This window comes from Acinetobacter sp. UBA6720, assembly GCF_002454215.1.
Taxonomy (GTDB): domain Bacteria; phylum Pseudomonadota; class Gammaproteobacteria; order Pseudomonadales; family Moraxellaceae; genus Acinetobacter.
On sequence record NZ_DKIK01000003.1, the window covers coordinates 1 to 43,267 of the forward strand.

Below are 43,267 nucleotides of genomic sequence, written 5' to 3' on the forward strand. Positions count from 1 at the left end.
CCATTTTGCTTCACGCACCGCAAGATTTGCTTTCATGGCAAAATCGGTACCTGGGAGGTTAAGTGTGGCTTTATAATCCACTGCATTTTCAGTAGTTTGCTTGTCGCTCATGCAAGTTTTCTTCCAATTTAATCAGCTTTTAGACTGACGCGTTTTACATAAAATTGATTGGGTATTTAAAAGGGAAATGTTGGGGTGTTTTGACGAAACTCAAGCAGTTTCACCACATCATCATCAATTCCTGCTTTTAGTGCTTCCAGCGAAGGGTAATTCTTTTCACCATGTAAATAGTTTAAGAAGGTGACCCGCATTAATAAGCCATACAGATTAGCAGAAACATCAGGGAAATGTACTTCTAATCGCCATTCAGGATGATCTTGCTGAATGGCTGGCCGTGTTCCAACATGACCTGCGCCAAAAAGTGCAGAAGGTTCATATCCAGCAATGCCCAACCGTTCAGGTTGGTCTGCTTTGACTTTGTCGCGTAGAGATGTGGTTTCACAAATCACATCGACACCATAAATGCCGTTTAAACAAGGTTTGTGACGGTTTAAACGCACATTAATGGTTGGAAAATCTAGGGTTCGACCAATTTGGTCGCCATACTGCACTCGACCTGTAATGCTATAAGGTCGGCCTAATAATTGTGCTGCGAGTGCCAAATCCCCTGCTGCAAGAGTTTGGCGAATCCGGGTTGAACTGACGCGTTCACCTTCTGCGAGGACGGTTTCAAGATTATGCACTTGAAAACCATAATTTTTAAGAAATTCACTATTGCCTTGGCGATTTTTACCAAAGTGGAAATCATCGCCTAAAACCAAACTTTGGGCATTGAGTTTGTCTTTTAAAATATCGGCAAATGCTTCGGCACTTAAACTCCGGAAGCTATTGTCAAATTTAGCAACTGCAATATAGTCCACACCTAGCTCAGTTAAATATTCGACTTTTTCACGTAAGGATGAAATCCTCGGTGGAGCATCATAAGCTTTAAAAAATTCAAGTGGTTGAGGTTCAAAAATCATCACCACTGTTTTTAGGTTGTGTTGTTTTGCAACGGCTTTGAGCTGATGAATCATGGCTTGATGACCCAAATGCACCCCGTCAAAATTACCGATGGTGACAACGGTTTTTTCTAATTCAGAGTGTGAGGGCAAAGCATGTAGACGGAGCAGCTTCATGGGCAAATCAAGTGCTTAGAATAAATAACGGCTTATATATTGCCATATTCTTGGGCATTCGTCTTGTGGTTGTTTTTTGACAATGCAAAATTTCGTAGAAAGTTCACATATATCATTTTAATTGATTTATTTAATGTAAATTAATCAATTTTTCTTATTTATAGTTTTGGTTAGTATAAATGTAGTTTCTAATGAGGACCAACTCATGCAAAAACCATTTACACAACTTGGACAGCGGCAAAATCTGATCCGTCAATTTACCCCCAACTGGTTTACTGTCAGTATGGGAACAGGTGTGGTGGCGCTTATTGTATCAGAGTTTCCGATTTTAAAGTCATTCACATGGTCGTTCGGCACAACGCTTTGGTGTCTCAATATTGCGCTTTTTGTACTTTTTACTGTGCTTTATGGACTGCGTTGGGTATTTTATCCGCATGAAGCTAAACAGATTTTTCAGCATCCGATGATGAGCCTATTTTTAGGTACGATACCGATGGCGCTGGCCACCATCCTCAATGGCTGTTTAAAGTATGGGCAGCCGATTTATGGAGATATTGCGGTTCATGTCGCTAAGAGCCTTTGGTACGTAGACGTGCTCCTTGCACTATTGGTGGCATGGGGTGTTCCTTTTGTCATGTATCAGCGTCAGCAACATAGTTTGAGCAATATGACAGCAGTTTGGTTGTTGCCGATCGTGGCCTGTGAGGTTGCAGCCAGCAGTGGCGGTCTATTGCTGGGGCATTTGCCAACAGATGGTCATGCTGTTGCGATTTTATTGGCTAGCTATGTCCTTTGGGGTATTTCTGTTTTACCTGCTTTTGCTATTTTAACGATTTTAATGTTGCGTTTAGTCTTACATAAACTACCCGAAAAAGAGCTGGCAGTCAGCAGTTGGTTGGCTTTGGGGCCAATCGGTACGGGGGCTTTGGCTTTATTGATTTTAGGACAGCAAGCACCGACAGTTTTGGTGAGCATAGATTTGGTTGAAATGGGCCAGCTTTTTCAATATGCAGGAATTTTCGGTAGTCTCATTCTGCTCGGTTTTGGGTTATGGTGGTTAGGCATTGCTGTGATGACCACTTTACACCATGCCAAACAGGAATTACCTTTTAACCTCGGCTGGTGGGGACTGACATTTCCGTTGGGCGTGTACACCCTCGCAATTCTTAATTTAGCGCAGCAATTGAATTTAGCTTTCCTCTACGCTGTTGGCTATGCCTTTGCTGCCATTCTGCTGATACTTTGGTGTTTAGTTGCAAGCAAAACCGCGCATGGTTTTTATCAAGGTCATTTGTTTTTTTCACCCTGTTTAAAAGCCTATTTGGAACAGCATTAAAGTCAGTGAAAATGCTATTTTTTACTTAGATCAAAATGCTAGATACGATTTTGGGTCGTGGTGTTTAAACTACTTTTCTTTCGGATAGATTTGCTTTCTAATGGGCTGAATGAAGTCTGTTATTTGAGTATGTTATGTCAGATGTTGCACTGATCATGGCTTTGCCGAATGAATCCAAAGGATTATTTGAACAAGCAGGGATTGAAGTTCATTACAGTGGTGTGGGTAAAGTCAACGCGGCCTATAAAGCATTTGAAGTGATTCAAAAAACAGGTTGTAAAACCCTGATTAATTTAGGTACCGCAGGCAGTAGTTATTTTGATCAGCATGAGCTGATCGAAGTTTCTCAATTTGTACAGCGTGATATGGATGTTTCACCACTCGGTTTTGCGGTCGGCTTTACACCATTTGACAGCATGGACCCCGCTGAAATTCATTTGGAGCCTTTTTTTCAGCAGTTACGCACAGGTATCTGTGGGACTGGCGATAGCTTTGAAACAGGAACACCCAAAGTCGCGTGCGACTTGGTGGATATGGAAGGTTATGCCTTGGCAAAGGTTTGTAAAAAGCTCGATGTACGTCTGATTTCAGTTAAATATATTTCAGATGGAGCTAACGACACTGCTCATTTGGATTGGGAAGACAATCTACTATTGGGCGCTCAGAAATTATTGAGATTATTTGAAAGTATCTGAGGCTTTGATTTTGTCTTTTTAAATTTGGCGACCATAGAGTGCTATGGTCGTATGCCAAAACTATTCAGGTTTGAATAAGTCAGACGGAGTTCTTGGGATCACACCATATAACATCATATGTACAGTGTGTTGAATTACACGCTGTTGCATACTACGGTTACGTAGGGTTTTACCTGTCACCATTTCCATTTGTGTGGCAAAGTCAGCATAGTTTTGTGTCAAAGCCCAAATATTCAAAATGAGCAATTCAGGATCAATTGCTTTTGAAATTTTGCCTTGTTCTTGCCAATTGCTAATCACTTTAGCTTTACGTTTGACCAATTTCTTTAGAGGCCCTTTGAGGATTTCCAGAATATGTGGAGCACCTTGAATGACTTCTAGCGCAAATAAGCGTGAGGCTTTAGGTTGAGTCCGAGAAACCTCAATCTTTTGCAATAAGTAGTTGGTGATCGCTTCTTCTGGCTCTAAGTCCGCTTCTAGCATTTGCAGTGGCGCTAACCACTTTTGCAGAACCGTCGTTAAAACTTCAACGTACAAAGCTTCTTTATTTTCATAGTAATAGAAAATATTCGATTTGTGCATCTCAGCAATCTGTGCGATCTCATCTAAACTCGCTCCATTAAAACCATAGAGTGAAAAGACATCTAGTGCAGCATTCAGCAGCTGGTGGCGTTTTTGAGTACTCTTTTTCTGTTCCATTCGCTAATTTAAAAAACAATAAAAAGGGGGAAGGACAAATTGTACGGCAAATCATCAGACTTGTGCACAAAGTGGAAATTTAATTTTTTGAATAATGATCATTTATTCTGTAGATTGACTAATAAATTGCGATAAATTCTAAAACTTGTCCAATAAAATATCATTATGTAAAAACTATTTTGTATCACAGACACGAAAGAATAGATTTTTTTCAGGGGTGTTTTGTAAAAATAACGTGAAATTTCACTTTTTAAATATGTAAGTGTTTGAAATACATGAGCGTCTCATATTTTCACGCCTGTGCAAAAAGATCCTTAGCGCCATGCTAAGGATATTGAATAAAGTTAGGTGGCCAGAACGGCATTTAATACTTGCTGTTCAAGTGAGTTAAAAGCGACATCTTTGACCCGGGGACGGGGTAGGTTGACTTGAAACTCTTTGGCAATATGACCACGGTCTAACAAAATAATTCGATCTGCCAGTTGAACGGCTTCGCTGACATCATGCGTAACTAAGATGGCGGTAAAACCTTGTTCCGTCCATAATTTTTCAATCAAATTCTGCATGTCCAAGCGAGTGAGGGCATCCAATGCACCTAAAGGTTCATCCAACAGTAAAATCCGTGGCTTATGGGATAAAGCCCGTGCTAAGGCAGTGCGTTGGCGTTGTCCCCCAGAGAGCTGCGAAGGCCAAAGCCCCGCTTTGTCTTTAAGCCCGACTTTTTCCAACAGACTAGAGGCATTGGCATGTTGTTCTTTGGCTAAGCCCAGTTGCACATTTTTTTCTATAGAGCGCCATGGCAGTAAACGTGGATCTTGAAACATGACCCGTATATCGTCTGCGGTAATCCCTTCGCGGAGGTGTCGCGCGGATTTAAACTTAATTTCACCATAGCTTTGTTGTTCTAAGTTGGCAATCAGACGCAGTAGCGTACTTTTACCACAACCACTACGTCCGACAATGGCTAAAAACTCACCTGGCTGAATATGCAGGTCTAAGTCTTCAAGAACTTTAACTGAACCATAAAACTTATGCAGTTGTTCAATAATAATTTCGGCCCCAAGCACCGCTTGAGGGTTAATGTCTTGATTATGATTTGGCTGCGATGTAATAGTGGCATGGCGACCAAGGCTTAAATCAGTCATCTCAGACTCCTTATTTTTGGTATCCTGCATGCCAACGCAGCAGGTATTTTTCTAATGTGACGGCCAGTACATCAGCCAGTTTTCCAAGTAGGGCATACAGTAAAATCCCCACCAAGACGATGTCAGTTTGTAAAAATTCACGTGCATTCATGGTCATATAACCAATGCCCGCTTGTGCAGAAATGGTTTCGGCAACGATCAATAACACCCACACCAAACCCAGTGAAAAGCGCAGACCAACCAAAATAGAGGGCATCGCGCCGGGTAAAATAATTTCTTTATACAGTTGCCAACGGGTCAAGCCATAGCTTTTCCCCATTTCAATCAGTTGCGGATCTACTGAACGTATGCCGTGATAGGTGTTGATGTAAATGGGGAAAAACACCCCGACCGCAACCAAGAACAGCTTGGCGCTTTCATCAATCCCGAACCACAAAATCACCAATGGAATAAGTGCCAGTGCGGGAATATTTCGGATCATCTGTAGAGTGGTGTCGAGCAGGGTGGACGCCATTTTCGATGAACCATTTAACAAACCCAGAAATAGCCCTAAACCGCCACCCACCAATAAGCCGAGTAAGGCACGGCCTGCACTGACTTGCACATGCTTCCATAGTTCACCACTCAGTAGCAGGTGCCAGAAAGCGCTAACTACTGCAGTAGGTGCAGGTAAAATGCGACTTTCTAAGAGTCCTGTGCTAGAAGCAATTTGCCAAAGCACAATTAAGCCGATAGGAAAGAGCCAAGGCAGCAATAGCTGCCCCAACTGGGTTCCACGTGAAACCTTTTCCTGCTGGAGGGTTTGCACTGAAACGATTTTGGACATTAGGCAGGCTCCTGAATCGCTTTTGTTTTTTTGTTTTCATCAGGTGTGTAGTTGTTTGCCACAATCTCACCAAAGGGACCTGTTAAATTTGGTTGTGCTAACTTTGCTTGAGTTTCAAGTGGCAGGAGTGGGAACACTAACTCGGCAAAACGAATCGACTCTTCAAGATGTGGATAGCCTGAGAAAATAAAGGTACTGATGCCCAAGTCAGCATATTCTTGAATACGCGCTGCAACTGTTTCAGGGTCACCGACCAATGCCGTACCTGCACCCCCACGAACCAGTCCTACACCAGCCCAAAGGTTGGGAGATACTTCAAGTTTACTGCGGTCACCATTGTGTAGTTCGGCCATGCGACGTTGGCCGACCGAGTCCATGCTCTTAAATTTTGCCTGTGCTGCAGCAATGGTGGCATCATCGACATATTGAATGAGCTCTTCTGCCGCTTGCCATGCTTGTTCATTGGTTTCACGTACAATCACATGCAGACGGATACCATAGTTGAGCGTACGGCCTTTGGCCTCGGCTTTGGCACGTACAGTGTCAATTTTTGCTTTGACTGCCGCAGGAGGTTCTCCCCATGTCAGATACGTGTCAACCTGATCCGTCGCCAACTCGATGGCATCATCCGATGAACCGCCAAACCAAAGTGGAGGGTAGGGTTGTTGTACAGGCGGATACAGCAGTTTGGCATCATCTACGTTTAGACGTTCGCCGTGAAAGGTAAAGCTTTCACCTGTATGGGAGCGGGTTAAAATCTCACGCCAAATCTTGACGTATTCATTGGCGGTTTTATAGCGAGTCGAGTGGTCTTCATAAACACCATCGCCTTGCAGTTCTTTTTCATCGCCACCTGTCACCAAGTTCAATAAAACCCGACCATTGGAGAGACGGTCAAAGGTGGCTGCCATCCGTGCAGCCAGTGCCGGCGTGGTCACGCCTGGACGTAATGCAACCAAGAATTTTAATTTTTTTGTGGCATCAATCAGACTGGCTGCGGTCAACCATGGATCTTCACATGAACGACCCGTTGGAATCAGTACACCTTCATAACCTAAATTATCCACGGCAACCGCAATCTGTTTCATATAAGCATGGTCCACTTGACGAGCACCTTTGCTGGTACCTAAGTAGCGACTGTCACCGTGAGTTGGGATAAACCAGAAAATTTTCATTTTTAAAAATCCTTAGATAGAGTCGTTTAAGGTTTGCTCGGTGCAACCCAAACGGTACTTTGAACTTGAATGTGTTTCGGAATGAGCTGGACTTGTTGGAACAAATCGGCAATCTGTTGTTGGGCTTGTACCACTTCAGGCGTCAGGGTTTGAATCGGAGAAGGTTTCAGACGTTTGTCGATGACCCGTTGAGCAATAGAGGGCTGTAAACCCGTACTTTGGGTATAGACCGAAAGTGCTTGTACTTGGTTTTTCAGCACCCATTGATCGGCCTGATTCAAGCCGTGGATGAATTGAGCAGTCGCTTCAGGATAGGCCTGAATAAATTTTGGATTGCCAATATAAAAAGAATAGGTTTGTGGAAATGCTGTGCCATCAATCAAAACTTTGGCATGTGCATCTTGTTCTGCTGCACTGAGGTAGGGTTCCCAAATGGCCCATGCATCAATGGATTGTTTATCAAACGCGGCACGTGCATCCGCAGGGGGGAGCCAAATTGGTTGAATGTCCTGCCAGCTGAGTCCTGCTTTTTGTAAGATTTTCGCCAACAACTCATGCGCGCTTGAGCCACGCTGAACGGCAATGCGTTTGCCTTTTAAGGCTTGAATTGAACCAATGCTACTATTTTTAGGAATTAACAGGGCTTGAGAGTTAGCGGGTACTTGTTCGTAGCCGACATAACTGAGTGCTTTGTCAGCAGCTTGGGCAAAGATCGGTGGGGTATTGCCCACAGCACCAAAATCGACAGCACCAACGGATAATGCTTCTAACATTTGTGGACCAGCAGGAAATTCTTTCCATTCAATTTTGGCTTGAGGAAATTGCTGCTCAAATAACTTTTGCTCACGCGCGACCAATAGGTTCAAAGACGACTTTTGGTAGCCAATCGACAGTGTTTTAACTGGAGCTGCTGCCTGTTTTTCTGGCGTGTTCGGTGCTGCTGTGTCTTGCTTTTGGCATGCCCCGAGTCCAAGACTCAAGCTGACGATGCCAATACTAGAAACTGTTTTCAGTGTTTTCATAATGATCTCTATATTTTTATTTAATAATGGCAGCGTCAATATTCAGCTTGTTTGGAATGAGTTTTTGTTGATAGAAAGCATCGGCAACGTACTGCTGTTTTTTTGCGACTTCGGCTGAAATGGGTTGAACGCCAAAGCCCATACGACCAATCGAGCTTTGTAAAATGTCTAAAGACAAGCCCGTTGGTTTTTCTAGCAATTGGGCAGCTTGTTGTTGATTTTGTTTAACCCACTGTGTTGTGGTATTTAATTCTTTCACGACTGTTTTTAAGACTTCTGGGTGAGCTTCCGCAAACTTACGATCGGCCAAATAGAACTGATGATTACTCACCAAGTTTTCTCCAGTAGCAATCACACGTGCCGAAATTTGATGTTCAGCGGCCGCAAAGAAGGGATCCCAAATGACCCATGCATCGACTGCACCTCGTTCAAACGCAGCACGTGCATCTGATGGGGGTAGATACACTGCTTCAATATCAGAAAGTTTGAGGTTATTCGCTTCTAATACTTTAAGTAGCAGGTAATGCACATTTGAACCTTTGTTGAGTGCGATCCGCTTACCTTTTAGGTCTTGAATGCTTTGAATTTTCGAATCTTTTTGTACGATCAGTGCTTCTGCTTTGGGTGCTGCTGGTTGGTTGGCAATATAAACCAAGTTAGCGTTCGCGGCTTGAGCGAAAATTGGAGGGGCTTCACCTGCTTCACCAAAGACCACACTGCCGACATTTAAACCTTCGAGGAGCTGTGGACCTGCGGGAAACTCAACCCATTTGACTTGGACATTTTGTGCTTTAAGCGCCGTTTCTAAAGTGCCTCGCTCTTTGACGATTGGCAAAATGCCATATTTTTGAAAGCCAATATTCAGTGTGACGGTTTCAGCCTCTTTTTTTCCACATCCAGATAACATCATGGCACCCGCGACTGTTGCAGCAAGAACGCTTGTTTTGATCCAGAACTTTGCTTGAGAGGTGCTCATGTGTTTCTTAACTCCAAATAAATAAAGTGGTGAGTTGGTGAACACATACGCTAAAGGGCTTTTCTTTTCAGAAAAAATAAGAAATCAGGCTTTAGACATGAAAAAAAAAGATAAAAACAAAAGTGCAAAACTTATGTGAAAATGAGCAATATAAAAAACATAAAATATAAATTTTATTAAGATTAACTTATTGATATTTATTATTTAAAACGCATTTTTATTTTTTGAATAAGCTTAGTCTTTCACGCTATATGGACTTGAGCGATTGGGGTGGTATTTTCTCGATAAAGATATGAGAAATAAAGATATCCATAATCCTGCAAAAGCCACTTAAAGTGGCTTTTTAAAGACCAGTGAGTTGCGCTGATAGTTGTATAAGGCTTGGCGGGCATTGGGAAGTTCATCGACATTGGCCGTTTCAAAGCCATGTTCTAAGAACCAATGTGCAGTACGTGTGGTCAGTACAAACAACTGCTGAATCCCCATACTGCGGGCTTTACCTTCGAGATAATGCAAAATTTGGCTGCCGCGATTAGATTTGCGATAACTCGGATCGACTGCAACACACGCAATTTCAGCACTGTGTATTTCACCTTCCGCCGCTGGTAGTGGGTAGAGGGCAGCACAGGCCAAGATCATGCCATCACGTTCAATCACGGCAAATTGATCAATTTCGTTTTCGAGACGTTCACGTGAGCGATACACCAAGATACCTTCTTCTTCAAGCGGACGTAATAGGTTAATCAGCCCGCCGACATCCTGAATGTTGGCCATACGGACTTCTTCATAATGGGCATCGGTAATCATGGTGCCTGAGCCATCCCGCGTGAAGAGCTCTTCAACCAAGGCACCATCATAAGCATAGGAAATGAGATGGACCCGATGTACGCCATGCGTCGAGGCCTTTTTGGCACCACGTAAATGTAAGGCAATGTCTGGATTAGAGTCTTGATATTTCTCAATTTGTGCATCGAGTTTGTGTGGAGAAATTTCGCGTTGCAACTGACCATGTTCATTGAGCAGACCATGTTGCTTGCCCAAGAAAATCAACTTGTCTGCTTTAAGATGAATCGCCGTACGGGTTGCCACTTCTTCTGCCAGCAGGTTGAATACTTCGCCTGTGGTGGAGTAGCCAGTTGGCCCGAGTAGCACAATATTGTGGTTATCCAAATGGCGTTGAATGGCATCGGTATCGACCGTACGGACTTCACCTGTTAACTGAAAATCGACCCCATCGCGAATGCCATAGGGCTTGGCTGTAACAAAATTCCCTGAAACCACATCAATGCGTGCACCATACATCGGTGAGTTGGCCAACCCCATCGACAGTAAGGCTTCAATTTGCAAACGAATTGAGCCTACCGCGTTCATCACGCAACTTAGGGATTCTCGCGTGGTCACGCGGCGATGTTGATGAAATGGTGTCTGTAGCTGGCTTTGTTTTAGATTGTGGTTAATTTGCGGACGTGCGCCATGCACCAAGATCAGACGAATCCCGAGTGAATGCAGTAAGGCAATATCGTGAATAATATGTTGAAAGTTATCATGCTGAACGGCTTCACCATCAAACATGATTACAAAGGTTTTATTGCGGTGAGCATTGATATAAGGCGCAGAATGTCGAAACCAATGCACATACTGCAAAGTTGTACTGTGATGTGTTTCGATGGAATTTGCGTGCATGCCTGTCTCAAAATGAACTGCTTAGCATGATTTTAATCAAAAAATGCAGAAGGGGAAGTCTTAAATAGAAAAACACCTGATGCAAAGATCAGGTGTTTGATTGGCTTGCCGAAATGAATGGCTGATTAGTTAATAATGCGGAGAATACGGTTATTACGCTCATTGACGAGGATATAGTCGCCATTGATTTTGTACCACTGTTGGTAACGCCCTGTGTTGGGTAGGCGACGCGCTTCGCGGTTACTGACATGATAACGTGATGAATCATAACTTCGGGGAAGATATTGACCTGAGCGCCAGTCTCGGCTCGGGTTGACACGGCTGTTTTTATAGCGGTCGTTTGTATTAGAGCGGTGGTCATTACGTTGATCCCAACGCGAGTCATGATCATGAGAGCGATTATAATCCTGAGGTGCTGCCATGGCAGATGTTGTTATGAGTGCACCTAAAGAGAGGGTGATTACAGTCAGAATTTTTTTCATTGCTTTCATCCAGTATTTATCTTGTTTCGATGATTCAAAATTAGCGAACAACTCTAGAGAAAGCGTGAGGGCTATTTAGGTGAATTGTGAAATGTATGAAGAGACTGAGGAGATTGTTATTTCTTTGAAATATTGTCCATTACAGGGTTTTAGACATAAAAAAACCTGAAAAACATCTTTTATACTCCGCTTCACTATCATCTCTAGACCCTAGTCTAAAATTGTGTGAAAGCGAATAAAAATATGATGATTCAGGTTTAAATAGTGGATTTACGGTGCAAGATCAACGAGGAGATTAAAGTCCCATGATACGCAAAATATTGTTGCTATCCGCATCGACTAAGATGTAGTCATTATTAATTTTGTACCATTGTTGGTTACGGTTTGGTTTAGGGAGATTATGCTCTTTGTATTCGACCTTATAACCATTACCACGGTAATGCTGTGGCATCACATAACCTTGTTGCCATTTATGCTGTTGCAAACGTTTGACACCCCGTTCTTCACGCATACGTCGACGGTCTTGTTGATCATCGTCATCTGAACCACGAAAGTCTCGACCACGTGATTCATTGCCAAAGCGTGGATGGTCGTTGTCAAACTGAGGGGCAGCAGTACTGAAACTACTTGCCATCAAAGCACTGAAAGAGATTGCCAATACTGTCAAAATCTTTTTCATGTTGAATCCTCATTAGGGTAATTTCACTCTTTCCTATAATGTACGAAAAAAATGCAGAGAAACTGTGAAGATAAATTGGGCATTTATTAACAAATGCAGAGATATTAAGAAGATTATGCCTAATTTTGACCGTTAATTAAATCACCAATTGATTCAAAGTCTAAAGTAATCGGTCAAATATTTCTGTTTTTCTGCATTGTGGTATTGCATCGCTTGACCTTGTTAAAGAAAGCAAAGGCGATTATTTAATACCATTGCTTGGTCAGATTTTGCAATGAAAAAATCGCGTTTACAACGGATTCGGCTTGAACTGCATCATCCAAAGCCGAAATTAAGCTTTCAGGCAGTTGTAGATTGTGGATATGACGAATGGTGTCATGTTTACGTTGTACATCAGTCATGCTGCATCCTTATTTTCAATTCTTGATAAATCAGAATGATAAATAGGAAATTTGAATCTTAAAAACCGAATATTTTTATTAAAATAATTTAAAAATACGATTTAAAGTAGAGGAAGAGCCAAGTTAAAAATGCAACTTGGCTGGTTCGGCCTAATAAGCGTAGTTGAGGTCGGTATAATCACTCAACGACTTCTGTACATGGGCTTGGATAAATTCATGTACATCGGCTGCGGTCATTGCTTCACCATTTTTACGAATGGCATGCTCAATGTCGGGCTGACCTTCAATTTTAATCCTATAAACAAAATTTTTCTTCGTTTGATATTGGTCGTCGTTTTTTGCAATCACGGTGACATAGTGGTAGCTATGTTCAAAGTTTAAGTCGGTATGGGCAAAAACAAACTGATCAAAGAGTTTCAGAGTCGCACCATTTTCCAGTGCTTGCAGTTCTTTGACAATACTGGCTTCAAACTTCATTCCATATTTTTCTGAAATCGGTTGTTGGTCAATCAATAGACTCACCATCCCATCTTCAGTGGGTTGTACGGTGATGTTGCTCAAGTCCGTCATGGTATGCTCTTAGCAAATAGAATTGGACATCAGTATCCGCAAAAATTGGGAAAAGACAAGCGCTGCCAAAGTCTAAAACATTCTATATGAACACAAAGCCAAAGTTTGATGCATAAAAAAGGAAGCCGAAGCTTCCTTTTAAATGAACGATTTTAGTCTTGTGCATCAATACTTTGACCATTCATATGCAAACTGTCATCGCCCATCAAGTACAGATAGGCAGGCATGATATTTTCAGGTGTGGGCAATGTTTTTGGATCTTCATCAGGATAGGCTTTGGCACGCATCGCTGTGCGGGTCGCCCCCGGATTGATACAGTTAAAGCGGATATTCGGTGCGGTATTTTCTTTGGCGAACAGTTGACTGACCGCTTCAATCGCGATCTTAGACACGGAATATGCGCCCCAACGTTCACGCGTTTCGCGCCCGACACCTGAGCTGGCAAAAACCACAGAGGCATGCTCAGATTTTTTCAGGAGGGGCATTAATTCTTGAGTCATAACGAATGGCGCACGTAAGTTGACCGCCATCACGTCATCCCAAACATCGACAGGATAATTTTCCAGTTCAGTACGCTCACCTAAAATACCTGCATTATGCAAAATACCATCTAAGCGCCCAAACTGACGTTCTAGGGTGTCGACCAATAATTCATAGTCACGAGGAGAGGCACTTGATAGCTGCAAGGGTAAGATTGCAGGTTGCGGCGCACCTAAGCCTTCAATTTCATCATAAATGACTTCGAGCTTATTTAAGGTACGCCCATGCAGCACCACGGTTGCGCCGTGTAGGGCATAACTTAATGCAGCAGCACGACCAATACCATCGCCCGCACCTGTAATTAAGATGATACGATCTTTGAGTAGATCGGGGCGAGGTTGATATTCTGAATATTTCATCATTACCTCCTCGTTATTGTGATTTTTTAATTGTGATCAAGTCAGTGAGCTTGCTTTTGATGTCTGGTTGACCAGGGACTGAATGACCTCATCTAACTCAGCTACATTCTTCACTATACAATCTGCTTGCCAAGCTGTTAAGTCATCTTTGTGCGCGAATGGTAAATAACCATAAGCGGCCAAAATGGTGTACATCTGCGCGTTACGGCCTGCATCTATATCACGTGGATGATCCCCGACGTAAATACAGTTTTCAGGTGCAATCGCAATCTGTTGGGCTGCCAAATACATTGGTTCAGGATCAGGCTTGGTTTTGCTGACATCCTCTGGGCAGACCAAAACAGCGCAGCGTTTTGTCAAATCCAGCGCGTCTAATAATGCTTCACTGAGCCAACGTGGTTTATTGGTGACAATGCCCCATGGAATTTCTTGGTTTTCAAGTTTTTCAAGTAGCGGATACATGCCAGTAAACAGGTCGGTATCTACCGCAATATCCGCCCCATAGGTGTCTAAAAAACGCTGACGATGTGCCAGAAAAATTGGGTCTTCGACTTCCAGTTCGGGATAAACCAATTTCACCATAGCCCGTGCGCCTTCAGAGACTTGGCTACGGATCAGGTTTGCATCGACCACAGCAACACCTTTTTCACGGCACATGTTTTGAATAATGCGAATAAAGTCGGCAGCCGTGTCGATCAGTGTGCCGTCAAGGTCGAATAAGACGGCTTTCATGCAGCACCTTCTTTGACAGTGTAGACCATATAGTTGACGTCGACATTCGGCGCTAACCAATAGCGTTTGGTCAATGGATTGTAATGTAAACCCGTCATGTCTTTTAGTTTGAGTCCAGCACCGCGAATATCATGTGCAAGCTCTGATGGTTTAATGAATTTATGATAATCATGGGTGCCTCTCGCTAACATACGCAGTACATATTCAGCACCAATAATGGCAAACAGATAGGCTTTAGGATTACGGTTGATGGTTGAAAAGAACACATGACCACCTGGTTTAACCAGTTTATGGCAGGCTTCAATGATTGAAGCTGGATTAGGTACGTGTTCCAGCATTTCCATGCAGGTCACGACATCGTATTGTCCCGCGTGTTCTTCTGCGAGCTGTTCAACTGGAACTTGGCGATACTCGATATGCTTAACGCCTTCTTGCTCTGCATGTAAACGTGCCACATTCAGTGGGGCTTCGCCCATATCAATACCAAGAACATCTGCACCACGACGTGCCATACTTTCAGCCAAAATGCCGCCACCACAGCCGACATCAAGGACTTTTTTCCCACTGAGTCCACCAGCATGCTCATCAATCCAGTTTAAGCGTAATGGATTGATCATATGTAAAGGACGGAACTCCGAGTGCTGATCCCACCATATGGCAGCAAATGCTTCAAATTTGGCAATTTCTTGTGGATCAACATTCAGTTGCGACATCATCGTCACCTCAATCAGGTTGTAATATTTAAAAAAATTCAATAGGGCCTAGTGTAGCGTTTATTCTGGAAAAAGCGATAAAAGCCTGAAAAAAGTTCACAGAATGAAAACGAATTTGGCATATTTGATTTATAGTATTTGCATAAACTTATCATAATGATTTTGAGGACAATAAGTTCAATGAAAAAACTCCTTTTGAGTGGACTAGCAACCGCTGTTTTCGCTATTTCTGGTAGTGCTTTGGCTGCAAACTTTGTAGCAGGTCAGGACTATACTGTGGTACCAACGCCAGTACAGGTCGAAGTACCTGGAAAAATTGAAGTGCGTGAGTTCTTCTGGTATGGCTGCCCACACTGCTTTAAACTTGAACCGCACATGCAGACTTGGTTAAAGAAATTACCTAAAGATGTACGTTTTGTACGTACACCAGCAGCGATGAATCCACTTTGGGAGCAGGGTGCTCGAGCTTATTATGTGTCTGAAGCTTTAGGTGTGCGCAAGAAGACACACCTTATGTTATTCCATGCGATTCATGATCAAAACCAGCCAATTTTAGAACAACCTGCTTTAGCTAAGTTCTATACTCAATTTGGTATTCCTGAAGCGAAATTTAATAGTACGTATAAGTCTTTTGCGATCACTTCAAAAATTGCTCAAGCGCAAGATTTAGCGAAACGTTATCAACTGAGTGGTGTCCCTGCGGTCACAGTCAATGGTAAGTACATTGTTCAAGGCGAAAATGAGAAAGTTGTGCAAGTTGTAGAATATCTCATCGAAAAAGAACGTGCGGCAAAATAATGAGCGTATAGCTCGCCCTATAAAAAAAGCCTGCTGATGCAGGCTTTTTTTATAGGGTGACAAAATTTATTGCACACTTGATGCAGGCTGTAATAAATCCTCATAACGCAGATCAATTTTTCTTAAAGTTTTTAAGCGCCAAAGTTGGTGACGAGCCTCAGCCTCATAGCCATTGAAAGCCAAGAGTTTAGCAAACTTGGTTAAATCATAAGGAATCGGATAGTTCAACACCATTTCCTCATAGTCCCGAATTTGCTCAGGGCTGACTTTACTATACGGATTTAACTGAATCCATTCGATACGACGGTTAAACTCAGACAGCAGTAAAATTTGATCGTGATTGGTGAATTTTTCAGGTGTTTTTTCATAGCGAGAGGCTTGATTCAGCTTCGGCACCATCAGTTCATAATCACGGATAATGAGTCCGACCAAGATCACACAGGCTGTAAATACCACTGGCATAACATAACTTGCTACGGTCCATGTTTTTACTTTTTGCTGGGCTTGAATAATCCCGAGAATAAAGCCGAGCGGCAACAAGAAATAGGCATAGAATAAAGGAAATTCGAGCATCGCATGAATGAGTACAGCCCCTACCATGAGCAAACCCACCACAGATTCGGATGAAGTTGCATGCTTTTGTAGTTGATAACCCCAATAGCTTATGTAAGCAAAAAATGGAACTGCAATCAGTAGACCATTCCATAAAATGAAGTCGAGAATGAAGTTGTGCGCACTTTTCACCCAAACTGGACCTTGGAACTGATCACTAATCAATGTGTAAGCGACACTGGTTTGATGCCAACCATAGCCAAACCAAGGGCGTTCTGCGATTGCATGTAGCATTTGCTGCCAAATGGCAAGACGTGACATATCCCCCTTGGTTGCTCGAGCAACGACATCGCGAGTTTGTGTGACATCAACATTAGAAAGTTGAGCCAACAACTGATTGAGCTGAGGAGTTAACACAATTAAAGAAACAAAGAGCACAAACCATGCAAGAGCACTATACCATTTGAGTTGTAGTGTGCCTCTGTATTGTTGATAGAGTAAATACAGTAGTACACAAATACTCGCGACCCATGATGTGCGAGATTGACTCAGTGCGACAGCAAACAACATCAGTACGGCACTAGTGCAGAGAAGAAGAGTATTGAATTTTTTCTTCTCAAATAAGTAAAGAGTACCCAGTAAGGACAGAATTAAGAAGCTTGCCATATTATTCGGCTGAGCGAAGTTGGCATACGGGCGGTCACCTTTTAATATGGTCATCCCCGGTATTTTCTGTTCAATATTGAGCCATTGGCAGATGGCAATCAGAGCAGTGATCACACCAACCAACCAAAAAACCGTACTTAAACCTGCAAACAATTGTTCATGCGCGAGCGGTCTTTGACTGAGGTTAAAACCTAAAACAATACTGAGCCAAAAGGCAAAAATGTATAGGCCACACATCAACGCTTTGCTGAAAAAGAACAGCTCACCAAAGCCGTACTGTATAAAGGGTACAAGGCTTAAGAGCAATAGAGGTAGTGTGATCTTGGGGAATAAAATTTTTTCTTTTAGAAACAGTGCAGAAAGCGTAAATAATGACAAAAAGGCAAACAGCTCACCTGTATAAGTGACCCATGGTCGATAATGAATGGGCAAAAGCCATGCTAAGGCCATACATACACTGGCAGCTAAAAAAAGAAAAAAACGCATAAGAGGTACAGATGAAAAAACTGGCTCTATGATAGTGAAAAAGCGTCTAAGTTTGAGCAAACAGTGTTAAAAAATTTGTAATGTATTAAAACATCATTCTAGCTGGAGTTTAATGCAGTGTCGGGTTGGCTTGTTCTGTTTGTATTGCTGGTCGATGCCAATTGGAAATACCACGAAACATGAGTTGAATCTGTACCACTGTTTGCATTTTAAAGTCATGTTGTTGCTGTTGTAATTGTACTGATGGTACATCTCGGCTAAAACCCATCCAGCGCATGGCCCAGTTAAAAGAGGCGTTCATTAGAATATTGGCTAAAACGTTAAGGTCTTTTGAATCGCGGATATGCTGCATACTTTCAATACGGGTGAGAGCATAGGCAAAGTCGTCGATTAAAAACGTGATCTCTCGTTCGATGGCTTTACGAACCAATGTTGAGCCTCCCCAACGCTCGCCGATGAGAAAGATCCATTGTTCGGGGTGTTGCTCAACGGCATCAAAGAATAAATCGAGGCTGTGCTCAATGGTTGCATGTGGGCGGTAAACATAGCTTTGACCTAATTGGGTCAGCACATTTTTGATATGTAAGGCAGCTTGGTCGACCAGTTCAAGCCCTAGTTCATCCAAATCACTAAAGTGTCGATAAAAGGCGGTTGGCACTAAACCGACTTGACGGGTAACTTCACGGAGACTGATCTGACTAAAGGAACGACCAGAGGTGCTGAGCTGTAAGGCTGCATTGAGCAATGCTTGGCGACTTTGTTGTTTGCGCTCTTCACGAATCGACATAGATGTGGCCTCAAGCTCATTTGTCTTTTAGTTTAACAAAGAATCAAGATCTAAAGTGAGGTTGGCGATCAATTACAAAAGCGAGCTTGTGGAGCAAATGCTTTGGCTTTGCTTCTGCTATACTATGCGCCAATCAACTTAGTCAGATGAAGGACGTATTATGCGTATCGACCAACGAGCATTAGATCAATTACGTGATGTTACTATTACGCGTAACTATACACGTTATGCAGAAGGTTCGGTATTGGTTGAGTTTGGTCATACCAAAGTTCTTTGTACTGCGAGCATTGATAACTCAGTTCCGCGTTTTTTAAAAGGTAAAGGTCAAGGTTGGGTAACAGCAGAATATGGCATGTTGCCACGTTCAACCCATACCCGTAGTGACCGTGAGGCGGCACGTGGTAAGCAAAGTGGTCGTACTCAAGAAATTCAACGTTTGATTGGTCGTAGTTTACGTGCCATGGTGGATTTAAAGAAACTCGGTGAAAATACGATTACCATTGACTGTGATGTGATTCAAGCAGATGGTGGTACGCGGACTGCTGCGATCACTGGTGCTGCGGTGGCCCTTATTGATGCGATGAATACGCTGCTTGAGAAAAAGAAAATTAAGCAGGATCCACTCAAAGGTTTGGTTGCTGCCATTTCAGTCGGTATTTTCCAAGACGAAGTGCTTTTAGACTTGTGCTATGAAGAAGACTCAAACTGCCAAACAGATTTAAACGTGGTGATGACCCAAGCAGGTGAGTTTATTGAGATTCAAGGTACAGCGGAAGATAAACCATTTACCCGTGTACAGTGCAATGCCATGTTAGAAATGGCCGAAAAGGGCATTCAAGAATTGGTGAAAAAACAACAGCAAGCGCTGGGCTGGTAAGTTTTCACGCAAAAAAAACGCACTATCTAGTGCGTTTTTTTATGGCGTGTTGACTGAATGCAATCTTTTCAAATTAAGCATTAAAACGCATGGAAAGATCGACGGCTTTGACATCTTTGGTCAACACACCCATCGAAATATAATCCACGCCTGTGGTTGCCACTTCACGTAAGTTGTCAATGGTGATGTTGCCTGACGCTTCCAATTTACAACGTCCTGCGACATGCTTGACCGCATCAATCATTTGTTGCTGGCTAAAGTTGTCTAACATCACGATATCCGCTTGGGCTTCTAATGCTTGGTCTAATTCAGCCCATGTTTCGACTTCGACTTCGACAGGTTTGCCCGGGGCAATTTGATGCGCTTTGGCAATCGCTTGAGCAATGCCACCAGCTGCCATGATATGATTTTCTTTAATTAAAAAAGCATCGAATAGGCCTAAACGATGGTTTTGCCCCCCGCCGATCGCGACTGCATATTTTTGTGCAATGCGCAGACCCGGTAGTGTTTTACGGGTATCTAGCAACTTGGTATTTAAGCCATCCAGTTGTTTGACATATTCAGCCGTTTTGGTTGCAACTGCAGACAGGGTTTGTACAAAGTTGAGTGCAGGGCGTTCAACCGTAAGTAAGCTGCGTGCTGAACCCGCCAGTTTAAAAATGGTTTCATTGGCAAGAACCAGGTCGCCATCGTTTTTTAGCCACGTGATTTGTACGCTGGGATCGAAAGCTGCAATTAATGCATTGACCCAAGGTTGACCAGCAAGAATCATGTCTTCACGGCTAATAATGGTCGCAGTTGCTTGCTCATCTTCAGGCGTCAAAAGTGCCGTAATGTCGCCATCACCGATGTCTTCTTGTAATGCCTGTTGAATATTCAGTTGAATAGAGTGTTCAAGCAGTTGCTGCGATATGCTCATCCGATTGTCCGTATCTTTATAGAAGCCATGAAAATTGCGCAATATATTAGCACCCTCCTCAGAAAAAATAAGTATTTCATCTCGATTATTAGTGTGAAAGTATATTTGAAATATATAGATGCATTTATGTAGTACTTTAATTTGCTTGCTATAATGTTATTCTTATTCGCATATAGAGAAAGTTATGGCTGAATTTAATAGTAAAAATTTTGTTGAGTTGTATCGCACAGAACAAGGACAAAAATTATGGCAATTTTTGAATACAGAGAAATCGATTATTCAAATGAAAACAGCCAGTGATTTGAACAAGCCTGCCTTATTAGGAATTGAAAAAGATTTGCTACGCTCAGGTCTAATGCAAACAAAAGAGCAAATGGAAAACTTGAAGATAGATGGAAAAATTTATGATCGTACAAAACAAATGTTGGGTGCGATGGTTAGGCAAGTAATGGAATCAGAGGGCTATCAATTGCATTCAAAGAATATGAGAGTCGTCACAAATAGTAGAATTTTCTATGCTGCTACATTATATCGAGAGATTGGGGAGAATAAATAGAAGAATTATACAAGGCTAATAAGTGTTGCATGATTAATCATAGTACTATATATTACGTTCTATGTTGGATCTTGTATTAGTATGATCTTATATCCAATAAAGCAGTATTCCATAAATAGGAGACGAAATAATGAGTAATAATAGTGTGGTGTGGGGGCGCGGTATTGATACATTAGGAGTTGAATTTCTTACGAATGTTTTAAATAACATGCAACGTCTGAGTAGCAATATTGTACGCTTTGGTCAAAGAGGAATAGGTAAACAACCTAATTATCAGATTGATCTTACGGAAAATGAATCTAAAAAATTTAATGGCTATCATGGTAAATTTCATAGGGATGGAGTTTCAGAGGACGAGCCATTTAATCCTGAAAATTTATCAGTCGTTTTTAGCCTTCAAGATGTGCAAGTTGCATTAGAAGCTGCAAGAAAACAAAATATTGTGTAATCATAATTTTTAATCTTAGTATAGCCATGTTTATGATATGACTGGTTATTTATAATTTAATAAAAAACATGGAAGCAAAAATGAATTTCATCTAAGAGAGCTAAAAGAGATGCTGAATCTTTAGGTAAATAAATATTAGACCCTTAACTTATGTTTAGGGTCTATCTTTATGATAATTTCAATAAATAAAGTAAATAAGATGAACCTATTTTTAGACTGTGAATTCAATGGTTTTGGTGGTGAACTCATTTCAATGGCACTTGTAGACGGAGATGGGCACTCTTTTTATGAAGTTTTAACTTGCACTCATCCAGAGCCTTGGGTTGCTGAAAATGTCATTCCTAAACTGGTTAAAACACCTATTTCTTTAATAGAGTTTCAAAATAAATTAGCTTTATTTTTGAATGAATATTTAAAAATTCATGTGGTTGCAGATTGGGCAGAAGATTTATCATTATTTACGCGTAGTCTTATTATTAGCGAAGGACGAGCAATACGAACACCACCTTTGACTATGGAGCTATGGACTGGAGAGATGTGCTTTAGTTCCGAAATTCCACATAATGCTCTTTCGGATGCAAGAGTTTTAGCTGACTCTTATAGACTACAATTACGTTGTTAGTATGAGTTGTGCTATATAAGAAGCATAAAAACTATGAGTAGATTAGGCTCAGAATGCAACAATTTACAATCCATAATGGCAGATTACAAGGTGCGAGACAAATCCCATCGCCTAATTTTAACGCACGTCCTGCAGATGCTGATATTCAACTGATTGTCATTCATAATATCAGTTTGCCCCCCTCACAGTTTGGTGGTGGCTATATTGAACAATTTTTTCAAAATCAATTGGATTGGTCAGTACATCCATATTTTCAAACTATTCAAGGCATGCAAGTCTCAGCACATTTACTGATTTTAAGAGGCGGGGAAGTCTTACAATTTGTTAACTTTCATGACCGTGCATGGCATGCAGGGCGTTCGAGTTATTTGGGCAAAAAAGAGTGCAATGATTATTCGATTGGCATTGAGCTTGAGGGCAGTGATGACATGCCTTTTGAAGATGCCCAATATGAAGCATTGGTACATGTGACTGCCTGCTTACAGCAAACCTATCCTCAAATTCAACAGCATTTGGCGGGGCATTCCGATATTGCGCCAGGTCGAAAAACGGATCCTGGCCCATTTTTCGATTGGTACAAATATAGAAGCCGTTTGCAGCAGTTAAAAAGTCAATAAATTGAGTGCAGACAACAACATTAAACAATCAAATATTCGTTGAAGTTTCATTACAATAGCGGCAAACGAAAAACTAGGTGGATACGATGGCGCTGTGGCGGTCAACCGTAATTGTAAGTGCAATGACCATGCTTTCTCGGGTCTTGGGTTTGGTACGAGACATTGTTTTGCTGAATGTCTTTGGTGCGGGTAAAGATTTCGATACTTTTGTGGTGGCCTTTCGTATACCGAACTTCTTTCGTCGGCTGTTTGCTGAGGGGGCATTCTCTCAGGCGTTTATTCCAGTACTGACCGAATATAAAACTGGGCGTACCCATGCGGAAGTTCAAATCCTGATTAGCCGTGTCTTTGGTTGTTTGATGACGATCATGACAGCTCTAACTTTCTTGGCTATGGTCGCGGCGCCTGCCGTATTGTATATTTATGCACCGGGCTTCCATGCTGACCCTGAGAAGTTTGATCTTGCAGTTTCGATGTTCCGCCTCACTATTCCTTATTTATTGTTTATGTCGCTGACAGCCTTTGCCAGCAGTATTCTAAATAGTTATGGTTCCTTTGCTTCACCCGCATTTTCACCAGTATTGCTGAATGTTGCGATGATTGCAGGAGCATGGTGGTTGACGCCGTATATGGCGGAGCCGATTATGGCACTCGGTTGGGCAGTGATTGCTGCGGGTGTATTGCAATTAGCGATCCAAATTCCTGAACTTTGGCATAAAAAATTACTGATTCCGCCGAAAGTCGATTTTAAACATGAGGGTGTAGATCGCATCATGAAATTGATGTTGCCTGCACTATTTGGTGTTTCTGTTACGCAAATTAACTTACTTCTAAACACCATTTGGGCTTCGTTTATGCAAGATGGTTCTGTGTCTTGGTTATATAGTGCAGAACGTATGACTGAATTGCCTTTGGGGTTGATTGGGGTGGCGATTGGTACGGTAATTTTACCGGCATTGTCGACCCGTCATGCAGAGCAAGATATGTCGAAGTTTCGTGGCATGATGGATTGGGCTGCGAAGGTGATTGTTTTGGTTGGCGTGCCTGCCAGTATTGCACTGTTTATGTTATCGACCCCTATTATTCAGGCCCTATTCCAACGCGGACAATTTACCCTTGAAGATACTCAAATGACGGCTTTAGCGTTGCAGTGTATGAGCGCCGGGGTGATTTCATTCATGTTGATTAAAGTCTTTGCACCTGGGTTTTATGCACAACAAGACACCAAGACTCCTGTCCGTGTGGGGCTAATGGCCGTTGCTGCGAATGCGATTTTAAACGTAGTGTTTATTGGTTTCTTTAAATTGATTGACTGGCATGCAGAGCATATGGCACTGGCTTTAGCGTCTTCTGGGTCTGCACTTGTAAATGCAGGAATGTTGTATTTCTATCTACATAAGCGTGATATTTTCCGTTTTGGTGCACACTGGAAAAAACTGTTTATTCAGTTTGGTATTTCTAACGCCGTGATGATTGCAGCATTGTGGTACGGACTGACTTGGTATAATGGCGAAATGTCACAGTGGATTCGCGTTGCTGAAGTGGTTGGGCTGTGTGTGGTCGGTGCGGTGGCTTATGCCATTGGTTTATTCATGACGGGTTTTAGACCACGCCATTTAAAGCATGAAGCATAAAACAAAAAGCACTGCTTGATTTTATGCTGCAAGACCAGTGAAGCGCGTAGCTTAAAAGTAAGCATTGCTTGATTTGAGAATAGATTGTAATTCATAAAAAGCGTAATCAATAAAAAGCCTGATCACATGTCAGGCTTTTTATTTTATCTATAGAATTATTTTGCCTAACTGCCTTAGTTTGGCAATACTGCAATCAGTTCCACATCAAAAATCAGCGTGCTGTTCGGTTCAATTACATCACCTGAACCAATTTGACCATAACCCAGTTTAGATGGAATAAAGAAACGGTATTTCGCTCCTTCTTTCATCAGTTGCAAACCTTCAGTCCAACCTTGAATGACTTGGCTGACTTGGAATTCTGCAGGCTGTTGGCGGGCAATCGAACTGTCAAAAACCGTTTGATCAATCAAACGTCCTTCATAATGGACTTTGACTCGACTGTTGGCCTTGGGTGACTTGCCTTGACCTTGTTGTAAAACCATATATTGCAGGCCTGAAGCTGTAGTTTTCACCTCAGGTTTTTTTGCATTCTCAGCTAAAAATGCTGCACCAATTTTGGCATTTTTGTCTGCCAATTGTTTGACTTCTAATAATTGTTTCGCTTCGGCTTGACGCTTATATTGGGTGAGTACACGCGCCATATCTTCATCACTTAATGAGGCAGTTTGGCCTTTGGATGCTTCTCGTAACCCTTGGACAAAAGCATCTATATCTAAATCTTGAATAGACTCTGCATTACTGCGACCCATCAAATAACCAAAGCTATAACCGACCTGTTGATGAACACTACTTTTATTGGTGATAGGCGCCGCGAAAAGAGGAGTTGAAAGGAACAAGCCACAGAGTAATGTTGTTTGAATTTTCATAAATTGTTCTCAATAAAAACAGGAGAGCAAAAGCTCTCCTTGAGTTGGCATTGTTATTTTACTTTGATCAGTTCTACATCAAAAATAAGTGTGCTGTTGGCTGGGATCATACCGGGTACCCCTTGTGGACCATAACCTAAGTTAGACGGGATATAGAGGGTCGCTTTGCCACCTTCTTTCATCAGTTGTAAACCTTCAGTCCAACCTGGAATGACTTGATTCAATGGGAACTCAATTGGCTCGCCACGCTCAATTGAGCTGTCAAAGACTTTACCATCGACCAACTGGCCTTTGTAGTGTACCGTCACTACCGAGTTTGCATTTGGTTGCTTGCCTGTACCTTCTTGGGTGATTTTGTACTGTAAGCCTGAAGCTGTAGTTTTCACCCCAGGTTTTTTTGCATTTTCAGTTAAGAAATTATCGCTAGTGGTCTGTGCTTGTTGAGCAACATTAGCCTGTTTTTGTTGCATTTCTTGTTGGAACTGTTCATAGGCTTGTTTTAATTCTTCTTCTGTATACGCGGGTTGGCTACGGGCATGACCTGCGCGAACACCGGTGACAAAACTGTTAATGTCGAGTTCTGGTGGGGTTTGATGAGCAACTTCATAGCCTAGTGCATAGCTAATTTTTTCTACGGCAGATGCATTTTTTGAAACTTGCGCTTCAGCCGAAGCAGGGTGTTGAGATGCATAATAAACGGGAACAAGTGCAGCACCGCCTAGAAGAACAGCTACAGCAATCGGTAAGGCTTTACTCATGTGAAATTTTTCCTAATTCTATTACATTCAAAAAGTTTTCAGCATCTTAGCAGACTTCATGAATCACGTGTTTTGTACCTAGAGTACATTTCCAAATTAATATATGCCGAAGTCCTTAAAAAAACTATAAGGATTTGAATATATAAACGTTTGTCATACAAAATAAAAAGCCAGAACTGTCATTCTGGCTTTTTATCGGCTAATAGCTGTCTTTAGTCTGATTCTTTATTGGCTTTATAAGCATAAGCATAATTGTAGCCATAACCTGAACCAGCTGTACGTTGAATGTCATTCAGAATGAAGCCATTGACTTTAACACCTGCTTGTTCAAAGCGATTGATGGTTAACTCAAGCTCTTTCATTTGTGTTTTCGCATAACGCGCAATCACTAAATTAACGCCTGTATATTGAGAAATAATAATCCCATCCGTTACAGCCAGTACTGGTGGTGTGTCGATGATCACATGAGCGAACTTTTCAGACAGTTGTTCCAAGACGTTCTTAAACTGAGCCGAGCTTAAGAGTTCAGATGGATTGGCTGGACTTTTACCTCTGGAGATGACGCTTAAGCCAGGTACTTCAGTATTTCGAATCACTGTCTCTAAGCTGTGTTGGCCATTGAGTAATTCAGTGAGACCTGGTTGAGTGTCGTAGTTAAAGTATTTATGTAAATATCCACGACGTAAGTCAGCATCTACAATCAAAACACGTTTATCGCTTTGCGCCAAAATTGTGGCTAAGTTGGTCGAAATAAAAGATTTCCCGACTTCTGGTGCTGGGCCTGAAATCATAATCAGGTTATTTTTTGCAGAACTTAAAGCAAAATGAATGGCGGTACGCATACTACGTAAGCTTTCAATCGCAATATCATCACTGTTTTTAACAGCCAAAATAGGAATATTCTTTTTCTTCTTCAAAATATTGATGCGACTTTCTTGCACGGGTGAACGAGGGACTGTTGCATACACAGGTAGATCCAGCTCATTTTCAATTTGAGCGGAGTCTTTAATGCCTGAGCGCATCATATTGCGTAATAATGCTAACAGCGTACCAAGGAAACCACCGACAAAGAGCGATAAAATTAGAACGATAAGTGTCTTTGGCTTAACTTTTTCAAAAGGCTTAACGGCTGTATCGACAATACGTACATTACCAATCTCACCGGCATTTGCAATTTTCAACTGTTGATAGTTGTTTAGCAGAGCAGTGTATTGTTCTGCATTGACTTTAACATCGCGATAAAGCTGTAAATATAAGCGCTGGGTTTCTGGAAGTTGTTTCAAAGCTTGATTTAACTGTTCTTTTTTACCAGTCAACTCTTTCAACTGAGCATTAATTTCTGCCATTAAAGGGTGATCATTGGTATATTTTGCAGAAAGTTCAGCTTGTTTTTGCTTGAGCTCAATCATTAAGCGTTCAAGCTCAATATTTTGCTTTAATAACAGTTCAGATTCTTGGGTCACATCAATGGTGTTGTATTTTTCACGGAATCTATTGAACTTAATCTCAGAATCTTCGAGTTGTTGCTTAAGTAAAGGTAATTGTTTATCTAAGAAGGCAAGTGTTTGCGTTGATTCTAGGGACTTTCTTTCAATATTTTGTTTGTGATAAACACTTAAAATATGATTCAGAACTTTGGTAATGTGTGCTTTATCAGTGCCTTGGTAACTTAAACCGACTACACCTGTCATTTTTCCACGTTCCGCAACACCATAATTCAACATTAGGTTTTTCATTGCTGTTGGTAGAGCGTATTTTGTGATTTTAAGTTCTGGGGCTAGATTGTTATTTTTTACAATATACACTTGCCACAAGCCATACGGACTAGGCACTTGATTCTTGACATTGGTTTTGCCTTCAAAAACAACTTCATCTTTATGTAGTAGTTGAAATGTGTTTGATTCGTTGAATTTTAGTTGAAGGGGTTCATCTAGATAGAAATCAGGGACATTCAATTGTTTAATTTGAACTACGGATGATTTATTTTGATAAACCACTTCAGTTGGAGTGTAATCAACTGTTGACTTTTTCTCTGAAATCAAACGATTAAATGCGGAGTCTTCTGGGGCCTTGATTTCAATATCAAGGTTGAGATCTCGAATCACTTGTCCCAAAACCATGCGAGATCTTAGAACTTCAATTTCTGCATCGGCTGGTGATTTTTGCCCCATCGCTCCTGAGAGTTGGCTTAACTCGCCTAATAGTGCTGCTGAGGCAGCACTTTTGCTGTCTTCAACGAGAACCATCGCATCTGTAGCATAAATGGGTTGAGTGACTCTTAAATAAAGTAATGCACAAATTAAACTGAAAATAATACAAAGAGCAATGAGTTTCCACTGAGCAATCAGAGAAAAAAATAACTCTTTTAAGTCGATTGTATCTTCGCTAGTGCTAGAGTTTTGATTCATAATTTAATATCGTAATAATTTAAAAATGTGATTTCCAATCAGCAACAAAGCGTTGAATATTGCTACAGGTTATATCAAAAAAAGCTTGATTATGCTGGTAGGGGTCAGCAACATTTTGTTTTTGCCAATGACCTAGGCGAAAGACTTTACCTTTAGCAAAAGGCCACTGTTTTTCTATATGTTGAGCTTGGTTGTTACTCATCACCAAAATCAAATCGGCAGCTTTAATGAGGCTGGCATTGATCTGTTTTGCGACATGCTGACGCATATCAATCTTAAATTGATCCATACAATGAATAGCCTTGTCATCGGCACCATGTCCCACCATGGCGGATAGACCTGCAGAGTCAATATTGAGCTGTGGATTTTCCTGTTTGAGGAAATATTCCGCCATTGGACTTCTACAAATGTTTCCAACACAAACCACTAAAATATTTTGTATCCCCATGACTTATTTTCCAAGTTGATCAAAACTATATAAAGCACTTGAGAACGGAACAATTTGATTCATCACACGCTGCCAACGCGTTAAACCTGTTGCATCAATATAGACAATATCGTTCTTTTTCATGTCGAATTGATTGGCTAAGGCCAAATTACCCAGACTACTCAAGTTTAAATGATAAATGGTTGATTGTTTGGACTTTAAGTCTGTGCGCATTACATAAATTCGTGCTGCACTTGCAGAATATGGATTAATACCTTCACTTTCACCCAATACATCACTTAAAGACATGCCTTGATCTCTTAAGCTAATCGCTTGGCTTTTACTCGACTCACCCATGACATATAGTTTTTGGTCTTGTTTGGTGTTAACGAAAATGGTGTCGTCAGGTTGGATCAGTAGGTTATGGAGTGATAAGCCTTGTTTTTCTAACTGAATGGTATTGAGATTATATGTTTGACCATTTCGGATGAGTTGAATATTGGTCGTATCTCCAGTCTTGGTGTCGATCCCGCCCGCTTGACCTAGGGCAGTATAGAGACTGATTGGAAGATCATTGATGGTGTATTGTCCACTTTTAAGCACTTGCCCGTTGACATAGTAGCGTTTTGCTTCAAAAGACAGAACGCGGACAATCACGTCAGGATTCTTGAGATACTTGCTAAATTGGCTACGCAAGAATGTATGTGCTTCAGCAAGCGTTTTTCCAGCAATTTTGACAGAACCAATTAAAGGAAGTTGGACATTCCCGTTTGGATCAATCGGGTAGCCTACAGTTCGTACACTGGTCGCATCTTGAATAGGCGGAGTAATTTCTGGATATGCCCAAAGTTGGATAGATAGGACATCACCATAGTTCAAGCGATAAATACCTTGTTTTTTATTAAACAAAGTTCGAATATCTGAAAAATTGTTGACAGGTGCTTGCGCTATATTAGAGATATTCTCTTGTGTTAACTGTACAACATTAAGTTCAGCACCTTGATTTGTTTTATAGGAGCCTTGTTCAGGAAGATCATAAGTTTGAAGTCCTGATGTTACGGCACAACCAGTTATGCTTAAACTGAGTGCTAACAATATGCTATAGCGGTAGTAACTCACTCGAAAATAAACCCTATTTATAAATAATTTGAATAATGGATCAGGGCTATGACAACCCGAAGAATTTATATAAAACAGTTAGATTTTATACCAATTAATATCTTTAACATAGCCTAAGATGTTGGTGAAACGTACTGTTTCTATAATTAATCGAATAATTTTTTGAGGACTAAGTAACATAATTTAGTCATTAAAAGAAATCAAATTTCTGCTATATTGTGCAACGTTGAGATCTCTGCTCCTATCCTATTCAAATTGCACAAGGCTGTACCATGCTACAACTCGCTGATCTAAAAATTGCCATCATCGGATTAGGTTATGTTGGTTTACCTCTGGCTGTAGAGTTTGGTAAAAAAGTTTCTGTGCTGGGTTTCGATATTCATCAGAAGCGAATTGATGAGTTAAAGTCTGGTCAAGACCATACCTTGGAAGTGTCTCCAGATGAGTTGATGCAAGCAACTCAGTTGAGTTATAGCGCAGATTTAGAAGATCTAAAAAGTTGTAACTTTTATATTGTGACCGTTCCAACACCGATTGATGAATTTAAACAACCCGACCTCACCCCATTAATCAAAGCATCACAAAGTATTGGTCAGGTATTATCTGCGGGTGATATCGTTGTCTATGAATCGACCGTTTACCCCGGTGCAACAGAAGAAGCCTGTATTCCTGTCTTAGAAAAAGTATCAGGTTTAACATTCAATCAAGATTTTTTTGCGGGCTATAGCCCCGAACGGATTAATCCAGGGGATAAGCTCCATCGGGTTACGAATATTCTAAAAATCACCTCAGGTTCTACACCCGAAGTCGCTGATTTTGTCGATGAAGTATATAATCTTATTATTGAAGCGGGCACGCACAAAGCGCCAAGTATCAAAGTCGCAGAAGCAGCAAAAGTGATTGAAAACACGCAACGTGATGTAAATATTGCTTTAATTAATGAACTTGCTTTGATCTTCAATAAAATGGGCATTGATACAGAAGATGTACTCACAGCCGCAGGAACGAAATGGAACTTTTTACCATTCCGTCCAGGTTTAGTGGGTGGGCACTGTATCGGGGTTGACCCGTATTACTTAACTCATAAAGCACAGTCGATGGGTTATCATCCTGAAATTATCTTGGCAGGTCGTCGTCTGAACGATGGCATGGGTGCTTATGTCGTCACCCAACTTGTTAAAAGTATGGTGAAAAAGAAGATTCAGGTTGAAGGCGCAAAAGTTTTAGTCTTGGGGCTCAGTTTTAAGGAAAACTGTCCTGATATTCGTAATACCCGTATCATCGACATTGTGAAAGAACTTGAAGAATATCATATTGATGTTGATGTATATGACCCGTGGGTGAGCCCAGAAGAAGCTGAAAGTGAATATGCGATTAGCCCAGTACAGTCTTTAAATCAGCAAACTTATGATGCAGTGATTCTTGCGGTTGCACACCAGCAATTTAAGGTGATGGGCGCTGATGCAATTCGTGCTTTAGGTAAAGAAAGCCATGTCTTGTATGATTTAAAATATGTATTAGATCAATCAGAGTCTGATTTACGTCTATAATTTATTGAATGTTTTTGGAAAATTTACGATGAACCAATATCAAACGGTCTGCGAGCAGTTACAACAAGCACCGAAAACATGGCTAATCACGGGCGTTGCTGGATTTATTGGTTCAAATTTGCTTGAAACATTATTAAAGCTAGATCAGATCGTGGTCGGGTTAGATAATTTTGCGACAGGCTATCAACATAATCTTGATGAAGTGAAAGGATGTGTCTCAGAGGCACAGTGGTCAAATTTCAATTTCATTGAGGGTGATATTCGTCAGTTTGCAGACTGTCAAACAGCTTGTACTGGTGTGGACTATGTTTTGCATCAAGCTGCTTTGGGTTCTGTACCACGTTCGATTGTTGATCCGATCACGACCAATGACACCAATATCAGTGGCTTTTTGAATATGCTGACCGCAGCACGTGATGCGCATGTTTCAAGTTTTAGTTATGCGGCAAGCAGTTCAACCTATGGTGATCATCCAGGATTACCTAAAGTTGAAGAAAATATTGGAAATCCACTTTCACCCTATGCCGTAACTAAATATGTGAATGAGCTATATGCAGATGTGTTTGCCCGTAGCTATGGTTTTAAAGCCATTGGTTTGCGCTATTTTAATGTTTTTGGACAACGTCAGGATCCAAATGGTGCCTATGCAGCCGTGATTCCCAAGTGGACTGCGTCGATGATTGCAGGGGATGATGTTTTCATCAACGGTGATGGAGAAACCAGTCGCGATTTCTGTTTTATTGATAATACGGTACAAGCCAATATTTTGGCAGCCACAGCCCCTGACGAGGCCAAAAACCAAGTTTATAATGTAGCTGTGGGTGATCGTACCACCTTGAATGATCTATATGCTGCAATTCAAGTTGCATTGTTTGAAAACTCAATTCGCTATGAAAAGTCTGCAGTGTATCGTGAATTTCGTGCAGGGGATGTGCGCCATTCACAAGCCAGTATTGCCAAAATTCAACAGGCTTTAGGATATGCGCCTGGATACCCGATTGCTGAAGGCATTCAGTTGGCAATGCGTTGGTATGTCAATAATTTGACCTGAACGGGTTGACATGATTGCGCGCCTGTTCGCCAAATACCAGTCGATTGGTTTAATCACCAGCAGTTTATTAGTGGGTGCGATAATGACATTTATCGCCCTGCCTTTTTTAACGCGTTTATATTCGGTTCAAGACTTTGGTGAATATGGTATTGCTTTAGCCATCGTTAGTGTCTTATCGACAGTAGCGAATTTGCGTTTGGACCAAGCGCAATTGGTGGCCGAACAACAGCATCAAAAAAGTCTGATTTTCGAAGGTGCGATTTTTGCCACCATTATTTCCTTGCTTTCGGCAGGTGTTTTGAGTTGCTTTTTTGATGGAGCAATGGTTGGGGCAATTTGTAGTGGAATACTTGCCAATACTTTGATTCAAAGCCTTTATAACTATAAGTTTTCAGTACATGCCGAATATTTTTGTGCAGGACTAAATATTTTTAGAAGCCTGATTGTGATGGTGGTGCAGTTAAGTTTACCTTTATGGATGAGCATTGGCCTGGTGAGTAGTTATGCGGTCAGTTCAGTGATCATGCTTATGATTGTGGTGCTTTATATTCTAAAAAATCAACTCTATAGCGTGAGTTGGCAGGCATTTAAGCATTATAAAGATTTTATCTATAGCAATACACCGCATGCACTTTTAAATAGTTTTTCACATAACTTGCCATACTATGTGGTTTCACATTTTGTCGGGGTGCAGGCAATGGGTTTTTACGCCATTGTTGAACGTACGCTCCGTGTCCCAATTAACCTAATGTCGCAAACCCTTCGCCAATTTTTTATTCGCAAATTTAAACATGCACACACCAATCGTCAGGCTTTGCATAGCAGTGTGATTTTAAGCCTGATTTCGCTGCCATTTTTTGCAGTATTTTTTGTATTACCTGAAAGTGTTTATTTGTGGGCTTTTGGCTATGAGTGGGTCGGTATTTCAACCTATTTCCAAATTTTGGCATTGGGCTATTGGGCGGTCTTTTGTAATCCGCCCAGTTCAGCTTATCTGATTGCGAAACGAAACAGCCAAGTTTTGTTTAGACTGCAAATTGTGGAATTGATTTTAAAGTTCATTTTGTTTGCTGGGCTCTATGTCATGATGAATGATAAAATTTATATGCTTTTGGCTGTTCCTGTAGCACTCATTTTTTATAATTTTTCCATTTTATATGTGGTGTGGAGAGCAAAATTGTGATGTTTTTTAAAACTTTGAAGTTGCTCAACTGGCTCTCTGCACAGTGCCGTAAGACGCTGTATAACATGGCATTTTCAAGTCGGTTTAAATATTTTGGGAAGCGGACTAAGCTCGATATTAGCGGTGTCGTGAGTATTGGGGAAAATGTCTATATTGGGGATGATGTCACGATTATTGTGGAAAAGGGCGCCACGCTTTGGATTGGTGATCACAGTTTTATTGGTGAAAGCTGTTATATCAAGTGTTTTGGTGGCAAGGTTGAAATTGGACAGAATGTCAGTATCAACTCCAAATCTTTTCTCAATGGCTGTGGTGGTCTAAGCATTGGGGATAATACCCGGATTGGTACGCAAAGTATTATGATCGCCAGTAACCATAAGTTTGATGATCCTGAGATTTTGGTCAAAGATCAAATTACTAAACAGGGGATTCAAATTGGTGAAAATATTTGGTTTGGTGCTCGAGTAACCGTGCTTGATGGCGTCAATATTGCCAATAATGTGGTCGTGGGCGCCTGTTCATTGGTGAGTAAAAGCATTCCAGAGGCGGGGGTTTACGTGGGAACACCTGCGAAAAAAATAAAATAAAACTCTGTTGGACAGAGCATATCCGTGTTGCACAATTGAGAGTAAAATAGCCCGCTGCAGTACTTTTGTTGCACATTTATCTATTTATCTTGGGTCTTTTTGATACATGGCATTGATTCGGTCAATTTTCAACACAGTGTTTGATTTAGCCTATTTTATGTTCAAGGGCAGTATTGCTTATGCGCGTAAAAAAGGTGTGACTATCGGTGAGCATTGTCGAATTTATATCAAGAGCTGGGGCTCTGAACCTTTTCTGATTCATCTAGGGAATCACGTTACAGTCACCTCAGGCGTTAAGTTTATTACGCATGATGGTAGTACCTGCCTTGTTTATGATGCGCAAGGCAAGCGTTATCAACGTTTTGCCCCTATTCATGTGGGTTCTCATGTTTTTATTGGGGTCAATAGCATTATTATGCCGGGGGTCACGATTGGTTCAAATGTGGTGATTGGCGCAGGTTCAGTGGTGACTAAAGATATTCCTGATAATAGTGTAGCAATTGGAGTACCTGCCAAAGTGGTGAGCAGTTTTGATGACTTTCAAGCCAAAATTAAAACCACTTGTGCCAGTGACTCTGAGCTTGCAGGGATTCAGGACTATACTCAACGTGTGCAGCGTGCGATTGAGCTTCAAGCACAAAAACAATCTCAGCTTTAGCTTTAAGTGGATTTTATGATGTTGAATAAAGTGATGTTCTTTTTACCAACACTGGGTGGTGGAGGGGCTGAGCGAACCGTCATCCAGCTGGCCAATAGCTTTGCTGAGCAAGGTATTCAGGTGGATTTGGCTGTATGTAATATACAGGGTGAAAAGGGAAAATTACGTCCTGAGGTCAGCCCTAAAATCCAACTGCTTGATTTGAACTGTGGGCGAGTGGTGAATGCTTTGATGCCACTAAAACAACAATTAAAAACAGGGCAGTACCTTGCAGTCGTTGCCACCCAAACCCATAGCAATATCATTTGTGCCTTTGCCAAGAAACTGGCAAGAGTCAAAACCAAATTAATCTTCCGTGAAGTGTCGACACCTTCGAAAAATATGAAGTTGCAAGGTTTTGCCAAGTTTGTCTTGAAAAGCCTCGTGAACTATAGCTATCCCATGGCGGACCGAGTGGTTTGTGTATCCAATGGGGTGTTAGAGGATTTTCGCAAATACTATGGCTATCAACAGTCTAATTTAGTCACCATTTACAACCCCGTGATTGATGACAGTTATTTTCTCAAACTTCAAGCACCTGTAACGCATCGTTTTTTTGAGCCTAATCTTAAAGTCATCATGGCGGTTGGACGTTTAACGGAAGCAAAGAACTTTGCTAATTTAATTCGTGCTTTTGCTAGGTTACATCAACAGCAGCCCAATACCCGTTTGATCATTTTGGGTGAAGGTGAGTTGCGTCAGGAACTGGAACATTTACGTGCTGACTTGGGTCTACACGATGTTGTGGATTTACCCGGTTTTGATGCCAATCCTTATGCTTATTTTAAATATGCTGAACTGTTTGTGCTGAGTTCAAATTGGGAAGGTTTGCCAGGTGTGCTGATTCAGGCGCTAGCTTCAAAAATTAAAGTGGTGAGTACCGATTGTCCAAGTGGCCCGATGGAAATTTTGGATAATGCCAAATTCGGCTTATTGGTGCCTTGCGATGATGCACCTGCATTAGCAGAGGCTATGCAGCAAGCGCTTTGTGCAGACGGTGTGCAATATACTGCGACTGAATTTGAACAGCACTGTCAGCAGTTCCATAAAGATACGGTATTGCAACGCTATGCTCAGATGATGGGGTTGGCAGTATGAACAAACCTGTGGTTGTACATGTGATTACCAACTTCGCAGGTGTGGGTGGCGCTGAAATGATGCTGTCCCGTTTGGTTGCGCAAACGCAGGCAGAGTATGAACACATTATTATCTCATTAATGCATGTATCCAATGTTTATGCCGAAACCTTGAAGCTGTGCTCTTCACACTACAGTTTAAATTGGAAGGGTATAAACAGTTTTAGTGTCATGCTTAAACTCAGAACACTACTGCAACAGATTCAACCGAATGTGGTACAAGGTTGGATGTACCATGCCAATGCGATGACCAGTCTAAGTCTGTTGGGCATGCAACAAAAACCACCTGTTTTTTGGGGGGTTCATCATTCACTGGCATCACCTAAAGAAGAGTCGCTGAGTACCAAAGTGGCATTAAACCTCAGCAAGCTTTTCTCTCAGCAGCCGAAAGGCATTGTGTATTGTGCACATTCATCCCTTGAGCAACATCAAGCGTTTGGTTTTAACAATGCAAATCAGCAGGTGATTGCCAATGGTGTTGCCTTGGATCAGTTTCAAGTAAATGAGCAATTGCATGAACCGATCACAATTGGTTTTGCAGGGCGCTACCATACAGCTAAAGGATATGCATATTTATTGCAAGTGATTGCTGAACTTAAAGATCAGCCGATTGTATTTAAAATTGCGGGGAGTGGTGCCAATTTAGACACTCCTGAAATCAAACAAGCCTTTGCTGAGCATCAGTTAGATCCACAAAAAGTACAGCTCTTCGATCAGGTTTCGGATATGCCGGCTTTTTATCAATCGTTGGATGCTTTTTTGATGACTTCGATTACGGAAGGTTTTCCCAATGTCTTGGTCGAAGCGATGGCATCAGGTTTACCCTGCATCACGACGGATGTTGGGGATGCTAAATATATTGTAGAAGAGAAAGGTTGGGTGGTTGCGCCACGCGATGTAGCAGGGTTGAAAGCGGCTATTTTAAACTATGTAAAATTGTCGCAGGCTGATAAGCGCAGTTTAAAGCAACAAACACGGGCGCGGGTAGAGCAGAACTTTAGTATTCAGCACGTGAGCCAGCAATACATGACAGTATGGAGACAAGGTTGATGAAATTTTTGATGATCAGTAGTTATCTACCGTCTGTACTGAACTTTCGCGGTAAATTGTTAGAGGCGATTCATGCTCAGGGTTTAGAAATACATGTCTTAGCGCCTGATTTACACGACTATCCTGATGAGTTGAATAAACTGCAGCAATTGGGTTATCAGGTACATACGCTGCCCATGCAACGTACAGGAACCAACCCAATCCAAGACCTCAAAACCTTAAAAGCGATGTATCAGCTGATTCGCCAAATTCAGCCTGATTATGTGCTGTCTTATACTATCAAACCGGTGATTTATGGCACATTGGCTGCAAGCTTGGCAAAAGTGCCCCATCGTTTTGCATTGATTACGGGTTTGGGGTATGCCTTTCAAAATGCGGAATCGGGTCAACGCAGTATTTTTCAAAAAATGGTGCATGGTCTGTATGCGCAAGCGCTCAAGCATGCACACAAAGTCTTTTTTCAAAATCCCGACGACTTAAAATTATTTCAAAGCATGCAACTCCTATCACCTCAAAAAGCGACGGTGGTGGTGAATGGTTCTGGGGTGAATGTGCAGGATTTTGCGGTGCTGGATTTGCCTAAAAATGAACATGGCCAAGCAAAGGCTTCTTTCTTGCTGATTGCTCGTTTATTGGGGGATAAGGGGGTGCGAGAATATGCAGAAGCGGCTCGCATCATCAAAGCAAAGCATCCAGAAGTCGAGTTTCATTTGGTGGGTTGGATTGATGAAAATCCTGCTGCAATTGCGCAAGCCGAACTAGACGCTTGGGTGGCAGAGAAAGTCGTCAATTATTGGGGTAAACTCAGTGATGTACGACCTGCAATTGCAGCCAGTTCGGTCTATGTCTTGCCATCTTATCGTGAGGGTACACCTCGCACCGTACTTGAGGCTATGGCGATGGGGCGTGCCATTATCACTACGGATGCCCCAGGTTGCCGAGAAACAGTGCTCCATGGTCAGAACGGGTATTTGGTTCAGGTGAAATCGGTTGAAGAGTTGGTACACGCCATGCAAACTTTTATTGATGACCCACAACTGATGGTACAGATGGGGCAGCGTTCGCGTGAAATCGCTTTAGAGAAATATGATGTCCATCAAGTGAATGCCCACATGATGTCCGAGATGGGAGTTTAAGCATGCTGAAACGAATTTTAGATGTCGCGATCGCCTCAACTGCTTTGGTGCTGTTATCTCCTGTCTATGCGCTGGTGGCGTATAAAGTAAAAAAGAATTTGGGTTCTCCCGTACTTTTTCGCCAAACTCGCCCGGGTTTACATGGGCAACCGTTTGAAATGATTAAGTTTCGTAGCATGAAAGATGCACTGGATACAGCAGGCAATCCACTACCCGATAGTGAGCGTTTAACGCCCTTTGGTAAAATGCTCCGCGCCACCAGTTTGGATGAAATGCCAGAGCTATGGAATGTGATTAAAGGGGACATGAGTATCGTGGGACCACGCCCGTTGTTGATGGAATATTTGCCTTTATATAATAGCGAGCAAGCCAAACGCCATGATGTGCGCCCCGGTATTACGGGCTATGCGCAGGTGAATGGACGTAATGCCATTTCATGGGAAAAGAAGTTTGAACTCGACACATGGTATGTCAACAATCAGTCCTTGTGGCTCGACTTTAAAATCATGCTGAAAACCGTCAAAAAAGTGCTCGCGAAAGATGATATTAGTGCCGAAGGTGATGTCACTATGCATAAATTTACAGGCAGCAAACATGACTAAGCTTTATGCCGTATATGGTGCTTCGGGGTGTGGACGTAGTTTGATGCCTGTAGCACGTCAACAATTAGCACGTCAGCAAGAGCCTGCTGAAATTGTGTTTATTGATGATGCCTTGACTGAAATTACCATAGTGAATGGTCATCGTGCCATGAACTACCCACAATTTAAAGCGGAGCCTGTATCTTTCAAAGCGGTACTGATTGCAATTGCCAATAGTCAAGTCCGTGAAAAAATTGCGCTGAAACTGGAGCAAGATGGTCTTCCATTGTGGTCAGTGCAGGCAGATAATACGCTGCTGATGGATACGGTAGAACTTGGCGCAGGTGCTGCGTTGAGTCCTTTTGTCACGATTACATCCAATATTAAAATTGGCAAATGTTTTCATGCCAACTTATATAGTTATGTCGAGCATGATTGTGTGATTGGTGATTTCGTCACGTTTGCACCGGGCGTAAAATGCAACGGTAATATTCATATAGAAGACCATGTTTATATTGGTGCAGGTGCCGTGATTAAACAAGGCACACCTGCGCAACCTTTGGTGATTGGTCGTGGTGCTGTGGTGGGTATGGGCGCTGTGGTGACCAAAAGCGTACCTGCGGGTGTAACAGTGGTGGGAAATCCTGCCCGTATACTGACCAGTAAATGATAAATTTAGGAAAAACTCATGTTAAACACTGCATTTGAACCGTGGCCAAGTTTCACCTCAGCTGAAGCAGATGCGGTGTCAAAGGTCCTTTTATCCAATAAAGTCAATTATTGGACAGGACAAGAGTGCCGTGAGTTCGAAAAAGAATTTGCAGCATTTGCGCAGACGCAGTATGCCGTCGCTGTAGCGAATGGCACAGTCGCACTGGATTTGGCCTTAAAAGCCCTTGGCGTTGGCACAGGCGATGATGTGATCGTCACTTCACGGACATTTCTTGCATCTGCCAGTTCAATTGTGACGGCTGGTGCCAATCCTGTTTTTGCCGATGTTGAGCTGGATTCACAGAATATTTCACGTCGTACGATTGAAGCTGTGCTTACTCCGAAAACCAAAGCCATTATTTGTGTGCATTTGGCGGGTTGGATGTGTGATATGGACCCGATCATGCAGTTGGCTGAGGAAAAAGGGATTTGGGTCATCGAAGATTGTGCTCAAGCCCATGGTGCATTCTATAAAGGTCAATCCGCAGGTTCAATTGGGCATATTGGCGCATGGTCATTTTGCCAAGACAAGATCATGACCACGGGTGGTGAAGGCGGTATGGTCACCACCAATGATGAAAATTTATGGAAAAAAATGTGGTCATATAAAGATCACGGTAAAAACTTTGATAGCATTTATAACAAACAGCACCCGCCCGGCTTTCGTTGGTTACATGACAGCTTTGGTACCAACTGGCGCATGATGGAAATGCAGGCTGTCATCGGACGCTTACAACTCCAAAAAATGCCAGAATGGACGCAAGTGCGTAATGCGCATATGCGTCGCGTTTTAGCAAGTTTTGAAAATAACCCTTATTTTACTGTGCCAATGCCACCTGCGAATTATGTTCATGCGGCATATAAGGCTTATGTACAAGTGAATACAGCACAATTGCCAGAAGGTTGGTCGCGTGATCGCATTATGGCGGAAATTAATGCACTGGGTGTGCCATGCTTTAGTGGTTCATGTTCAGAAGTGTATTTAGAAAAAGCCTTCGATGGAACGCCGTGGCGTCCTGAGCAACGACTGGTTAATGCCAAAAGCTTGGGAGAAAGCAGTTTAATGTTCTTGGTACATCCGACTTTGTCCGACAGCAACATGCAAAAAACGGTGGATAGTATCCAACAGGTGATCTCACAAATCTCCATGTGAAACAGCGTATAATTTGTTATGCAACTTTTTGCCTTTATCTAAACCATTGAGCCCATCGTGAAAGACATTATCCGAGTCATTGCATCTTTGCCGCGCCGTCAAAAACAAGCTGTGTTAGTGGTCATGGATATCTGTGTTTTGCCTTTGATGATGTGGCTGGTTTATGCCATTCGACTAGCCAAACCCAATGTTCCCGTCATGGAAGGCTTAGATTTCTGGTATCTGTATGTAGGTGTTTTTGGTGTCGCAATTTTTGCCTTACTCGGCATTTATAGCGCGATTGTACGCTCCTTCAATGAAGACTATTTGCTACGGATCTCGATTGCGACATTTATTCAAATTGTTGGGTTATATGCGGTTAAGAAACTTGGTTTAGCCTTTATTCCTATGAGCATTCCGCTCATGTACGGCTTTGTGCTGTTTTCTTGGATGTGGTGGAGCCGTGCTGTGATTCGCTATGCCACACTGCGTACTTTTGTGAAAAAGCAAAATCGTAAACGTGTCGCGATTTATGGTGCAGGGCTTGCGGGGCAGCAAATTGCGGCCGCATTATATCGCTCGGATGACTATTTGCCCGTCTGTTTTATTGATGATAAAGCTTCGCTACAAGGGCAGTCTTTAAGCGGACTAAAAATCTTTTCACCGAAAAAGGCACTCGGAGCATTTCGTAAGTTTCACATCGAAGAAATATTACTGGCTATGCCATCTGTAAGCCGTGCACGTAAAAAAGCAATTATTGAGTCTTTTGAACCGTCTAATGTCAAAATTATGGAACTGCCTGGTGTCACCCAACTGGTAGGTGGCCGCGTTCAAGTCTCTGACATCAGAGAAGTCGACATTATTGACTTACTAGGACGTGATCCAGTACCACCAAAGTTAGCGCTTTTAGAAAAAAATATTAAAAATAAAGTGGTGATGGTAACTGGTGCAGGTGGATCAATTGGTTCAGAACTTTGCCGTCAGATCGTGAAGCATCAACCAAAATGCCTTGTTTTATTTGAAATGTCTGAATTTGCACTGTATTCCATTGATCGCGAATTACAAAACGCAGGTGTAGAAGTAGTGCCTATACTAGGTTCTGTGACTCACCAAATAAAATTGGAACGTATATTGCAACAGCATGCTGTGCAAACGGTTTACCATGCAGCAGCTTATAAGCATGTGCCCTTGGTTGAGGCCAACCCGTTTGAAGGGATCTATAATACTTCAATTGGTACGGCCCGTAGTGTTGATGCCGCTGTGGCTCAAGGGGTAGAAACCTTTGTCTTGATTTCTACGGACAAAGCTGTACGTCCAACCAATGTCATGGGTGCATCGAAACGGATGGCAGAATTGTATTGTCAAGGTTTAGCTGCCACAAAACCGCAAACACAAATCAGTATAGTTCGTTTTGGTAATGTATTAGGTTCATCAGGTTCTGTCGTTCCTTTGTTTAAAAAACAGATTGAAAAAGGTGGACCTGTTACAGTAACGCATCCTGAGGTGACTCGTTATTTTATGACCATTCCTGAGGCTGCGCAGTTAGTGATTCAGGCGGGGGCAATGGGAACAGGCGGAGATGTTTTTCTACTGGATATGGGTGAACCCGTTAAAATTGTTGATTTGGCTAAACAGATGATTCGTCTAAGTGGCTTTAAACCTATGGATGAAAAAGGCTTAGGCGATATTGCACTTCAGTTTACTGGACTGCGTCCAGGTGAAAAACTATATGAAGAGCTACTCATCGAATCTGAAAATGTTAGCAAAACTGACCATGAACGAATTTTAAAATCGTATGAGCATTTTTATTTTTTTGATCAAATTAACAGCGTATTTTTGCAGTTATCTGATTTATCTGAACAAGGAGATAATCAGGCAAAAATTAAAAATATCTTACAAACCTATGTAGAGGGTTACAAAACCAAAGATTTGCACAAGAATTGATATATTTTATTGATGTTCATTTGATAAAGTCTAACGTGTTCAATTAAACTATTTATACAATTCATTCACATATTTTGAATAAAATACTGAAATAGTTTTAGAATAAAGAAACATCTTATTTATCTATAGATAACCTAAAATTATTTTGCTATCAATCAATTTAAATTAAGAGCAGGAAAATATGAAATTATTGGTAACAGGCGGTGCTGGTTTTATTGGTTCAGCAGTCGTTCGCCATATTATTCAAAATACACCCCATCAGGTACTCAATGTCGATAAACTCACTTATGCGGGTAATTTAGAATCGTTGGCATTGGTTGAAAATAATGAGCGTTATCAATTTTCCCAAACTGATATTTGTGATCGCATTGCATTAGATCAATTATTTGAAAGTTTTCAACCAGATGCTGTGATGCATTTGGCTGCTGAATCGCATGTTGACCGTTCAATTACAGGCCCTGCTGCATTTGTTGAAACCAATATTATTGGAACATACCAGTTGTTGGAGGCTGCTCGTCATTATTGGAACGGTTTAAGCGAAGATAAAAAGCAAGCATTTCGTTTCCACCACATTTCAACGGATGAGGTTTATGGTGACTTAGAAGGTACAGATGACTTGTTCCTTGAGACAACACCGTATGCTCCAAGTTCACCATATTCAGCAAGTAAGGCTAGTTCAGATCATTTGGTTCGTGCATGGCACCGAGCTTATGTGTTACCTGTCGTTTTAACCAATTGCTCAGACAACTATGGTCCTT

46 protein-coding genes are annotated in these 43,267 nt (G+C 41.7%); 22 read left to right on the forward strand and 24 right to left on the reverse strand.

The features are described from left to right. Positions 1-111 (reverse strand): hypothetical protein (locus tag B4F08_RS17235; protein ID WP_414632428.1); only part of this gene is annotated, 111 nt, incomplete at its 3' end. Positions 112-176: 65 nt separating this feature from the next. After that, the gene (gene ribF, locus B4F08_RS00210) at positions 177-1,178 is read right to left on the reverse strand and encodes a bifunctional riboflavin kinase/FAD synthetase (RefSeq protein ID WP_110974407.1); all 1,002 of its coding nucleotides are present in this window, start codon (positions 1,176-1,178) and stop codon (positions 177-179) included. A gap of 205 nt (positions 1,179-1,383) precedes the next feature. On the opposite strand from ribF, the gene B4F08_RS00215 reads away from it, so the two are divergent. Beyond that, on the forward strand, positions 1,384-2,514 hold the full coding sequence (locus B4F08_RS00215) for a TDT family transporter (protein WP_291372321.1): 1,131 nt from the start codon (positions 1,384-1,386) through the stop codon (positions 2,512-2,514). A 134-nt stretch (positions 2,515-2,648) separates the two neighbouring features. Beyond that, positions 2,649-3,209: a 5'-nucleosidase gene (locus B4F08_RS00220; protein WP_110974409.1), complete on the forward strand. Its 561-nt coding sequence runs from the start codon at positions 2,649-2,651 to the stop codon at positions 3,207-3,209. A gap of 60 nt (positions 3,210-3,269) precedes the next feature. Here the strand turns inward: B4F08_RS00220 and B4F08_RS00225 are convergent, their stop codons facing one another. The 14 genes from B4F08_RS00225 to ubiG form a co-directional block, all read right to left on the reverse strand. Continuing rightward, a complete protein-coding gene (locus tag B4F08_RS00225; RefSeq protein WP_110974410.1) occupies positions 3,270-3,908 on the reverse strand; it encodes a TetR/AcrR family transcriptional regulator in 639 nt (212 codons plus the stop codon). A gap of 344 nt (positions 3,909-4,252) precedes the next feature. Further along, positions 4,253-5,053, reverse strand: a complete 801-nt coding sequence (locus B4F08_RS00230) for an ABC transporter ATP-binding protein (protein WP_110974411.1) — start codon at positions 5,051-5,053, stop codon at positions 4,253-4,255. A gap of 10 nt (positions 5,054-5,063) precedes the next feature. Further along, complete coding sequence (ssuC, locus tag B4F08_RS00235; protein WP_110974412.1) at positions 5,064-5,879, reverse strand: aliphatic sulfonate ABC transporter permease SsuC; 816 nt, start codon at positions 5,877-5,879, stop codon at positions 5,064-5,066. Further along, a complete protein-coding gene (gene ssuD, locus B4F08_RS00240) occupies positions 5,879-7,054 on the reverse strand; it encodes an FMNH2-dependent alkanesulfonate monooxygenase (RefSeq protein ID WP_291372326.1) in 1,176 nt (391 codons plus the stop codon). The genes ssuC and ssuD overlap by 1 nt, the downstream gene beginning before the upstream one ends. A 26-nt stretch (positions 7,055-7,080) precedes the next feature. Further along, on the reverse strand, positions 7,081-8,076 hold the full coding sequence (locus B4F08_RS00245; protein ID WP_110974414.1) for an aliphatic sulfonate ABC transporter substrate-binding protein: 996 nt from the start codon (positions 8,074-8,076) through the stop codon (positions 7,081-7,083). Between the two features lie 16 nt (positions 8,077-8,092). Beyond that, positions 8,093-9,052, reverse strand: coding sequence for a sulfonate ABC transporter substrate-binding protein (locus B4F08_RS00250; RefSeq protein ID WP_291372330.1), 960 nt, complete (start codon positions 9,050-9,052; stop codon positions 8,093-8,095). Positions 9,053-9,382: 330 nt separating this feature from the next. After that, positions 9,383-10,735, reverse strand: a complete 1,353-nt coding sequence (gene argA, locus B4F08_RS00255; RefSeq protein WP_291372332.1) for an amino-acid N-acetyltransferase — start codon at positions 10,733-10,735, stop codon at positions 9,383-9,385. A 125-nt stretch (positions 10,736-10,860) separates the two neighbouring features. Further along, positions 10,861-11,217 carry an RcnB family protein gene (locus B4F08_RS00260; RefSeq protein ID WP_291372334.1) on the reverse strand — a complete coding sequence of 119 codons (357 nt, stop codon included), beginning with the start codon at positions 11,215-11,217 and terminating at the stop codon, positions 10,861-10,863. A gap of 295 nt (positions 11,218-11,512) precedes the next feature. Continuing rightward, positions 11,513-11,896 (reverse strand): RcnB family protein, encoded by a 384-nt coding sequence (locus B4F08_RS00265; RefSeq protein WP_291372336.1) that lies wholly within the window; start codon positions 11,894-11,896, stop codon positions 11,513-11,515. Positions 11,897-12,141: 245 nt separating this feature from the next. Further along, positions 12,142-12,297: a hypothetical protein gene (locus B4F08_RS00270; RefSeq protein ID WP_291372338.1), complete on the reverse strand. Its 156-nt coding sequence runs from the start codon at positions 12,295-12,297 to the stop codon at positions 12,142-12,144. A gap of 150 nt (positions 12,298-12,447) precedes the next feature. Continuing rightward, entirely contained in the window at positions 12,448-12,867 is a 420-nt protein-coding gene (locus tag B4F08_RS00275; protein ID WP_119064523.1) for a hypothetical protein, read from the reverse strand. A 152-nt stretch (positions 12,868-13,019) separates the two neighbouring features. Next, positions 13,020-13,766, reverse strand: coding sequence for a YciK family oxidoreductase (locus B4F08_RS00280; RefSeq protein WP_110974420.1), 747 nt, complete (start codon positions 13,764-13,766; stop codon positions 13,020-13,022). Positions 13,767-13,802: 36 nt separating this feature from the next. Then, complete coding sequence (locus tag B4F08_RS00285) at positions 13,803-14,498, reverse strand: HAD family hydrolase (RefSeq protein WP_119064521.1); 696 nt, start codon at positions 14,496-14,498, stop codon at positions 13,803-13,805. Continuing rightward, positions 14,495-15,211: a bifunctional 2-polyprenyl-6-hydroxyphenol methylase/3-demethylubiquinol 3-O-methyltransferase UbiG gene (gene ubiG, locus B4F08_RS00290; protein ID WP_110974474.1), complete on the reverse strand. Its 717-nt coding sequence runs from the start codon at positions 15,209-15,211 to the stop codon at positions 14,495-14,497. The genes B4F08_RS00285 and ubiG overlap by 4 nt, the downstream gene beginning before the upstream one ends. 180 nt (positions 15,212-15,391) lie before the next feature. Between ubiG and B4F08_RS00295 the strand changes: the two genes are divergently transcribed. Continuing rightward, entirely contained in the window at positions 15,392-16,009 is a 618-nt protein-coding gene (locus B4F08_RS00295; RefSeq protein WP_086210730.1) for a thiol:disulfide interchange protein DsbA/DsbL, read from the forward strand. 66 nt (positions 16,010-16,075) lie between these two features. On the opposite strand, the gene B4F08_RS00300 is transcribed toward B4F08_RS00295, so the two are convergent. Both B4F08_RS00300 and B4F08_RS00305 read right to left on the reverse strand, forming a co-directional pair. Further along, positions 16,076-17,713, reverse strand: a complete 1,638-nt coding sequence (locus B4F08_RS00300) for a PglL family O-oligosaccharyltransferase (protein WP_291372344.1) — start codon at positions 17,711-17,713, stop codon at positions 16,076-16,078. Positions 17,714-17,822: 109 nt separating this feature from the next. Further along, positions 17,823-18,500, reverse strand: a complete 678-nt coding sequence (locus tag B4F08_RS00305; RefSeq protein WP_291372346.1) for a TetR family transcriptional regulator — start codon at positions 18,498-18,500, stop codon at positions 17,823-17,825. 160 nt (positions 18,501-18,660) lie between these two features. On the opposite strand from B4F08_RS00305, the gene rph reads away from it, so the two are divergent. Continuing rightward, positions 18,661-19,377 (forward strand): ribonuclease PH, encoded by a 717-nt coding sequence (gene rph, locus B4F08_RS00310; RefSeq protein WP_086210727.1) that lies wholly within the window; start codon positions 18,661-18,663, stop codon positions 19,375-19,377. A 73-nt stretch (positions 19,378-19,450) separates the two neighbouring features. Here the strand turns inward: rph and nadC are convergent, their stop codons facing one another. Next, positions 19,451-20,296: a carboxylating nicotinate-nucleotide diphosphorylase gene (gene nadC / locus B4F08_RS00315; protein ID WP_291372348.1), complete on the reverse strand. Its 846-nt coding sequence runs from the start codon at positions 20,294-20,296 to the stop codon at positions 19,451-19,453. A gap of 184 nt (positions 20,297-20,480) precedes the next feature. On the opposite strand from nadC, the gene B4F08_RS00320 reads away from it, so the two are divergent. The 5 genes from B4F08_RS00320 to murJ all read left to right on the forward strand — a co-directional run bounded on the left by B4F08_RS00320 (position 20,481) and on the right by murJ (position 24,173). Continuing rightward, complete coding sequence (locus tag B4F08_RS00320) at positions 20,481-20,852, forward strand: hypothetical protein (protein ID WP_110974424.1); 372 nt, start codon at positions 20,481-20,483, stop codon at positions 20,850-20,852. 130 nt (positions 20,853-20,982) lie between these two features. Further along, the gene (locus B4F08_RS00325) at positions 20,983-21,300 is read left to right on the forward strand and encodes a hypothetical protein (protein WP_110974425.1); all 318 of its coding nucleotides are present in this window, start codon (positions 20,983-20,985) and stop codon (positions 21,298-21,300) included. Positions 21,301-21,469: 169 nt separating this feature from the next. Further along, on the forward strand, positions 21,470-21,922 hold the full coding sequence (locus B4F08_RS00330) for a hypothetical protein (protein WP_228156964.1): 453 nt from the start codon (positions 21,470-21,472) through the stop codon (positions 21,920-21,922). Between the two features lie 53 nt (positions 21,923-21,975). Next, complete coding sequence (ampD, locus tag B4F08_RS00335; protein ID WP_291372352.1) at positions 21,976-22,539, forward strand: 1,6-anhydro-N-acetylmuramyl-L-alanine amidase AmpD; 564 nt, start codon at positions 21,976-21,978, stop codon at positions 22,537-22,539. 77 nt (positions 22,540-22,616) lie between these two features. Continuing rightward, positions 22,617-24,173 carry a murein biosynthesis integral membrane protein MurJ gene (gene murJ, locus B4F08_RS00340; RefSeq protein ID WP_171264502.1) on the forward strand — a complete coding sequence of 519 codons (1,557 nt, stop codon included), beginning with the start codon at positions 22,617-22,619 and terminating at the stop codon, positions 24,171-24,173. 173 nt (positions 24,174-24,346) lie between these two features. Here murJ and B4F08_RS00345 read toward each other — a convergent pair whose 3' ends face one another. The 5 genes from B4F08_RS00345 to B4F08_RS00365 form a co-directional block, all read right to left on the reverse strand. Next, entirely contained in the window at positions 24,347-25,039 is a 693-nt protein-coding gene (locus B4F08_RS00345) for an FKBP-type peptidyl-prolyl cis-trans isomerase (protein ID WP_119064511.1), read from the reverse strand. 53 nt (positions 25,040-25,092) lie between these two features. Continuing rightward, positions 25,093-25,797 carry an FKBP-type peptidyl-prolyl cis-trans isomerase gene (locus B4F08_RS00350; protein WP_151706922.1) on the reverse strand — a complete coding sequence of 235 codons (705 nt, stop codon included), beginning with the start codon at positions 25,795-25,797 and terminating at the stop codon, positions 25,093-25,095. A gap of 212 nt (positions 25,798-26,009) precedes the next feature. Continuing rightward, positions 26,010-28,205, reverse strand: coding sequence for a polysaccharide biosynthesis tyrosine autokinase (locus B4F08_RS00355; RefSeq protein WP_291372358.1), 2,196 nt, complete (start codon positions 28,203-28,205; stop codon positions 26,010-26,012). A gap of 19 nt (positions 28,206-28,224) precedes the next feature. Beyond that, the gene (locus B4F08_RS00360) at positions 28,225-28,653 is read right to left on the reverse strand and encodes a low molecular weight protein-tyrosine-phosphatase (RefSeq protein ID WP_086210720.1); all 429 of its coding nucleotides are present in this window, start codon (positions 28,651-28,653) and stop codon (positions 28,225-28,227) included. A 3-nt stretch (positions 28,654-28,656) separates the two neighbouring features. Next, the gene (locus tag B4F08_RS00365) at positions 28,657-29,751 is read right to left on the reverse strand and encodes a polysaccharide biosynthesis/export family protein (protein WP_086210719.1); all 1,095 of its coding nucleotides are present in this window, start codon (positions 29,749-29,751) and stop codon (positions 28,657-28,659) included. A 272-nt stretch (positions 29,752-30,023) separates the two neighbouring features. Here B4F08_RS00365 and tviB point away from each other — a divergent pair, with 272 nt between their 5' ends. The 13 genes from tviB to B4F08_RS00430 form a co-directional block, all read left to right on the forward strand. Next, on the forward strand, positions 30,024-31,301 hold the full coding sequence (gene tviB, locus B4F08_RS00370; protein ID WP_291372361.1) for a Vi polysaccharide biosynthesis UDP-N-acetylglucosamine C-6 dehydrogenase TviB: 1,278 nt from the start codon (positions 30,024-30,026) through the stop codon (positions 31,299-31,301). Between the two features lie 28 nt (positions 31,302-31,329). After that, positions 31,330-32,352: an NAD-dependent epimerase/dehydratase family protein gene (locus tag B4F08_RS00375; RefSeq protein ID WP_119064501.1), complete on the forward strand. Its 1,023-nt coding sequence runs from the start codon at positions 31,330-31,332 to the stop codon at positions 32,350-32,352. 10 nt (positions 32,353-32,362) lie between these two features. Further along, the gene (locus B4F08_RS00380) at positions 32,363-33,535 is read left to right on the forward strand and encodes a lipopolysaccharide biosynthesis protein (protein ID WP_291372363.1); all 1,173 of its coding nucleotides are present in this window, start codon (positions 32,363-32,365) and stop codon (positions 33,533-33,535) included. Then, positions 33,535-34,122, forward strand: coding sequence for an acyltransferase (locus B4F08_RS00385; protein WP_291372376.1), 588 nt, complete (start codon positions 33,535-33,537; stop codon positions 34,120-34,122). The genes B4F08_RS00380 and B4F08_RS00385 overlap by 1 nt, the downstream gene beginning before the upstream one ends. A 106-nt stretch (positions 34,123-34,228) precedes the next feature. Then, positions 34,229-34,780, forward strand: coding sequence for an acyltransferase (locus B4F08_RS00390; RefSeq protein WP_086210714.1), 552 nt, complete (start codon positions 34,229-34,231; stop codon positions 34,778-34,780). Positions 34,781-34,795: 15 nt separating this feature from the next. Continuing rightward, positions 34,796-35,917: a glycosyltransferase gene (locus B4F08_RS00395; RefSeq protein WP_291372365.1), complete on the forward strand. Its 1,122-nt coding sequence runs from the start codon at positions 34,796-34,798 to the stop codon at positions 35,915-35,917. Beyond that, positions 35,914-37,005: a glycosyltransferase gene (locus tag B4F08_RS00400; RefSeq protein ID WP_291372367.1), complete on the forward strand. Its 1,092-nt coding sequence runs from the start codon at positions 35,914-35,916 to the stop codon at positions 37,003-37,005. Before B4F08_RS00395 ends, B4F08_RS00400 begins: the two co-directional genes overlap by 4 nt. After that, positions 37,005-38,141, forward strand: coding sequence for a glycosyltransferase family 4 protein (locus tag B4F08_RS00405; RefSeq protein ID WP_291372368.1), 1,137 nt, complete (start codon positions 37,005-37,007; stop codon positions 38,139-38,141). Before B4F08_RS00400 ends, B4F08_RS00405 begins: the two co-directional genes overlap by 1 nt. Before the next feature lie 2 nt (positions 38,142-38,143). Continuing rightward, a complete protein-coding gene (locus B4F08_RS00410) occupies positions 38,144-38,743 on the forward strand; it encodes a sugar transferase (RefSeq protein ID WP_086210710.1) in 600 nt (199 codons plus the stop codon). Next, the gene (locus B4F08_RS00415) at positions 38,736-39,392 is read left to right on the forward strand and encodes a NeuD/PglB/VioB family sugar acetyltransferase (protein ID WP_004684228.1); all 657 of its coding nucleotides are present in this window, start codon (positions 38,736-38,738) and stop codon (positions 39,390-39,392) included. Before B4F08_RS00410 ends, B4F08_RS00415 begins: the two co-directional genes overlap by 8 nt. A gap of 18 nt (positions 39,393-39,410) precedes the next feature. Then, the gene (locus tag B4F08_RS00420) at positions 39,411-40,586 is read left to right on the forward strand and encodes a DegT/DnrJ/EryC1/StrS family aminotransferase (RefSeq protein ID WP_291372371.1); all 1,176 of its coding nucleotides are present in this window, start codon (positions 39,411-39,413) and stop codon (positions 40,584-40,586) included. 57 nt (positions 40,587-40,643) lie between these two features. Continuing rightward, positions 40,644-42,509, forward strand: coding sequence for a polysaccharide biosynthesis protein (locus B4F08_RS00425; protein ID WP_119064488.1), 1,866 nt, complete (start codon positions 40,644-40,646; stop codon positions 42,507-42,509). 181 nt (positions 42,510-42,690) lie between these two features. Then, positions 42,691-43,267: GDP-mannose 4,6-dehydratase (locus B4F08_RS00430; protein ID WP_291372373.1), on the forward strand; the 577-nt coding region annotated here is incomplete at its 3' end.

Coding starts and splice junctions, on each gene's coding strand:
- B4F08_RS00215 (WP_291372321.1), top strand. CDS start 1,384: ATGCAAAAACCATTTACACAACTTGGACAGCGGCAAAATCTGATCCGT.
- ssuD (WP_291372326.1), bottom strand. CDS start 7,054: ATGAAAATTTTCTGGTTTATCCCAACTCACGGTGACAGTCGCTACTTA.
- B4F08_RS00345 (WP_119064511.1), bottom strand. CDS start 25,039: ATGAAAATTCAAACAACATTACTCTGTGGCTTGTTCCTTTCAACTCCT.
- B4F08_RS00285 (WP_119064521.1), bottom strand. CDS start 14,498: ATGAAAGCCGTCTTATTCGACCTTGACGGCACACTGATCGACACGGCT.
- B4F08_RS00305 (WP_291372346.1), bottom strand. CDS start 18,500: ATGTCGATTCGTGAAGAGCGCAAACAACAAAGTCGCCAAGCATTGCTC.
- nadC (WP_291372348.1), bottom strand. CDS start 20,296: ATGAGCATATCGCAGCAACTGCTTGAACACTCTATTCAACTGAATATT.
- B4F08_RS00380 (WP_291372363.1), top strand. CDS start 32,363: ATGATTGCGCGCCTGTTCGCCAAATACCAGTCGATTGGTTTAATCACC.
- B4F08_RS00355 (WP_291372358.1), bottom strand. CDS start 28,205: ATGAATCAAAACTCTAGCACTAGCGAAGATACAATCGACTTAAAAGAG.
- B4F08_RS00415 (WP_004684228.1), top strand. CDS start 38,736: ATGACTAAGCTTTATGCCGTATATGGTGCTTCGGGGTGTGGACGTAGT.
- B4F08_RS00230 (WP_110974411.1), bottom strand. CDS start 5,053: ATGACTGATTTAAGCCTTGGTCGCCATGCCACTATTACATCGCAGCCA.
- B4F08_RS00420 (WP_291372371.1), top strand. CDS start 39,411: ATGTTAAACACTGCATTTGAACCGTGGCCAAGTTTCACCTCAGCTGAA.
- B4F08_RS00245 (WP_110974414.1), bottom strand. CDS start 8,076: ATGAAAACACTGAAAACAGTTTCTAGTATTGGCATCGTCAGCTTGAGT.
- B4F08_RS00280 (WP_110974420.1), bottom strand. CDS start 13,766: ATGAAATATTCAGAATATCAACCTCGCCCCGATCTACTCAAAGATCGT.
- B4F08_RS00320 (WP_110974424.1), top strand. CDS start 20,481: ATGGCTGAATTTAATAGTAAAAATTTTGTTGAGTTGTATCGCACAGAA.
- B4F08_RS00395 (WP_291372365.1), top strand. CDS start 34,796: ATGATGTTGAATAAAGTGATGTTCTTTTTACCAACACTGGGTGGTGGA.
- B4F08_RS00225 (WP_110974410.1), bottom strand. CDS start 3,908: ATGGAACAGAAAAAGAGTACTCAAAAACGCCACCAGCTGCTGAATGCT.
- ssuC (WP_110974412.1), bottom strand. CDS start 5,879: ATGTCCAAAATCGTTTCAGTGCAAACCCTCCAGCAGGAAAAGGTTTCA.
- B4F08_RS00350 (WP_151706922.1), bottom strand. CDS start 25,797: ATGAGTAAAGCCTTACCGATTGCTGTAGCTGTTCTTCTAGGCGGTGCT.
- B4F08_RS00270 (WP_291372338.1), bottom strand. CDS start 12,297: ATGACTGATGTACAACGTAAACATGACACCATTCGTCATATCCACAAT.
- argA (WP_291372332.1), bottom strand. CDS start 10,735: ATGCACGCAAATTCCATCGAAACACATCACAGTACAACTTTGCAGTAT.
- B4F08_RS00260 (WP_291372334.1), bottom strand. CDS start 11,217: ATGAAAAAAATTCTGACTGTAATCACCCTCTCTTTAGGTGCACTCATA.
- B4F08_RS00330 (WP_228156964.1), top strand. CDS start 21,470: ATGATAATTTCAATAAATAAAGTAAATAAGATGAACCTATTTTTAGAC.
- B4F08_RS00360 (WP_086210720.1), bottom strand. CDS start 28,653: ATGGGGATACAAAATATTTTAGTGGTTTGTGTTGGAAACATTTGTAGA.
- tviB (WP_291372361.1), top strand. CDS start 30,024: ATGCTACAACTCGCTGATCTAAAAATTGCCATCATCGGATTAGGTTAT.
- B4F08_RS00300 (WP_291372344.1), bottom strand. CDS start 17,713: ATGCGTTTTTTTCTTTTTTTAGCTGCCAGTGTATGTATGGCCTTAGCA.
- B4F08_RS00390 (WP_086210714.1), top strand. CDS start 34,229: ATGGCATTGATTCGGTCAATTTTCAACACAGTGTTTGATTTAGCCTAT.
- B4F08_RS00385 (WP_291372376.1), top strand. CDS start 33,535: ATGTTTTTTAAAACTTTGAAGTTGCTCAACTGGCTCTCTGCACAGTGC.
- B4F08_RS00405 (WP_291372368.1), top strand. CDS start 37,005: ATGAAATTTTTGATGATCAGTAGTTATCTACCGTCTGTACTGAACTTT.
- B4F08_RS00220 (WP_110974409.1), top strand. CDS start 2,649: ATGTCAGATGTTGCACTGATCATGGCTTTGCCGAATGAATCCAAAGGA.
- B4F08_RS00275 (WP_119064523.1), bottom strand. CDS start 12,867: ATGACGGACTTGAGCAACATCACCGTACAACCCACTGAAGATGGGATG.
- rph (WP_086210727.1), top strand. CDS start 18,661: ATGCGTATCGACCAACGAGCATTAGATCAATTACGTGATGTTACTATT.
- B4F08_RS00410 (WP_086210710.1), top strand. CDS start 38,144: ATGCTGAAACGAATTTTAGATGTCGCGATCGCCTCAACTGCTTTGGTG.
- ribF (WP_110974407.1), bottom strand. CDS start 1,178: ATGAAGCTGCTCCGTCTACATGCTTTGCCCTCACACTCTGAATTAGAA.
- B4F08_RS00400 (WP_291372367.1), top strand. CDS start 35,914: ATGAACAAACCTGTGGTTGTACATGTGATTACCAACTTCGCAGGTGTG.
- ubiG (WP_110974474.1), bottom strand. CDS start 15,211: ATGTCGCAACTGAATGTTGATCCACAAGAAATTGCCAAATTTGAAGCA.
- B4F08_RS00250 (WP_291372330.1), bottom strand. CDS start 9,052: ATGAGCACCTCTCAAGCAAAGTTCTGGATCAAAACAAGCGTTCTTGCT.
- B4F08_RS00325 (WP_110974425.1), top strand. CDS start 20,983: ATGAGTAATAATAGTGTGGTGTGGGGGCGCGGTATTGATACATTAGGA.
- B4F08_RS00295 (WP_086210730.1), top strand. CDS start 15,392: ATGAAAAAACTCCTTTTGAGTGGACTAGCAACCGCTGTTTTCGCTATT.
- ampD (WP_291372352.1), top strand. CDS start 21,976: ATGCAACAATTTACAATCCATAATGGCAGATTACAAGGTGCGAGACAA.
- B4F08_RS00265 (WP_291372336.1), bottom strand. CDS start 11,896: ATGAAAAAGATTTTGACAGTATTGGCAATCTCTTTCAGTGCTTTGATG.
- B4F08_RS00375 (WP_119064501.1), top strand. CDS start 31,330: ATGAACCAATATCAAACGGTCTGCGAGCAGTTACAACAAGCACCGAAA.